Annotated in this window: 58 protein-coding genes and 1 tRNA gene (1 of these 59 running past the window's edge); 29 read left to right on the top strand and 30 right to left on the bottom strand. The window is 63.9% G+C overall.

The features are described 5' to 3' along the window. The 5 genes from OPC11_RS01045 to OPC11_RS01025 form a co-directional block, all read left to right on the top strand. Nucleotides 1–496, top strand: partial view of an NADPH:quinone reductase gene (locus OPC11_RS01045; RefSeq protein ID WP_007980336.1) — the 3' portion only. The gene continues 461 nt to the left of window position 1, outside the view; only the last 496 of its 957 coding nucleotides appear in the window; its start codon lies off the left edge, out of view; the stop codon is at nt 494–496. 64 nt (nt 497–560) lie between these two features. Continuing rightward, nucleotides 561–3398 carry a DEAD/DEAH box helicase gene (locus OPC11_RS01040; RefSeq protein ID WP_264780751.1) on the top strand — a complete coding sequence of 946 codons (2838 nt, stop codon included), beginning with the start codon at nt 561–563 and terminating at the stop codon, nt 3396–3398. A 175-nt stretch (nt 3399–3573) separates the two neighbouring features. Further along, complete coding sequence (locus OPC11_RS01035; RefSeq protein ID WP_264780750.1) at nt 3574–4629, top strand: sodium:phosphate symporter; 1056 nt, start codon at nt 3574–3576, stop codon at nt 4627–4629. A gap of 201 nt (nt 4630–4830) precedes the next feature. Then, nucleotides 4831–5472 (top strand): peptidase, encoded by a 642-nt coding sequence (locus OPC11_RS01030; RefSeq protein ID WP_264780749.1) that lies wholly within the window; start codon nt 4831–4833, stop codon nt 5470–5472. A gap of 125 nt (nt 5473–5597) precedes the next feature. Next, nucleotides 5598–7103, top strand: coding sequence for an HTTM domain-containing protein (locus tag OPC11_RS01025; protein WP_306420999.1), 1506 nt, complete (start codon nt 5598–5600; stop codon nt 7101–7103). A gap of 7 nt (nt 7104–7110) precedes the next feature. On the opposite strand, the gene OPC11_RS01020 is transcribed toward OPC11_RS01025, so the two are convergent. Next, the gene (locus tag OPC11_RS01020) at nt 7111–9252 is read right to left on the bottom strand and encodes a CDC48 family AAA ATPase (RefSeq protein WP_264780748.1); all 2142 of its coding nucleotides are present in this window, start codon (nt 9250–9252) and stop codon (nt 7111–7113) included. 77 nt (nt 9253–9329) lie between these two features. Here OPC11_RS01020 and OPC11_RS01015 point away from each other — a divergent pair, with 77 nt between their 5' ends. The 3 genes from OPC11_RS01015 (at nt 9330) to OPC11_RS01005 (ending at nt 10784) form a co-directional block, all read left to right on the top strand. Further along, entirely contained in the window at nt 9330–9464 is a 135-nt protein-coding gene (locus OPC11_RS01015; RefSeq protein WP_007980324.1) for a hypothetical protein, read from the top strand. A 141-nt stretch (nt 9465–9605) separates the two neighbouring features. Further along, a complete protein-coding gene (locus OPC11_RS01010) occupies nt 9606–9752 on the top strand; it encodes a hypothetical protein (protein ID WP_007980322.1) in 147 nt (48 codons plus the stop codon). 117 nt (nt 9753–9869) lie between these two features. Further along, the gene (locus tag OPC11_RS01005; RefSeq protein ID WP_264780747.1) at nt 9870–10784 is read left to right on the top strand and encodes a cation diffusion facilitator family transporter; all 915 of its coding nucleotides are present in this window, start codon (nt 9870–9872) and stop codon (nt 10782–10784) included. Between the two features lie 28 nt (nt 10785–10812). On the opposite strand, the gene OPC11_RS01000 is transcribed toward OPC11_RS01005, so the two are convergent. Beyond that, a complete protein-coding gene (locus OPC11_RS01000; protein ID WP_007980318.1) occupies nt 10813–11061 on the bottom strand; it encodes a hypothetical protein in 249 nt (82 codons plus the stop codon). Continuing rightward, the gene (locus OPC11_RS00995) at nt 11061–11495 is read right to left on the bottom strand and encodes a DUF5796 family protein (protein ID WP_007980316.1); all 435 of its coding nucleotides are present in this window, start codon (nt 11493–11495) and stop codon (nt 11061–11063) included. The genes OPC11_RS01000 and OPC11_RS00995 overlap by 1 nt, the downstream gene beginning before the upstream one ends. Nucleotides 11496–11768: 273 nt before the next feature. Here OPC11_RS00995 and OPC11_RS00990 point away from each other — a divergent pair, with 273 nt between their 5' ends. The 4 genes from OPC11_RS00990 to OPC11_RS00975 all read left to right on the top strand — a co-directional run bounded on the left by OPC11_RS00990 (nt 11769) and on the right by OPC11_RS00975 (nt 14447). Further along, nucleotides 11769–12839, top strand: coding sequence for a hemolysin family protein (locus OPC11_RS00990; RefSeq protein WP_264780746.1), 1071 nt, complete (start codon nt 11769–11771; stop codon nt 12837–12839). Nucleotides 12840–12897: 58 nt separating this feature from the next. After that, nucleotides 12898–13743, top strand: coding sequence for a shikimate kinase (locus OPC11_RS00985; RefSeq protein WP_264780745.1), 846 nt, complete (start codon nt 12898–12900; stop codon nt 13741–13743). Continuing rightward, nucleotides 13740–14006 carry a chorismate mutase gene (locus OPC11_RS00980; RefSeq protein ID WP_007980310.1) on the top strand — a complete coding sequence of 89 codons (267 nt, stop codon included), beginning with the start codon at nt 13740–13742 and terminating at the stop codon, nt 14004–14006. The genes OPC11_RS00985 and OPC11_RS00980 overlap by 4 nt, the downstream gene beginning before the upstream one ends. An 81-nt stretch (nt 14007–14087) precedes the next feature. Next, complete coding sequence (locus OPC11_RS00975; RefSeq protein WP_264780744.1) at nt 14088–14447, top strand: hypothetical protein; 360 nt, start codon at nt 14088–14090, stop codon at nt 14445–14447. Between the two features lie 325 nt (nt 14448–14772). Here OPC11_RS00975 and OPC11_RS00970 read toward each other — a convergent pair whose 3' ends face one another. From OPC11_RS00970 to OPC11_RS00955, 4 genes are all read right to left on the bottom strand, one after another. Further along, nucleotides 14773–15396, bottom strand: a complete 624-nt coding sequence (locus OPC11_RS00970) for a GNAT family N-acetyltransferase (RefSeq protein ID WP_264780743.1) — start codon at nt 15394–15396, stop codon at nt 14773–14775. A 71-nt stretch (nt 15397–15467) separates the two neighbouring features. Beyond that, entirely contained in the window at nt 15468–15923 is a 456-nt protein-coding gene (locus OPC11_RS00965) for a low molecular weight phosphatase family protein (RefSeq protein WP_264780742.1), read from the bottom strand. Beyond that, nucleotides 15920–16753 carry an arsenite methyltransferase gene (locus tag OPC11_RS00960; RefSeq protein ID WP_264780741.1) on the bottom strand — a complete coding sequence of 278 codons (834 nt, stop codon included), beginning with the start codon at nt 16751–16753 and terminating at the stop codon, nt 15920–15922. The genes OPC11_RS00965 and OPC11_RS00960 overlap by 4 nt, the downstream gene beginning before the upstream one ends. Beyond that, nucleotides 16750–17148, bottom strand: coding sequence for a metalloregulator ArsR/SmtB family transcription factor (locus OPC11_RS00955; RefSeq protein ID WP_007980301.1), 399 nt, complete (start codon nt 17146–17148; stop codon nt 16750–16752). Before OPC11_RS00955 ends, OPC11_RS00960 begins: the two co-directional genes overlap by 4 nt. A gap of 142 nt (nt 17149–17290) precedes the next feature. On the opposite strand from OPC11_RS00955, the gene OPC11_RS00950 reads away from it, so the two are divergent. Next, nucleotides 17291–17923: a LysE family transporter gene (locus tag OPC11_RS00950; protein ID WP_306421004.1), complete on the top strand. Its 633-nt coding sequence runs from the start codon at nt 17291–17293 to the stop codon at nt 17921–17923. A gap of 159 nt (nt 17924–18082) precedes the next feature. On the opposite strand, the gene OPC11_RS00945 is transcribed toward OPC11_RS00950, so the two are convergent. After that, nucleotides 18083–18763 (bottom strand): carbonic anhydrase, encoded by a 681-nt coding sequence (locus OPC11_RS00945; RefSeq protein WP_007980296.1) that lies wholly within the window; start codon nt 18761–18763, stop codon nt 18083–18085. Between the two features lie 190 nt (nt 18764–18953). On the opposite strand from OPC11_RS00945, the gene OPC11_RS00940 reads away from it, so the two are divergent. After that, the gene (locus OPC11_RS00940) at nt 18954–19982 is read left to right on the top strand and encodes a bifunctional biotin--[acetyl-CoA-carboxylase] synthetase/biotin operon repressor (RefSeq protein WP_007980294.1); all 1029 of its coding nucleotides are present in this window, start codon (nt 18954–18956) and stop codon (nt 19980–19982) included. A 38-nt stretch (nt 19983–20020) separates the two neighbouring features. Here OPC11_RS00940 and OPC11_RS00935 read toward each other — a convergent pair whose 3' ends face one another. From OPC11_RS00935 to OPC11_RS00925, 3 genes are all read right to left on the bottom strand, one after another. After that, nucleotides 20021–20506, bottom strand: a complete 486-nt coding sequence (locus OPC11_RS00935) for a universal stress protein (protein ID WP_264780740.1) — start codon at nt 20504–20506, stop codon at nt 20021–20023. A gap of 261 nt (nt 20507–20767) precedes the next feature. Then, entirely contained in the window at nt 20768–21781 is a 1014-nt protein-coding gene (locus OPC11_RS00930) for an amidohydrolase family protein (protein WP_264780739.1), read from the bottom strand. Between the two features lie 69 nt (nt 21782–21850). Beyond that, nucleotides 21851–23095, bottom strand: coding sequence for an HD domain-containing protein (locus tag OPC11_RS00925; RefSeq protein WP_264780738.1), 1245 nt, complete (start codon nt 23093–23095; stop codon nt 21851–21853). 76 nt (nt 23096–23171) lie between these two features. On the opposite strand from OPC11_RS00925, the gene cofD reads away from it, so the two are divergent. The 6 genes from cofD to OPC11_RS00895 all read left to right on the top strand — a co-directional run bounded on the left by cofD (nt 23172) and on the right by OPC11_RS00895 (nt 28437). Then, entirely contained in the window at nt 23172–24164 is a 993-nt protein-coding gene (cofD, locus tag OPC11_RS00920; RefSeq protein WP_264780737.1) for a 2-phospho-L-lactate transferase, read from the top strand. Then, nucleotides 24164–24907, top strand: a complete 744-nt coding sequence (locus OPC11_RS00915) for a tRNA-dihydrouridine synthase (protein WP_264780736.1) — start codon at nt 24164–24166, stop codon at nt 24905–24907. Before cofD ends, OPC11_RS00915 begins: the two co-directional genes overlap by 1 nt. Next, a complete protein-coding gene (locus OPC11_RS00910; protein WP_264780735.1) occupies nt 24904–25740 on the top strand; it encodes a triphosphoribosyl-dephospho-CoA synthase in 837 nt (278 codons plus the stop codon). Before OPC11_RS00915 ends, OPC11_RS00910 begins: the two co-directional genes overlap by 4 nt. After that, entirely contained in the window at nt 25737–26312 is a 576-nt protein-coding gene (locus OPC11_RS00905; protein WP_007980277.1) for a DUF447 domain-containing protein, read from the top strand. Before OPC11_RS00910 ends, OPC11_RS00905 begins: the two co-directional genes overlap by 4 nt. A 94-nt stretch (nt 26313–26406) precedes the next feature. Beyond that, nucleotides 26407–27129 (top strand): protein sorting system archaetidylserine synthase, encoded by a 723-nt coding sequence (locus OPC11_RS00900; RefSeq protein ID WP_264780734.1) that lies wholly within the window; start codon nt 26407–26409, stop codon nt 27127–27129. Nucleotides 27130–27186: 57 nt separating this feature from the next. Beyond that, complete coding sequence (locus OPC11_RS00895; RefSeq protein ID WP_264780733.1) at nt 27187–28437, top strand: HEAT repeat domain-containing protein; 1251 nt, start codon at nt 27187–27189, stop codon at nt 28435–28437. Between the two features lie 228 nt (nt 28438–28665). On the opposite strand, the gene OPC11_RS00890 is transcribed toward OPC11_RS00895, so the two are convergent. Beyond that, on the bottom strand, nt 28666–28911 hold the full coding sequence (locus OPC11_RS00890; protein WP_073096504.1) for a hypothetical protein: 246 nt from the start codon (nt 28909–28911) through the stop codon (nt 28666–28668). 76 nt (nt 28912–28987) lie between these two features. Between OPC11_RS00890 and OPC11_RS00885 the strand changes: the two genes are divergently transcribed. Further along, the gene (locus tag OPC11_RS00885) at nt 28988–30649 is read left to right on the top strand and encodes a phospholipase D-like domain-containing protein (RefSeq protein WP_264780732.1); all 1662 of its coding nucleotides are present in this window, start codon (nt 28988–28990) and stop codon (nt 30647–30649) included. A 13-nt stretch (nt 30650–30662) separates the two neighbouring features. On the opposite strand, the gene OPC11_RS00880 is transcribed toward OPC11_RS00885, so the two are convergent. Then, nucleotides 30663–32573 carry an OB-fold nucleic acid binding domain-containing protein gene (locus OPC11_RS00880; protein WP_018128712.1) on the bottom strand — a complete coding sequence of 637 codons (1911 nt, stop codon included), beginning with the start codon at nt 32571–32573 and terminating at the stop codon, nt 30663–30665. Between the two features lie 153 nt (nt 32574–32726). Here OPC11_RS00880 and OPC11_RS00875 point away from each other — a divergent pair, with 153 nt between their 5' ends. From OPC11_RS00875 to OPC11_RS00865, 3 genes are all read left to right on the top strand, one after another. Beyond that, the gene (locus OPC11_RS00875; RefSeq protein WP_007980262.1) at nt 32727–33215 is read left to right on the top strand and encodes a Mov34/MPN/PAD-1 family protein; all 489 of its coding nucleotides are present in this window, start codon (nt 32727–32729) and stop codon (nt 33213–33215) included. Next, complete coding sequence (locus OPC11_RS00870; RefSeq protein WP_007980260.1) at nt 33212–33637, top strand: adenylyltransferase/cytidyltransferase family protein; 426 nt, start codon at nt 33212–33214, stop codon at nt 33635–33637. The genes OPC11_RS00875 and OPC11_RS00870 overlap by 4 nt, the downstream gene beginning before the upstream one ends. Nucleotides 33638–33843: 206 nt before the next feature. Further along, nucleotides 33844–34278 (top strand): plastocyanin/azurin family copper-binding protein, encoded by a 435-nt coding sequence (locus OPC11_RS00865; protein ID WP_007980258.1) that lies wholly within the window; start codon nt 33844–33846, stop codon nt 34276–34278. A gap of 58 nt (nt 34279–34336) precedes the next feature. On the opposite strand, the gene OPC11_RS00860 is transcribed toward OPC11_RS00865, so the two are convergent. From OPC11_RS00860 to OPC11_RS00845, 4 genes are read right to left on the bottom strand one after another with little or no spacing between them, the layout of a single operon-like run. After that, nucleotides 34337–34972, bottom strand: a complete 636-nt coding sequence (locus OPC11_RS00860; protein ID WP_007980256.1) for a 30S ribosomal protein S3ae — start codon at nt 34970–34972, stop codon at nt 34337–34339. Continuing rightward, nucleotides 34965–35204 carry a KEOPS complex subunit Pcc1 gene (locus tag OPC11_RS00855; RefSeq protein WP_007980254.1) on the bottom strand — a complete coding sequence of 80 codons (240 nt, stop codon included), beginning with the start codon at nt 35202–35204 and terminating at the stop codon, nt 34965–34967. Before OPC11_RS00855 ends, OPC11_RS00860 begins: the two co-directional genes overlap by 8 nt. Next, a complete protein-coding gene (locus OPC11_RS00850) occupies nt 35201–36364 on the bottom strand; it encodes an exonuclease RecJ (protein WP_264780731.1) in 1164 nt (387 codons plus the stop codon). Before OPC11_RS00850 ends, OPC11_RS00855 begins: the two co-directional genes overlap by 4 nt. Further along, complete coding sequence (locus OPC11_RS00845) at nt 36365–36829, bottom strand: 30S ribosomal protein S15 (RefSeq protein WP_069450223.1); 465 nt, start codon at nt 36827–36829, stop codon at nt 36365–36367. A 792-nt stretch (nt 36830–37621) separates the two neighbouring features. Here OPC11_RS00845 and OPC11_RS00840 point away from each other — a divergent pair. Further along, a tRNA-Ala gene (locus tag OPC11_RS00840) sits at nt 37622–37693 on the top strand. Nucleotides 37694–37918: 225 nt separating this feature from the next. Here OPC11_RS00840 and OPC11_RS00835 read toward each other — a convergent pair. The 3 genes from OPC11_RS00835 to OPC11_RS00825 form a co-directional block, all read right to left on the bottom strand. Then, the gene (locus OPC11_RS00835; RefSeq protein ID WP_264780730.1) at nt 37919–38134 is read right to left on the bottom strand and encodes a hypothetical protein; all 216 of its coding nucleotides are present in this window, start codon (nt 38132–38134) and stop codon (nt 37919–37921) included. A gap of 271 nt (nt 38135–38405) precedes the next feature. Then, nucleotides 38406–38570 carry a hypothetical protein gene (locus tag OPC11_RS00830; protein WP_264780729.1) on the bottom strand — a complete coding sequence of 55 codons (165 nt, stop codon included), beginning with the start codon at nt 38568–38570 and terminating at the stop codon, nt 38406–38408. Between the two features lie 107 nt (nt 38571–38677). Next, a complete protein-coding gene (locus tag OPC11_RS00825) occupies nt 38678–39574 on the bottom strand; it encodes a glycoside hydrolase family 16 protein (protein ID WP_264780728.1) in 897 nt (298 codons plus the stop codon). 280 nt (nt 39575–39854) lie between these two features. On the opposite strand from OPC11_RS00825, the gene OPC11_RS00820 reads away from it, so the two are divergent. Further along, nucleotides 39855–40280 carry a methylated-DNA--[protein]-cysteine S-methyltransferase gene (locus OPC11_RS00820; RefSeq protein WP_264780727.1) on the top strand — a complete coding sequence of 142 codons (426 nt, stop codon included), beginning with the start codon at nt 39855–39857 and terminating at the stop codon, nt 40278–40280. On the opposite strand, the gene OPC11_RS00815 is transcribed toward OPC11_RS00820, so the two are convergent. Continuing rightward, entirely contained in the window at nt 40266–41150 is an 885-nt protein-coding gene (locus OPC11_RS00815; protein ID WP_264780726.1) for an iron-sulfur cluster assembly protein, read from the bottom strand. The two genes, OPC11_RS00820 and OPC11_RS00815, sit on opposite strands and share 15 nt — an antisense overlap. Nucleotides 41151–41152: 2 nt before the next feature. Then, the gene (locus OPC11_RS00810) at nt 41153–42235 is read right to left on the bottom strand and encodes an amidohydrolase family protein (protein ID WP_264780725.1); all 1083 of its coding nucleotides are present in this window, start codon (nt 42233–42235) and stop codon (nt 41153–41155) included. A 130-nt stretch (nt 42236–42365) separates the two neighbouring features. Between OPC11_RS00810 and OPC11_RS00805 the strand changes: the two genes are divergently transcribed. After that, on the top strand, nt 42366–43409 hold the full coding sequence (locus OPC11_RS00805) for an NAD(P)-dependent alcohol dehydrogenase (RefSeq protein WP_007980237.1): 1044 nt from the start codon (nt 42366–42368) through the stop codon (nt 43407–43409). 73 nt (nt 43410–43482) lie between these two features. On the opposite strand, the gene OPC11_RS00800 is transcribed toward OPC11_RS00805, so the two are convergent. Beyond that, nucleotides 43483–44091 (bottom strand): EMC3/TMCO1 family protein, encoded by a 609-nt coding sequence (locus OPC11_RS00800; RefSeq protein ID WP_264780724.1) that lies wholly within the window; start codon nt 44089–44091, stop codon nt 43483–43485. Between the two features lie 157 nt (nt 44092–44248). Between OPC11_RS00800 and OPC11_RS00795 the strand changes: the two genes are divergently transcribed. Next, the gene (locus OPC11_RS00795) at nt 44249–44953 is read left to right on the top strand and encodes an HNH endonuclease (protein ID WP_264780723.1); all 705 of its coding nucleotides are present in this window, start codon (nt 44249–44251) and stop codon (nt 44951–44953) included. 165 nt (nt 44954–45118) lie between these two features. Next, complete coding sequence (locus OPC11_RS00790; RefSeq protein ID WP_264780722.1) at nt 45119–46627, top strand: DUF4448 domain-containing protein; 1509 nt, start codon at nt 45119–45121, stop codon at nt 46625–46627. A 67-nt stretch (nt 46628–46694) separates the two neighbouring features. Here the strand turns inward: OPC11_RS00790 and OPC11_RS00785 are convergent, their stop codons facing one another. The 7 genes from OPC11_RS00785 to OPC11_RS00755 are packed head-to-tail and all read right to left on the bottom strand — an operon-like array spanning nt 46695 to nt 54596. Then, complete coding sequence (locus tag OPC11_RS00785; protein ID WP_264780721.1) at nt 46695–47447, bottom strand: hypothetical protein; 753 nt, start codon at nt 47445–47447, stop codon at nt 46695–46697. Continuing rightward, complete coding sequence (locus tag OPC11_RS00780; RefSeq protein WP_007980231.1) at nt 47444–47917, bottom strand: hypothetical protein; 474 nt, start codon at nt 47915–47917, stop codon at nt 47444–47446. Before OPC11_RS00780 ends, OPC11_RS00785 begins: the two co-directional genes overlap by 4 nt. Beyond that, nucleotides 47914–48849, bottom strand: coding sequence for a hypothetical protein (locus OPC11_RS00775; RefSeq protein WP_264780720.1), 936 nt, complete (start codon nt 48847–48849; stop codon nt 47914–47916). The genes OPC11_RS00780 and OPC11_RS00775 overlap by 4 nt, the downstream gene beginning before the upstream one ends. Next, entirely contained in the window at nt 48843–49469 is a 627-nt protein-coding gene (locus OPC11_RS00770; protein ID WP_264780719.1) for a hypothetical protein, read from the bottom strand. The genes OPC11_RS00775 and OPC11_RS00770 overlap by 7 nt, the downstream gene beginning before the upstream one ends. Beyond that, complete coding sequence (locus OPC11_RS00765; RefSeq protein WP_007980226.1) at nt 49463–49891, bottom strand: hypothetical protein; 429 nt, start codon at nt 49889–49891, stop codon at nt 49463–49465. The genes OPC11_RS00770 and OPC11_RS00765 overlap by 7 nt, the downstream gene beginning before the upstream one ends. 2 nt (nt 49892–49893) lie before the next feature. After that, nucleotides 49894–51936 (bottom strand): type II secretion system F family protein, encoded by a 2043-nt coding sequence (locus OPC11_RS00760; protein ID WP_264780718.1) that lies wholly within the window; start codon nt 51934–51936, stop codon nt 49894–49896. Further along, nucleotides 51933–54596, bottom strand: a complete 2664-nt coding sequence (locus OPC11_RS00755; RefSeq protein WP_264781323.1) for an ATPase, T2SS/T4P/T4SS family — start codon at nt 54594–54596, stop codon at nt 51933–51935. Before OPC11_RS00755 ends, OPC11_RS00760 begins: the two co-directional genes overlap by 4 nt. Between the last annotated feature and the right edge of the window lie 773 nt (nt 54597–55369).

Genomic DNA, 55369 nt, shown 5'->3' with positions numbered 1-55369 from the left:
CGTCGGCCACGTCGCGGTGCAACTCGCGGCCGCGACCGGTGCCCGCGTGACGACGACGGCGAGCGAGGATTACCACGACCGCCTCGAAGCGGTCGGCGCGAACACGGTGCTCGACTATCGCAGGGAGGACCTCGCGGAGGCGGTGGAAGAGGCCGGGAAACCGGACGTCATCCTCGACCACCGGCTGGACGACTACCTCCAGTTCGACGCGGACGTGGCGGCGACGGGTGCCCGCATCGTCGGCATCGGCAACGAGGATGTGGCGGCCGGGTTCGAGAACGTCCCCGCCGCGCGCTCGAAGGAGCTGACGATAACGCTGATGAGCATGTACAACACCCCGGACATTTCGGCGGTGCTAGCGCGGTTGGCCCGACTCGTCGCGGACGGCGAAGTCGTCCCCGAAATCGCCCGGACGTACTCGCTGGACGAGGTGGACGAGGCACAGCGCGACGTGTTGGAAGAGAGCTTCCTCGGGAAACTGGTCGTGGAACCGTAGCGACGGACGGCGACACCTGAGTAGGCAACGCGCTTAATTCGCTTCGCTCCCAACGAAAACCACGATGCAGGACAGGCAGGCCGCTGGTTCTGCCGCCTTCGCGCGGCTCGGCTCGGAGGTTCGGTCGGCGCTCTCCGAGCGAGGCTTCTCGACGCCGACGGAGCCACAGAAGCGTGCGATTCCGCCGCTCGCGGAGGGAAAGAACGGGCTCGTCATCGCACCGACCGGGACGGGCAAGACCGAGACGGCGATGTTGCCCGTCTTCGATTCCGTAGCGGAGGCAAACCCCAGATTTGGGATTTCAGTGCTCTACATCACGCCGCTCCGGGCGCTGAACCGCGACATGCGCCAGCGACTCGAGTGGTGGGGCGAGACGCTTGACATCGAAATCGACGTGCGCCACGGCGACACCACGGACTACCAGCGCCAGAAGCAGGCCAACGACCCGCCGGACGTGCTGGTGACGACGCCGGAAACGCTGCAGGCGATGCTCACCGGGTCGAAACTACGGAAAGCGCTGGAGGACGTCCATCACGTCGTCGTGGACGAGGTACACGAACTCGCCAGCGCGAAGCGGGGCGCGCAGTTGACCATCGGGTTGGAACGCCTGCAGGAACTCTCCGGCGAGTTCCAGCGAATCGGCCTGTCGGCGACGGTCGGCGACCCCGAAGAGGTCGGCAAGTTCCTCACCGGCGACAGGGGATGCGAGATAATCGAAGTGGACGTGGGGAGCAAGGTGGACTTCCGGGTGCACGAACCCGAAATCACGAACGAGGACGAGCGATTGGCGGGGGAACTGATGACGAACCCGGACATCGCCAGCCACGTTCGGACGATTCGGGACATCGTGGAAACGCACGATTCGACGCTCATCTTCGTCAACACGCGCCAGACCGCCGAAGCGCTCGGGTCGCGGTTCAAGGAACTCGGCGCGAACATCGGCGTTCATCACGGAAGCCTCTCCAAGGAGGCCCGAATCGACGTGGAAGACCGGTTCAAGGACGGGGACCTCGACGCCCTGCTCTGTACCTCCTCGATGGAACTCGGCATCGACGTGGGGCGAATCGACCACGTGGTCCAGTATCAGAGTCCGCGGGAGGTCGCCCGTCTCCTCCAGCGCGTGGGACGGGCGGGCCATCGAATGGACGAGGTGTCGAACGGGACCATCGTCACGTCGAACCCTGACGACGCGCTGGAGGCGATGGCCATCGCTCGACAGGCAACGGACGGCGACGTGGAACCGGCCCACATCCACCACGCGAGTTTGGATACCGTCGCAAACCAAATCGTCGGTCTGGTCATGGACTTCGGGGAAATCGACGCCCGGCGCGCATACGAAATCGTCACGCGAGCCTATCCGTTCCGCGACGTGGACGAGGAGACGTTCAAGGGCGTCGTGCGGGAGTTGCAGGGCAATCGACTGGTCTGGCTGAACGAGGAGGCCGACAGGCTGGAGAAGTCCGGCAAGACGTGGCAGTACTTCTACGCCAACCTGTCGATGATTCCCGACGAGGAGACCTACACCGTCCACGACATCGCCAGCGGGTCGCAAATCGGGACGCTGGACGAGCGGTTCGTCGTCAACTTCGCGGAACCCGGCGAGGTGTTCATCCAGCGCGGCGAGATGTGGCGCATCGCCGAAATCGACGACGACGAGAGTCGGGTCAACGTCTCGCCCATCGAGGACCCCGGCGGCGAGGTTCCCTCGTGGGTCGGCGAGGAGATACCCGTCCCGTTCGAGGTGGCCCAGGAAGTGGGTGAAATGCGCGCCGTGGCGGGACCGCAGTTCGAGCGCGAGGCACCGCGCGAGGGGGTAGCCCGCGAGTTCACGAACCGCTACCCGACCGACCAGCACACCGCGGAATCCGCGCTCTCGCAACTCGACAGGCAGGCCGAGACCGACGCACCGGTTCCGACGGCAGATCGAATCGTCGTGGAGTTCGCCGCCGGGAAAATCGTCGTCAACGCCTGCTTCGGCCACAAGGTGAACGAGACGTTCGGGCGCGTCCTCTCGTCGCTGGTCGGCCAGCGAACCGGGTCCTCGGTCGGGATGGACATCGACCCCTACCGAATCGAGTTGGACGTTCCCGCCAAAATCGACGGACACGAAGTCGTCGAAGTTCTCCACGAGACCGACCCCGAGCACGTCGGCCCGCTCATCGAACTCTCGCTCAAGCGCTCGGACACCCTGAAGTTCACGCTCGCGCAGGTCGCCGCGAAGTTCGGCGCGTTGAACCGCTGGGAGGGTAGCGGCCCCGTCTCCATGGGCCGTCTCCTCGGCGCGCTGGAGGACACGCCGATGTACGACGAAGCGGTGCGAGAAGTGTTCCACGACGACCTCGCCGTCGATGCGACCGCGGACCTCCTCCGCGATATTCGGGCGGGCGACATCGAAATCGTCACGACCGGCGGGCGGACCCCGGTCGGAAGCGGCGGGCGCTCCTCGGGACGGGAACTGCTCGCCCCCGAGAACGCCGACGCGAGCGTGATTCAAACCGTTCGAGAACGGATTCAGAACGACCGCGTTATCCTGTTCTGTTTGCACTGTCAGGAATGGCAACGCAAGACGGAGGTCGGGAAGGTCAACGACCAACCCAAGTGCGTCCAGTGCGGTTCGACCAGAGTGGCCGCGCTCAATCCGTGGGCCGACGAGGTGGTCAAAGCGGTGCGGGCCGACGACAAGGACGAGGAACAAGAGAAGATGACGAGGCGGGCGTACAACGCCGCGAACCTCGTCCAAAGTCACGGGAAGCGGGCCGTCATCGCGCTCGCGGCCCGCGGCGTCGGCCCGCAGAACGCGGCGCGAATAATCGCCAAATTGAGGGAAGACGAGGACGATTTCTACCGCGATATTTTGGCCAGAGAGCGGCAATACGCCCGGACGCAAGCGTTCTGGGACTGATGAGGGGTTGGTGGTGAACGGTTTACCTCGCGCGAGCAAATTGTGATATCGTTCCGTCTTCTATTTATGTCGCCGTTTCTGAGATGTCCGTCCAATTCAGGACAACCGTTTAGACCGTCTACGGAGTACGTCCTTCCGGTGGGGACACATTAGTTGGGACTCCGTTCACGACAGATTGCCCGAACAGCCGACGGTAGTCCTCTCGGTGCGACTGCTCGTGACGATACTCCTGTTCCTGTTCGCCATTCGACTGTTGGGGGCGACGACCGACGCGCTCGCGCCGTTCCTCCAACGGAACCTCCGCCGGGTCGTCGTCGGCGACGCGCCCGCGCTCGGGGCCAGTTGGTTCGCCTCGTACGTGCTGGCGAACGGTTCCATCGTCGCCGCGCTCTCGCTCTCCCTGTTCAGTTCGCACCTCATCGTGCCGTCGCAACTGTTCCTGATGATAATCGGGTCTCGACTCGGCGCGGCGGCCATCGTCATCTTCATCGGCACGTTCGATTACCTCAACGAGGAACTCGACTCGCTCCGCGAATCGGTGAGTATGGGCCTGCTCGCGTTCCTCCTCACGCACTCCATCTACCTTCCGGTGTTGGTGGTGGGGTATCTCTCGATGCCGCTGGTCCAAACGACGGTCCCGGTTGAGCGAACCCCGCCCGCCACGGGAGCGTCACCGCCGGACGTGTTTTCGGCGCTTACCGGCAGCCTCATCGACGTGCTCGGTGCCGGAGTGGCATTTATCGTGGCCATCCTCTGTATCTTCCTGAGCATGCGCCTGTTCGACCGGATACTGAAGAGTCTCGACAAGCAACGGCTTCGACGCCGCTATCTCTCCCGACTGCAAAACAAGTGGGCGTCGTTCTTCCTCGGACTCGTCATCACCGGCCTGACGACGAGCGTCGCGTTCTCGCTCGGCGTCATCGTCCCGCTGTACAACCGCGGCCACGTCAAGCGCAACGAGATCATCCCGTACATCCTCGGCGCGAACATCGGAACCTTGGTCGATACGCTCATCATCGCGGTTGCCCTCGACACGCCCGTCGGCGTGCTGACCGTCGTCCTGTTGTTGAGCATCGGCCTACTGGTGACGCTCCTGACGCTCGTTCTCTATCCGCTGTACACGCCGTTCATCGACGTGATGCAGAACGAAATCGTCGGGACCAAAACCTACTTCATCGGATTTCTCCTCACGTTGCTCGTCGTTCCGCTGTTGCTCATCGTCCTCGGGTGACGGTCGGCGTCGGAGCCACACGACTTCACACGGGTCACGATTTTACGCGCCATCCCGGTCCCCTCGTGGTTTCGGCGCGATGTTCGTCGAGATGTCCGCCCCTCGAACCGCTTCCCGAACCGTTCCCCGAATCGCTCCCCGAACCGCTCCTTCCTTTCCGCGACACCATCAACTAAGCCGCCGCGCCGAAATCGTCCGTGCATGACGCTGCTCCTGACGGGCTACGAACCCTTCGGCGACGACGACGAAAACCCGAGCGAGATGGTGGCGCGCGAACTCGACGGCGAGGAACTCGGCGGCCACGAAATCGTCGGGGAAGTCCTCCCGGTCGAGTTCGACGCGGCGTTCGAAGCGATGCGGGACCACATCGAAACCCACGACCCGACCGCAATCGTCGCCACCGGTCTCGCGGCGGGACGGGCGGGAATCAGCGTCGAGCGCGTGGGTATCAACGTCAACGACTCGGGGAGCACGCCGGACAACGCGGGCGCGGAGCCGCGAAACGAGCGAATCCGCGGCGGCGAGGCGGCGGGCTACTTCGCCACGCTGCCCGTCGTGTCCGTCGTCGAATCCCTGCTCGACGCCGGGATTCCGGCTCACGTCTCGAACACCGCCGGGACGCACCTCTGCAACAACGCCCTCTACTCGACGCGGGCGTATCTGGAGCGCGAGGACCGCGACGTTCCGATGGGGTTCGTCCACCTTCCCTGTACGCCCGAACTGGCGGCGAAACACGCCGAAGACGGGAACGGAACCAGCGGCGCGTCGGTCCAGCCGAGCATGCCGCTGTCGATGCAGTGTGCGGCGATACGACGGACGTTCGACATGACGCTTGAGGAATGAGTTACGAGGTCGTTTGTGGAGATTGTAGGTCAAAGGGGATGAGTGACACCGATTTGGATAGGGTATACGACGTTAGTTTATATGAAATATAGAAGACTTATATAATATTAAAAATATTCGCGGACATGGATATGTTCGCGACCGCGACAAATATTGGTGAACGGGGTCGCACTGCTCTCGCCCGTCGGTTTGAAATCGACACACGAGCGTTGGCAACCTTCCGGATATTCCTGGGCTTCTTGTTGCTCTCCGATCTGGTTCTCCGGTCGCGCGACCTCGCTGTTTTCTACACAGACTCCGGTGTTTTACCCCGCTCGGTTCTCGAAACGCGGTTCCCCGGGCTTTCTCACCTTTCGATCCACACGATTTCGGGAGCGGCGTGGTTTCAAGCGGTCTTGTTTATCGTTGCCGCCATCTTCGTGCTGTTGCTTCTCGTCGGCTATCGAACGAGGGTTTCGACGGCGATTTCGTTCGTTCTCCTCGTGTCGTTACATGCTCGAAATCCAGTCCTCCTGAACGCTGGAGATTCCTTGCTTCGGCGATTGCTTCTGTGGGGTATCTTCTTACCGTTGGGTGAACGCTGCTCCGTCGATTCGCTGTACGACGAGGGCCACGACGAGCGAGTTGTGAGCCTCGCGTCCGCCGGGTTGTTGGTTCAGGTCGTCGTTATCTACACCGCGAATGCGCTGTTCAAACTCCGCGGCGAGTTGTGGACGCGCGGCGTTGCGGTGGAGTACGTGTTCAGTCTCCACAATCTCACCACGTTCGTCGGGGACGCTTTGGCCCGGTATCCGACGATTCTTCACGTCTTCGACAAGTTCTGGTTCACGATGATCGTGACGTCGGCGCTCCTGATACTCCTGACTGGCTGGTCGCGGGTGGCGTTCGCATCGCTATTCATCGGGATGCACTTTGGAATGTTTCTCACCATGCATCTCGGTCTCTTTCCGTTGATTTCTATCACGGCACTGCTTCCGTTTCTCCCGAGCGTCGTCTGGGATTCCGTGGACCGGTTCGTCGAACCGGTCGTGGGGGCACTCGACGAGGCACGTCGGATGAGTTGGTGTGAACGTGCCTTTCCTCACCCTCGGACGCCGAAAGTTCTGAATGACGTCCGTCAGGGAATAGAACGAATCACACCGCTTATTCTGACATTCCTTCTCGTATTCGTCCTCGTCTGGAACGCCGCGACACTCGGGTACGTCCGAACGCCAGAACAGGTAGAGGATACGGTGAATCCGGCCGAACATCGCTGGAGCATGTTCGCACCCGAACCGCGAGGAACCGACGGGTGGTACGTCGTTCCCGGGCGACTCGAATCAGGGCGGGAAGTGGACGCGTTTCATCGGGGTGCCGTTCGTTGGGACCGCCCGTCCGATGAGGGGCTCGGATTCCCCACTCATCGGTGGCTGGTATATCTCCTCGACCTCCAGCGGCGCGACTACGGGACGCTTCGACCGGCGTTCGCCAAGTACGTCTGTCAACGTTGGAACGAAACGCACGACGACGACCTGACGAACGTCTCCGTCTACTACGTTCGGCAACCGACGAGGCTCGACGGACCCGAGCCGACCGAACGGGTAGAAATCACGAATCGCTCGTGTAGTACTCGAAACCGAGATACGACGTAATATCTGACTATAGCGTCGGCTGAACGAACTCACGGGCGGCATCGAAGTGGCGCTGCTCGATGACGATTTCGTCAGCGCGCTCGTTGGCTTCCTCGGGCGTCAACTCGTCGGCCGCTTCGCGGATGGCGCGCATCGACGCGGCGCGGACGAGCGCCTCGATGTCGGCACCGGTGTACCCCTCCAGTTCCGTCGCCAACCAATCGAGGTCGATGTCGTCGGCGAGGGGTTTGTCGCCCGCGTGGACGGACAGGATTTTGCGACGACCCTCCTCGCCGGGGGCCGGAATCTCGATGTGGGATTCGAGTCGCCCGGGACGGAGGAGCGCGGGGTCGATGGCCTCGCGGCGGTTCGTCGCCGCGAGGACGACGAGGTTCGGATTCTCAGTCAGGCCGTCGAGTTCGGTCAGCAGTTGCGAGACGACCCGTTCGGTGACCTCGTGGGACTCGCCCCGCTGGGACGCGAGCGCGTCGATTTCGTCGAAGAAGATGATGGCGGGGGAGGCCTGTCGCGCCCGGTCGAACACCTCCCGAACTGACTTCTCGCTCTCGCCGACGTACCGGTCCAGCAGTTCCGGTCCGGCGACGGAGACGAAGTTCACGTCGCTCTCGCCAGCGAGCGCGCGGGCGAGGAGCGTCTTCCCGGTTCCGGGCGGGCCGTAGAGGAGGACGCCGCTCGGCGGTTCGGTCCGCGTCGCTTCGAACAGATTCGAGTACGAGAGCGGCCACTCGACGGCCTCGATGAGCGTCTGCTTCGCGTCGTTCAGTCCGCCCACGTCCTCGAAGGAGATGTCGGGCGCTTCGGCGACGAACTCGCGCATCGCGGACGGTTCGACGCTCGCCAGCGCGGTGTTGAAGTCCCCGCGCGTCACCTCGACGGAGAGCAACGCGTCGTCGTCCGCGCCGTCGTCGCGCGCGCGCCGGAGCGCCGCCATCGCCGCCTCCGTGACGAGCGTGTGGAGGTCGGCACCGACGAACCCGTGAGTCGTCGCGGCGAGTCGTTCGACCGCCACGTCGTCGGCGAGCGGCATCCCGCGGGTGTGGACTTCGAGGATTTCGCGGCGGCCGCCCTCGTCGGGCGCGCCGATTTCGATTTCGCGGTCGAAGCGCCCGCCGCGCCGGAGCGCCGGGTCGATGGCGTCCACGCGGTTCGTCGCGCCGATGACGACGACTTCCCCGCGGGATTCCAACCCGTCCATCAGTGACAGCATCTGGGCGACGAGTCGGTTCTCCATGTCGCTTTCCTCGTCGCGCTTCCCGCCGAGGCTGTCCACCTCGTCGAAGAAGATGATGGCGGGGGCGTTCTCGTTCGCTTCGGTGAAGATTTCGCGGAGGCGTTCCTCGCTTTCTCCCTTGTACTTGCTCATCACTTCCGGGCCGGAGACGGAGACGAAGTGGGCGTTCACCTCGTTGGCGACCGCCTTGGCGATGAGGGTTTTTCCGGTTCCGGGCGGCCCGTAGAGCAACACGCCCTTCGGCGGGTCGATACCCAACCGGCGGAAGAGTTCGGGGTTCGAGAGCGGCAGTTCGACCATCTCGCGGACCCGCCGGAGTTCATCGTCCAGTCCGCCGATGTCCTCGTACGCCGCGCCGGTGACGTCGGTCGAATCGTCGGCGTCGGTGGAGGATGTGGAGACGGATTCGACCATATCCGAGAGGGAGACTTTCACGTTCGTGTCGTTCGTCACGCGGACGGTTCCACCGGGGTTCGTCCGCGTGACGACGAATAGTCCCGCGTCGCCGAGTCGCTCGATTCGCGCGCGCTCACCGGACTGAACCGGACGGTCCAGCAGTTCCCGCTTCACCGCCCGCTCCAGCGTGTCAACGTCGTCGAGCGCGAAGTTCGCCTTCGGGACGACCGTGATGGAGTCCGCGTCGGAGACGGAGATGGGACGAACGGAAACCTCGTCGCCGATTCTGACGCCCGCGTTCGTCCGCGTTTCGGCGTCGATTTGGATGGTGTTTTCCGGCACCGTGCTCGCGGCGGGCCACACCTTGACGACCGTCGTTCCGTTCCCCTCGACGGCGACCGTATCGCCGCTCAGCACGCCGAGTTGCTGTCGGGCCTCGTCGGCGATTCGGGCGATACCCCGCCCGCCGTCGCGCTTTTCCGCACCCCGGACGGTAAGCGTAACCGTCGGTGTATTCGTCATATTCCCTACTCGTCACCCCACCGTCTTCAGGGTTTCCCGGAGAAACCCCTTTGTCCGATGCTGCCGATTGTTCAATTATGGTTGCTCGAACCGAGCGCGACGATGCGACATGGTACCAGTGCGAGCAGTGCGGACTGATGTTCGACGACCGGAGCGACGCGGAACAGCACGAGGAACACTGCGACGCGGAGGACCCGAGCTACATCCAGTAGCGGACACGACGAACGGGAGCAGGTGACGGCGGCATCGGTGGACGGATAATGGCGGGCAAACGGCGACGAACGCGCGTCGATTGCCACGCGGACGTTCACCACTGCCGACAGCTTAAACCGAGTGGCAGTCGGGAACGTACTATGGGGTACGATACCACAATCGGCTGGTCGCTGTTCACGTCCGGCGTCGTCACGCTCCTCCTGAAGGTGCTACCGTACGATTCGCTCTATTGGGGAATCGGACTCATCGTCCTCGGCGTGGTGGTGATGTCGCGCCGAATTACGTGATGTTGCGTCCGAGTCACCGTGTGACCGATTACCGTGTGTTTTAGACTCACTCTAAAACCGATATTTGTCAACCCTAATCCATATATTCTTAACCACGGGCGTTCCACGAAGGAACGAATGGCCGACCACCGGAGCGAATTCCTCAAGGCGTCGTGGGCCAACGTGGTGACGAACGTCCTCAAAATCGTGGTGGAGGGGGGACTCGGACTCGCGTTCGGAAGCCTCGCGCTCGTCGCCGACGCCGCCCACTCGGTGGCCGACCTGTTGGCGAGTGCGGTCGTCCTCGTCTGGGGACGTCTCTCCTTTCACGGACCCGACTCGAACCACCCGCACGGACACGAGCGGGTCGAACCGCTGACCGCCCTGTTCGTCGGCGGGACGCTCGTCCTGCTCGGCCTGAAACTGCTGTACGACGCGGGACAAACGATTCGCTCCGCGCCGGAGGCGACCTACAGCATCGCCCTCGTCGGGGGACTCGCCTTCGCCTTTTTCGACCGCGCCTTCTGTTACTGGTACACCAAACGCGTCAACCGAACCGTCGGGTCGTCCGGCCTCGCCGCGCTCGCCGCCGACAGCAAAAACGACCTCTACACCACGCTCGCGGCGATGGTCGGCGTCGCCGGAATGGCCGTCGGGTTCCCGGTTCTCGACCCGCTCGCGGGCGGAGTGGTCAGCCTGCTCGTCATCCACCAGGGCGTGGAGATTTCGCGGGAGAACGTCAACTACCTCGTGGACACCGCCGCCCCGGAACCCGTCCGAGAGGAGATTCGGGACGAAGTGCTCTCCCACGACGACGTTCACGGCGTACACGATTTCACCGCCTACCACGCCGGAACCGTCCTCGAAATCGAGTTCCACGCCGAGGTCGCGGCCGACCACACGTTCATCGAAGCTCACGACATCGAAACCGAACTCCGAGACTCACTCATCGCCCGCGACGACGTGGGCGACGTCCACATCCATCTCGACCCCGAAGGACTGGGCGAGTGGAAGGACGCGGACGAGGAACCGACGTCACCGCTCGTCAACTGAGTTCCGGCGGCTACCAGTCAACCACTACTCAGTCTAGCCCTGCCCGTTCCCGATGTTCCGCGGCCAACTCCTCCGCTCCTTCCCGCGATTGGCACGTTTCCCAACGGACCTGCTCGGCGTCGCCGTACGTGAGCGCGGTTTTCAACTCGTCGCGGAGGACGCCGACGCCGATTTCCAGTACCTCGCCGTCGGTCCCCAGTTCGTACATCGCCCAGCGTTCCGGAGCCCGCGCGACCGTCCCCCTGTCGAGTTCCAGCCAGCGCTTTGCGAGCGGCATTATTCGTCGTCGTCCTCGACGAACTCGAACGAGCGCTCGCCCAGTTCGTCCTCCTCGAAGACGAACACTCGCCCGCGTGCAATTTTCGGACTGGCCTCGACTTCGACGGCGTAGCCGTCGGCCCGGACCGTCACGCCGGGGAACAGTTCCTCCTCTTCGCCGGGTTCGAGGATGACTCGGCCGACGCCCGTCTCTTGCAGGATTTCGTCGTGGGTGTCCCGGTCGTTGACGTAGGTCATGACGCCCTCCGTCTCGGTCGGGTCGGTGACGAGCACCTGAATCAGCTTTCCCGGTTGCGTTCGAAGCGTCCCCTGTACCTTCTTCGGAATCCCGTTGTAGAAGACCTCCCGGCCGTCCGTGTATTCGACGACGATGCCGTCCTCGGTGAGTTCGACGCCGAGCGTATCGGGGGAAACGTCGTTGCGGACACTCATACCCGGCGGTTTGTCGGGGACGGGGAAAAGACCCCCGTTCCGGCGCAACGATTCGTTCGCACCCCGTCGGACGACCCACGCGGGAGAGCATACCGACCCGAGATTCGACGTAATGCCCGAGACTCGACGGACGGTTGATGCCACCAAGGAACTTGACGGACACAAACATCGACGAAATATTATTTGAAAATCTCATTTTCCAATCGCCATCATAGGAAGATGGTTTGAAACGAGCCAGTAGTATCAAATGAGTGGAACCGCTACGCACGGACGATGAACACCGTGGTGATAGCTGCGCGGTTGGCCGCCGGACTACTGTTGATACTGGCGAACGGGTACTTCGTCGCCATCGAGTTCGCGCTGACCCGCGTCCGCCAGTACTCCGAATCGGAGTTCGACTCGCCCGACTTGCGGAGGGCGTGGGAGATGACGGAGAACCTCGAAATCTACCTCACGAGCTGTCAGGTCGGTATCACCGCGTCCAGCATCGCGGTCGGTATCGTCGCCGAACCGGCGCTGGCCGCCATCTTCGAGCCGATATTCGCGGGGACCTGGTTGGCGTCGGTCGGCGCGGGGGCGCTCCTCGGATTCCTCATCATCAACCTCGTCCACCTGACCCACGGGGAACAGACGCCGACGTACCTCGGCGTCGAGCGCACGAAGTTCGTCTGTCGGTACGGCGCGACCCCGCTGTACTGGTTCCATCGGGGCATCGCTCCGATAATCACGCTCGGCGACGGGGTGGCGAAGTGGACGCTGCGTCTGTTCGGCGTCGAAATCACCGGCGCGTGGAAGGACGCGGAAGCGGACGCCATCGAAACCCGCGCCGACCTCCACCAGGAACTCGGCTCCGTCCTCGAACGAGGCGACCTCGCGGACGAGCGCCATCGGGAGGTCCTGAACGCGCTCGCAATCGGCGAGATACCGGTTCGAGACGTCATGATTCCGCGCGAGGACATCGTCTCCCTCTCGACGTCCGCGTCCCTCGACGAGAACGTCGAACGCGCCAAGAACAATCCGCACACGCGGTTTCCGCTGGTCGGCGAGTCGCTCTCCGAGTACCACGGGAACGTCTACATGCCCGCGCTGTACGGCGCGGACGACGCGCTCCGGTCGGGAGAGACGACCATCGAGGAGGTGGCACACCCGCCGACGACCGTCGCGGCGGACGCATCCATCAGCGACGTGGTGGACCAGTTCCAGGCCGAAAATCAGGAACTCGCGCTGGTGATGGAGGACGGAGAAGTCGTCGGCCTCATCACTGCAACCGACGCGTTGGAGGAGATCGTCGGCGAACTCGGCGACCCGACGGACGAACCGACCGAACCGTCCGCGGCCGCGTGACGGCATCACGTATTGCGTCTACCGCCATCCTCAAGACGGATACCTGCGAAGGCCGACCATGCACGGTCGCGCGAAAGCACCCGCCGCCGGGACGATACTCAACGCACTGGCGACCGGTGTCGGGTCGGCGTTCGCCATCGACATCTCGACGACCGCGGAGGTCGAACTGGACGATTCCGGCGAGATACGGGGCGAAATCGCCGACGCTCCCGACGCGGACGCTCGACTCATCGAACGCTGTGCGGAACTCGCTCTCGACATCGAAGACGAGGAGTTCGGCGCGACGGTCCGCACCGAGAGCGACGTGCCGATGGCCTCCGGCCTGAAGAGTTCGAGCGCCGCCGCGAACGCGACGGTGCTGGCGACGCTTTCGGCGCTCGATATCGAGATGCGGCGGGAAGACGCCTGCCGAATCGGCGTGCAGGCGGCCCGCGACGTGGGCGTGACGGTCACCGGCGCGTTCGACGACGCCAGCGCGAGCATGCTCGGCGGCGTCACCGTCACCGACAACTCGACGGACGAACTGCTCACCCGCGACGAGGTGGACTGGGACGTGCTGGTGTGGACGCCGCCGGAGCGGTCGTTCTCCGCCGACGCGGACGTCTCCCGGTGTCGGCAGGTCGCACCGATGGCCGAACTGGTGGCCGAACTCGCGCTCGACGGCGACTACGGCCGGGCGATGACCGTCAACGGCTTCGCCTTCTGCGGTGCGCTCGGGTTTTCGGCCGACCCCATGGTGGAAGCTCTGCCGGACGTGGCGGGCGTTTCGCTGTCGGGAACCGGCCCGAGTTTCGTCGCCGTCGGCGGGCGAGAGGTTTTAGAGGACGTACGGAAAAGCTGGCAGTCATTGGAGGGCACGACATGGCTAACGACGACGCAAACAGACGGAACCCGAACGATATGACGCTCGACGAACTGCGCGACGAAATCGAATCCATCGACCGCGAACTGGTGGAACTCATCGCCCGACGGACCTACGTCGCGGACACGGTGGCGGAGGTGAAGTCGGCCCAAGACATCCCGACGACGGACGAGTCACAGGAACAACGCGTGATGGACCGGGCGGGCGAGAACGCCGAGAAGTTCGAGGTGGACTCGAATTTGGTGAAGGCGATTTTCCGGTTGCTCATCGAACTGAACAAGGTGGAGCAACGCGAGAATCGGTAGCGACTGACACAACGCACAGTTTGAAAATCGTCACGAAGAGCTATTACTGATTGCGTGCATCTGTGTCATGGACGAAAGTGAATGGCCACAAAACAAAGCCGCAAAGTGCTGTTTCCCGGCAGTTGGTGGGTTCCGATTTTGTCGATACCCATTTCGTTCCTCCTTTGGCTGTCGGTTACTTTCCTGAACACCGCCTTCGCACAGCATGTCGGACTACAGGTTTCAGGATATCTGAGTGAGACGGCATCAGTGCTAACCGTCGTGAATTACGCACTCTCCCTGTTCGCCCCGTTCGCACTCTACTACGACCGAACGTATGTGAGCGAGAAGTCGAAATGGACGCCAACCCTCCTCTACTTGTTCATCTTTGTTCCGCTGTTGAACGTACTGATTGCGACCTTCTATCTGGCCCGCCGACACCGGTTCGTTGGAACTCCGTAGTTCGTTCCACCCTGAAAATAGAGGCAATCCACACAGAATCTATCACATCTGTTGAGAATCTGACCAAGGTGGAGCAAAGAGAAAATCGATAATCGCGGTGGGAATTCTAGCGAAACATCGGCGGCGGGGGCGTACTCTTCGACGGGTTCTTTCTCCTGAAAGTCGGCATCGAATGGGCTCGCTTCCGCGCCGAACACGCCGCCGACCCCGGCGGACTCGCGGCGTGGTTGGCACCGCAAAAGTCAGGCTCGACGTCGGAGAACTGAGGGGAACGACCGCTCTCGCGTGAAGACGCCGTATCGAACGGCGAGCGACCTCGTGAGACTTACCGAACGACCCGAATCGTCGCCAGTTCTTCGTCCGCAACGTTCTCGCGCCACTGCGCTTGCGAGATGGTGTACGCGCGTAAGTCCCGCGGGCCGCCGGAATCGCCCGGCGGAAGCCAATTTCGGAGGATGCCGTCGTACTGCCCGCCGTAGGCATCGACGTACTTCTCGATGGCGCGTTTCGACCGCTCGTTTTCGGGTTCGTGTCCGACGCTCACGAGTTCGAGGTCGAGCAGTTCGAAGGCGACGTACAGCATCGCTCCCGCCCGCTCTGCGGAGTAGCCGCGTCCCCAGAAGGGTTCTCGAATCCAGATTCCGAACGACGTCTTGCGTTTGTCCCATTCGAGCCACAGCTCGGCGACGCCGACGAATTCGTCGTCCGCGTTCGACCGCATGGCGTAGGTCGCCCGTTCGCCGGACTCCCACGCGTCCCTGACTTCGGTCAGTTCGTCCATCGTTTCCTTCGGCGTCGCGTGCGGCGTCTCCCCGAGCGGGCGCATTACGGCATCCATCTCGCCGGAGCGGTGATACTCGTAGAGGTCGAGGACGTCGACCGACTCGTGTAGCGGCACGTACCGAAGCCGTTCACTTTCGATGGTCGCCGGGAACAAAGTAGGAGACATAGGCGTGGATACTGCGGATTCTCCGACGGGGGCTAAAAGTGACGCGGTGCTCTTCGGCGAAATCGAACCCGTTAGACACCTCGTTCAGTGGCGTTCTCGGCGAGTGCGTCGAACAGTTCCGAGACCCTCCGCTCGATGTCATCCCGTATTCCCCGCACCGCCTCGATTTCCCGTCCGTGCGGGTCGTCGAGCGCCCAGTCGCGGGCGTCTCCCCGCCACGTCATCGGACAGACGTTCTCCGCGGAACAGCCCATCGTGATAACGATGTCCGCGTCCATCGTCTCGTCGTGCGTGATTTTTCGCGGAGTCCGGTCTCCGAGGTCGAACCCGTTCTCGGCCATCGTTTCGACGACGACACCGTGGACGTGATTCGCGGGGTCGGTTCCACCGGTGACGATGCGTACCCGGTCTTCGAGTCCCCGCCGGTCACGCTCTCGCTCGGCGAAAGCGGTCGCCATCTGACTCCGCCCCGCGTTCTGTACGCAGACGAACGCGACCGTGACGGTGCCGTCATTTTGCTCCGTCATTCGCTCTCACCCTGTCGAGGCTTCCGGCCCGTTATCGCCGCGGAGACGATGTATTCGCCGAGGTCGAGGCTGTCGTCCCATTCGCGGATGAACTCCTCGCTGTCCTCTTTCGGCGTTATCTCGACATCGACGAAACCGGCCTCGGTTAGCATCGCTCGCAGTTCGTCGATTGTCGAGGAGCCACCGACGCAGGCGGCCACGGATTCGGGATCCGTTCGAACCGCATCCGGGATGGGAGCGGTCATCACGACGTCCGAGACGGCCACCCGTCCGTCCGGGCGGAGCGCCCGAAACGCCTCGCGGAAGACCTGCGGCTTGTTCGGCGAGAGGTTGATGACGCAGTTCGAGATGATGACGTCGACCGTCTCGTCGGAGACGGGGAGGTGTTCGATTTCGCCGAGGCGGAACTCGACGTTCGTCGCGTCGTTCTTCACGACGTTCTCCCGAGCCTTCTCGACCATCTCGGGAGTCATGTCGACGCCGATAACCCGCCCGGACTCGCCGACCTCCCGTGCGGCGAGGAAGCAGTCGAATCCCGCACCGGACCCGAGATCGAGCACCGTGTCGCCCGTTTCGAGCGACGCGATGGCGTTCGGATTTCCGCACCCGAGTCCCAAGTCCGCGCCGTCCGCTACCGAGTTCACTTCGTCATCGTCGTAACCGAGTTGCTCCGAACTCTGCGTGGCCGATTCGTCACAGCAACCGTCTCCGTCGGCGCAACCGTCCGCCTCCGTGGCGATTCGGGCGTACCGGTTGCGAACGGCGCGTCGCTGTTCCGCGGCATCGAGATTCCTGTGCTCCTCGTCGGTCGTGTCCGTATTTTCGCTCATTCGTTTTCACCTCGTGTCGCGTCGAGCGCCGCAACGACCCGTTCCGCCCGCGCCGTCGTCCGATAATACCGCCACGTCCCTTCTTTTCGGCGGGACAGCAACCCGGCGTCGGTGAGGTCGGACAGCGCGTGGCTGACGGCGCTCTCGCTCACGTCGAACGACGGGGTTATCTCACAGACGCAGAGTTCGTCCTCCGCGGCGGCAAGCAATCGTGTGATTCGGTACCGAGTCTCGTTCCCGAGGGTTTTCAACGCGTCCAAATCGGTCGCGTAGTCGTCCGGAATCCCCCCCGTGAAGGATTCGAGTTCGTCGAGTCGCGCTTCGACGTCGGCGTCACAGCATCCGTCGGTCTCGTCCGCGATGAATCGCCGGAGTCTGGTCGTGTCCTGGGTCACGTTTGAGTAATTGAACAACCATTCATATTAGCATTCCGAACACCACCTTGGTTGTTCATCGTTAACAAGAACCACGAATGCGGAAGGCATTTAGATGCGAACGACCTCTCGGTGGTAGAGGTGATGCGTATTAACGACGACAATCGCCATTCTGATTCAGGGTATCGTTCTCGGCGTCTCGATTGCGGCACCGGTCGGGCCAATCGGCGTCCTGTGCATCCAGCGAACGCTTTCTAAGGGACGGCTCTCGGGCTTCGTCAGCGGACTCGGAGCGGCGTCCGCGGACGCCGTGTACGGCACCATCGCCGGATTCGGAATCACGATACTGTCCTCGACGCTGCTCGCCCACCGGACGAGCATCCGTCTCGGCGGCGGGGTCCTCCTCCTGTACCTCGGCGTACAGTCGCTCCGCGCCGAACCAGCGGAAACCGCACCCACCGCAATTACCGGACCCACCGCGTCCACACCGGACGTACCCGGGCTCGTGCGAGACTACGGTTCGACGTTTCTCTTGACGATAACCAACCCCGTGACCATTCTCGCCTTCGTCGGCATCTTCACCGGGTTGGGCGTCGGAGTGTCGGGGAACGATACGGACGCCGCCGCGCTGGTCGGCGGCGTCTTCCTCGGGTCGGCGCTCTGGTGGTTCGCGTTGAGTTCCGCCGTGGGGCACTTCCGGACGCGATTCGGACGGTCAACCATGCGCCGGGTGAACCGACTCGCGGGCGTGATTATCGTCGGGTTCGGACTGCTCGCGCTGTGGGGCGGGTTGTAGTCCCGCCGTCGTGGTCACGCTCCCTCCGAATCGTTGCTCCACTGTTCCGAGAGGAGTTCGAAGAATACCTGCAGATCGGCGACGAATCGAACGGAGTAAGGCTGTTGTCTCGGAAGGCATCGGTGGGGAGGGCGGTTCGAAAGTGTCGCGGTCGCGTCCTCAGTACTGCCAGAGCCGCTCGATTCGTCCGCCTATCTCCTCGTGGTCGTCTCGCAACGTTTCGACGGCGGTTTCGCCGTTCGCGTTGATGACGTGGACTTCTCCTCTCTCCCCGGAGTAGACATCCTGGAAGTCGTAGACGACGCCGATGACGTCCACGTCGTCCGGGATGTCGTCGCTGTCCAGGAGGAATTCGACCTGTCTATCGACGTTGTACTCGACGAGGCGGTTGATGGCACCCGCCCGGTCCACGTCGTCCGGGAGCGCTTCGACGCCCGCTTCGAGGCGGGGTTTCAACAGGTCGAGGCAGTGTTCGATACCCGCGGGTTCGGACACGCCGTCCGTCAAAGCGTCGTACGTCGCCGTGACGGCTCCACAGCCCGTGTGTCCCACGACGACGACGGTTTTCGTCCCCGTGTGCTCGACCGGGTAGAGCACGTCGCCGGAGACGACTTCACCGTCGTCCGTGCGCTGGACGACGCGGTTTCCGATGTTGCCGCACGTGAAGACGTCGCCGGGTTCCTCGTTCCCCCAGATGTGGTCCTGCAGGACGCGCGAGTCCGAGCAACAGACGGTGACGACGCCCGGTCGTTGGGAGTCCTGTACGTCGTCAAATCGGGTCCGGAACGCCGCGGCGTGGTCCGCGTTTCGCTGCAACATCTCGACGAACCTGGAGTGCATGGTTGTATGCACTCTCTACTTCGAATTTATCCCTTGGGTTTCCAGCCGATTTGCGTCGGAACGCGGTCGAAATCGGCCGGAGCGTGGTTGCTGTCGGAACCGGACAGAATTCGGGACGGATGGAACCGGCGGTGACGGACGCCGCGACCAAACGGGACGATTCTTGTCGAACGGGTTCCTATCGGACGACATGAACGAGACACGGCGGGCCGTCTTGGACGCGCTCGCGGACGGTCCGGTTTCCGGACCGGAACTCGCGGACAGCCTCGACATTTCGCGGAACGCGATTTGGAAACACGTCGAGGCGCTTCGCACCGCCGGGTTCGAAATCGAGAGCACGAGCGATGGCTACCTCCTCGATGACGTCCCCGAGTTCGGTCCATCGGTCGAGTACGGACTCGACGCACCCTTTTCCGTCGAATATCACGACTCCATCGGGAGCACGAACGACAGAGCGCGGGAACTGGCCGAGGAGGGTGCCGAGGATGTCGTCGTACTGGCGGACGAGCAGGTCGGCGGACGGGGGCGTCTCGAACGAACGTGGGTCGGTCCGTCCGGCGGCGTCTGGTTGAGCCTCGTGCTTCGCCCGAACATCCCGCCAGCGCACGCGCCGCTCCTGACGCTCGCCGCCGCCGTCGCGGTGGCGCGAGCGGCGCGGGAGGCCGGCGTCCCGGCGGAAATAAAGTGGCCGAACGACGTCCTCGTGAGCGAGGAACGAGCGAACGAGGGCCAGTCGGACCGGAGTTCTGATGACGTCCTCGTGAGTGAAACGAGCGAGGGCCAGTCGGAGCAAGGCACCGCTGCCGGAGCGAGAGGTGGAGAAAAACTCTGTGGCATCCTCACCGAGATGGAAGGAGAGGCGAATCGCGTCTCGTGGGTCATCGTCGGCACCGGAATCAACGTCAACATCCCGGCCGACGACCTCCCGGAGGGCGCGACGAGCGTGCAGGAAGTCGTCGGGAGCGTGAACCGACGGGTGTTCGTCCAACGGGTGCTAGAGGAGTTCGACGCGCTCCGAACGGACGTGGATGCCGTCCTTCCGGCGTGGCGAGAACTGTCGGCGACGCTGGGCCAGCGGGTACGGGTCGAAACGACGAACGGAGACGTGGTTGGAACAGCGGTCGATATCGTCACGCCGGGCGCGCTGGTCGTCGAGACCGACGATGGAGACGTCCGCGTTCACGCGGGCGATTGCGACCACCTTCGCCCGGCGAACTGACGTCCGACGAAGGTACCGGAGGTTGGAACCGACGGCGTTCAGCTACTACCGTGTGCTTTGCCGGTCGTCGGGACGTCCGGTTCGTCGTCCTCGCCGCCGACGCGGACCGTGAGGACGGGGACCGTCGAAGCGCGGACGACGCGCTCGGCCACGCTGCCGAGCAGGAGGCGGTCGATGCCGCCGCGTCCGTGCGTTCCCATTACGATGAGGTCGAAACCGTCCAGTTCGGCGTAGCGGACGATTTCCTTGTTCGGCGGCCCTTCGAGCAAGTGGGTCGTCAGCGAAACGTCGTACTCCTCCGCGACGCGGCGGGCGTCTTCGAGCGCCGATTTTCCCTCCTCTTCGAGCATGTCGGAGACGCCCTCCCACGACGACTCCATGGGGAGGCTGGCGAACGTCGAGGAGTTGATGACGTATATCGCGTGCAGTTCCGCGCCGTGCGCCTCGGCCAGTTCGGCGGCGTGTGCGATGACGCACGTCGTCTCCTCCGAACCATCGGTCGGGACGAGAATTCGGTCGTACATGGGAGTGTTACCGAATGGCACGGTGTGGGTTGTCTTAACTCATTTGGTGAGGACTTCCTTCGAAACGAAACGGCATCGGTCGCGGGAGGTACATTCCCGAAGTCCGGTGCGACAACGGCGGTGGGAGGACGACGGCGAGGCGGTAAGGCGATGAGATGGCGAGGCGGTAAGGCGGTAAGGCGATGAGATGGCAAGACGGCAAAGCGGTAAGACGGCGAGGTGGCGACAGCGGTAATGTGACAGAACCGATGGAATGCCGACCTACAGCACCACGTCGGTTACGTCGCTTGCACCCGCCCGACGGACCACCGAACGAACCACGTCGCGGTTTCCGGCGAGGTTGTCCGAGTCGCCGTCGAGGACGAGCAGTTTCGCGTCGCGTCCGGGTTCGATGACACCGCGGTTCAGCCCCGCGATGCGCGCCCCGTTTCGCGTCGCCATCCGAAGTACTTCGCGGGGCGAGACGTCAGTCAACTTCGCCGTGAACTCCATCTCGCGGAACATCGACGGACTGTTCAACATCACGTTGTCCGTCCCGAGCGCGACCGTCGTCCGTTCGAGAAGGTCCCGAATCGGGGGCATACCGACCCCAGTCACGAGGTTCGAGCGCGGACAGACCGCGATGGGAATCTCGCTGTCTTCGATTCGGTCGAGGTGAATCGGCTCGGGGTGGACGACGTGAACGAGGAAATCCGGCGAGAGGTCGAGCGCCGGGTTGATGTCGCTCGGGTCGGCCTCGCCCGCGTGGATTCCGAACGTCTTTCCCGCCCGTTTCGTCGCCGTCCGTTCACGGCCGAAGTCGGCGTCGTTGGCACCGCTCGCGCCGAAGCCGTCCGCCGCTTCCATCGCATCGACCGTCTCCCGGCCGAGGATGAACGGGTCGATGTCCAAGCTCTCGGCGGCCTCGCGCAGGGCGAAGACGCCCTCGACGCCGCCCTCGCGGAATTCGAGAAACGAGGCGGTCCCCGTCGATTGCATGAACTCCAACGACCGTCGCATCGCTTCGACCTTCTTCGCACGCGACGTCTTCCGAAGAAGTCGGTGTTTGAGTCCGTCCGGCGGCGCGACGAGTTCTTCCAACGACAGCCCCGCACCGGCCTCCTTGGCGATGGAGTCTCCGATGTGAGTGTGTGCGTTGACGAACGCCGGACAGACGATGTTCGACGACGAAACGGACTCCTCTTCGATTGCGGTTATCGTACCATCCTCGACGACGACGCGACCTTCCACGGGGTCGAAGTTCGGCCCGGACAGGATGGTGCCCTCCACGAACATAGATGGCGGTTATCAGTTGTCGGACTTAAACGCCTCGTCCCGTCCAAATCCGTCGGTTTCGGCGTTCGGTCACTCCTTGTCCCCTTCGTCCGCCTCGAAATCGGTCAACGTCGTCCGGACGCCGGTCCGGATGTCGCTGACGAGCGCGCCGTCGGTCTCCAACCCGAGGACGCGTTCGGCCGCGTGTCCGACCGCCTCCGTCGTCTCCGCCGGAGTGTACACGCCGAGTCGCCACTGGTCGCGTTGGACCTGCTGGAGCGCCCGCACCAGCGTCGATTGCTTGGCGAGCGGCCGAATCTCGCCGTTGACGACGACCCGCGACGACGATTCGGTCATCTTCGGTCGGCTCGGAACGTCGAGCGTGACGTGTTCCGAATCGACGCCCGCGTCCGCCGCGATGTCGTCTTCGTACTCCCGAATGGTCTCGTGGTCCGCGTCGATGATGTCGTCCGAGACGTCCACCATCTCCGCCCAGACGGCGCGTTTGTAGAGGTCGCGGTCCGACAACCGTCGGGCGAGTTCGGCGGTTTCCGGGTTCGTTCGGAGCGCGACCAGCAGGTCGTGGTCGTCCATTCGTCGCAACTGCTCGGCGTCGATATCGGGCGCGTCGAGGAGTCGCTCGCTCGCCTGCTGGAGCATCGACTTGCTGATTCGCGTGACGTGGTGGTTGTACACCGTCGGATTCATCAGGGCACGGGCGACGAGCAGGCTCTCTGCCGTCTGGACGTTCCCCTCCGCGAGGACGAGTTTCCCATCGAAGAACGTCAGTTCGTGTGTCAGTCGCTCGTGGTCGATGGTGCCGTAGGGAACGCCGGTGTGGTGGGCGTCGCGGACGAGATAGTCCATCCGATCCACGTCGAGTTCGCCGGAGACGACCTGTCCGAGTTCCCCCTCGCCCGCGATGAGTCCGGCGATGGTGTTCGGGTCCAAGTCGTGGTCGCGGAGGATGTCGCCGACTTCAGTGTCCGCGAGGAGGTCGTGAACGTCGTCGTGGTATTTGCCCGTCCGGCGGTGGATGAGTTCCTCGATGGTGTGGCTGTACGGCGAATGGCCGATATCGTGGAGGAGGGCGGCCGCCCGGACGCGTTCTGCCTGCACGCCTTCGATACCGAGATTGGTGAGGGCTTCGCGGGCTAGATGGTACACGCCGAGGCTGTGCTCGAATCGGGTGTGATTTGCGGAGGGGTAGACGAGACGGGCCGTTCCGAGTTGCGTGATGTGTCGCAATCGCTGGACTGCGTGCGTATCGAGGAGGTCGTTCGCGACGCCGACGACCTCGATGTGGTCGTGAACGCTGTCCTTGATAGTCTTCATTACGTGAACGTTGGCCCGTCATGGTATAAAAACCGAAGGACGAGGCTTTATGCCCTCTCTCGAAGGACTCCGAAACATGGTCACGTTTCTCTCAGGGGGGACGGGCACCCCCAAACTGTTGGAGGGGTCCGAGTCGGTCGTTTCGCGCGCCGAGACGACCGTCGTCGGCAACACGGGGGATGACGTCGAACTCGGCGGCCTCCTCGTCTGTCCCGACATCGACACGGTGTTGTTCCAGCAAGGGGACGTCCTCGACCGCGAACTGTGGTGGGGAATCGCCGACGACACGACGGCGACGCACGACGAACTCCATCGCCTCGCTGAGTCGGCAGGACTCGACGGAGGACCGCGGTACCTCTCGGACGACCGGCAGACGAGCGGACGGGACATCTCTCGTTGGCGGCGGTTCTCGGGCGTCGCGGAGTTCATGCTCCTCGGCGACCGCGACCGGGCGGTGCACGTTACACGGACGGGGTTGCTGGACGAAGGGAAGACGCTCACCGAGACGACGCGGATTCTGGCCGACGCCTTCGATTCGCCGACGGACGTCGTTCCGATGAGCGACGACCCCGTTGCGAGCATCATCCACACGCCCGACGGGGAGATGCACTTTCAGGAGTTCTGGGTCGCACGCGGCGGCGAACCGGCGGTCACGGACGTCGAGTTCCGCGGCGCGAGCGAGGCCCGACCGTCGCCCGCCGCCCTCGACGCGCTGACGGACGAACCGGTCGTCATCGGCCCGTCGAATCCGGTGACGAGCATCGGACCGATGCTCGCCATCGACGCCATCCGCGACGCGCTCGAATCGACCACCGTGGTCGCGGTGTCGCCGTTCGTCGAGGACCGCGCCTTCTCCGGACCCGCGGCGAAACTGATGGAGGCGGTCGGCTACCAACCGAGCACGGCGGGCGTGGCGGAGGCGTACCCGTTCGTCGATGCCTTCGTCCTGGACGACGAGGACGGAACGACGCTCGACCGCCCGACGGTTCGAACGGACACGAAGATGGACGACGCGGCGGACGCGGCGCGCGTCGCCCGCACTGTGAGCGACGCGCTGGAGGTGGCCTGATGTTCGAGCCACGGGTCGCGCTCGCCAGCCTCAGTGGAGAGTCAGATGCGGACTGGGCGCGCACCGCGTCGGAACACGTCGGCGCGGCGTTCCTGGGCGGCATCGCGCTGGACGACGAAACGCGGAAAGCGGCGAGGCAGTTGGTGTCGCGCAACCGAAACGAGTTCCTGCCGGACGACCCCGTTTCGTTCGTGGACGAGCAACTCGCCGCGCTCGCGGACGTGCCGATTCGCCCCGGCGTCAACGTCCGCTCCGCCACCCTTCCGCCGATTCGCGCCGTCGGGGACGTGTGCGAACGTCACGGCGCGATACTGGAACTCAACGCCCACTGCCGACAGGAAGAGATGTGCGCGGTGGGTGCCGGACAATCACTTCTCCGAGACGCGAACCGCCTCTACCAACAGGTTCGCGCGGCGGCCGAAACGGGGGCCACGGTGAGCGTCAAGGTTCGAACCGAAGTTCCCGGCGTGAACCTTCCACGGGTCACACGGCGGGCCGCGGACGCGGGTGCGGATATCGTCCACATCGACGCGATGGATTCGAAGCGCGTCGTGGCGGACGTCGCGGACGCCACCGATTGTTTCCTCGTGGCGAACAACGGCGTCCGCGACGGGAAAACGGTCGCCGAGTACCTCGATTACGGTGCGGACGCGGTGAGTGTCGGGCGACCGAGCGACAATCCCGAGGTGCTGTCGCGGGTCCGTCGCGCGACCGACGAGTGGTTCGCGGAGGTGGCGGTATGACGCCCGCGGAACACGCCCAACTGGCACTGTTGCTGGAGGTCGCCGGGACGCCGAAACCCGGAAACGTGGACCGGGACCGTGACTTTCCCGACTTGCGCTTCGAGCACTTCCTCGCCGGGGCCATCGGGTCCGGCGAGGGACTCAGGGCCGCCGAGGAAGGAAAACCGGTCGGCGAGGCGTTCGAGCAGGCCGTCGAGGGCATGAGCCACCAAGAGGGTGGCAACACCCAGTTCGGCGCGTTGCTGTTGTTGGTTCCGCTGGTGCAAGCCGACGAGTTGTCGCCCGAGGGGGTAACGGACGTCGTGGAGACGACGACGGTCGAGGACGCCGAGGGGTTCTATCGCGCGTTCGAACACGTCGATGTGGCCGTCTCGGACCCGCCGGAGGGAATGGACGAGTTCGACGTTCGCCGCGGAAGCGACGCGATTCCGGCCCTCAGAGAGGCCGACACGACGCTTTACGACGTGATGGAACTGAGCGCCGACAAGGACGGCATCGCCCGCGAATGGACGAACGGGTTCCCGCGCACGTTCCAAGCGAGCGAACGAATCGCCGAACTGGACGGCGGCATCTCCGCCCGCGCGGCGCAGGTGTACCTCGAATTCCTCGCCCACGAACCGGACACCTTCGTGGCGAAACGCCACGGGAAGAAGGTCGCCGAGAGCGTCCTCGTCCGGGCCCAGGAAGCGCTTCAGGAGGCGCGCGAGGGGAACTCGGAACTCGTCACGGCGTTCGCCGACTCGTTGGTCGAGGAGGGAATCAACCCCGGCACGACCGCCGACATCGTGGCCGGAGGCCTGTTCGTCGCGTTGGAACGGGGCGTCTCGCCGTGAGCGACGCAGACTGGCCGGTCGAACTGCGCGGCGTGACCGAATCCGTCGTCACGACGCTCGGACCGAACGGGTTGTGGAACGCGGCCGCGCTCGGCCTCCACGCGGGTGCCTCCGCTCCCGTAACCGCCCGGACGTGGGGCAACACCCGGACGCGGCGGAACTTTCACCGGCAGGGCGGCGGCGTCGTCCAGTTCACCCGCGACCCCGTGGATTTCGCGGAGGCCGCGCTCTCGATTCGGGAGGACGAAGAGCCGGTCCTCGATTCCGCGGACGCGTGGGTCGAAGTCGAGGCCGAACAGATTGGAGCGGGGGAAACCGACGGCACGCGCTGGGAGGAGTGGGAACTGACGCCGGTCGAGTCGAGGGTTCGAGAGCGGCGGGTGCCGCTGACGGACCGCGGTTTCGCGGCGGTCGTGGAGGCGACGGTAGCGGCGTCCCGGCTGGGGGTGGACGGGTTCGACGACGCGGACCTCCGCTCTCGGTTGGACTACTTCGAGGAGGTTGCGCGGACGTGCGGTGGCGAGCGCGAGCGAGCCGCGTTCGACCGGATTCGGGAATTCGTCGAGTGGTGAGCCGCGTTCGTCGGTGATTTCGACCCCTCCGTCCGCCGATGGGTCGGGGGGATTTCAAAAGAGGTATCACCCACGCTCGCACTACCCGCCGAGTATGAAACCCCGGTTCGTGGGTCGGCTTTCGCTCGCCGACGCGGTGACAGTATCGAACGCCGCGCTCGGCTTTCTGGCGGTTTCGGTCGCCACCGCGAACCCGAGGCTGGCCGCGCGCCTCGTCCTGCTCGCCGCCGTCGCGGACGGACTCGACGGGGTGCTCGCCCGCCACGTCGGCAGTTCCGCGGCCGGGCCGTATCTCGATTCGCTGGCCGACGTGGCCTCGTTCTCGGTCGCACCGGCGATGCTGGTCGTCGCCGTCGTGCGCCAGACGTGGGGCCACGACCCGCTTCGCGTGGCGATTGCGACGCTCGGCGGGGCGCTGTTCGTCGCCATGGCCATCGTCAGGCTCGGGTTGTACACCGCCTACGACACCGACGACGACGTGACCGAGGGGATTCCGACGACGCTCGCGTCCGTCATCCTCGCCGCGGGCGTCCTCGCGGGCTTCACCGACCCCATCGTGGTCGTCGCGCTCACGTTCGTCCTCGCGGGACTGATGGTCTCGACGATAACCTATCCCGACCTGTTGGCCCGCGACGCGCTCATCATGGGCGTCGTCCACTCGCTCGCCATCCTCGTGCCGGGTTTTAAGGGACGGGCGTTTCCGTACGCCCTGTTGACGCTCGCGCTGGCCTACCTCGTCCTCGGGCCGGGATTCTACTGGCGCGAGACGGAGGGGAAGACCCCCTCGGCGAAGACGACAGAAGGGAAACGCTCTTGACGGCTACGGTCCGAATTTTTCGCATATGAGAGCAACGGCACAGCCGGGGGTGGACGCATGAGCGACGAAGACGCCGAGGAGACGCAGGACTCCGAGGCCGAAGAGACGGAACTCGTCAGTGCGGAGACCGTAGAGGAGCAACTCGAAAGCGCGGAAGCCGAACTCGAAGACGCCGAAACGGAGGCCGAACTCGACGTCGTAGAAGCGCAACTCGACAAAATCGAGGGACTGCTCGAAAGCGCTGACCTCCCCGAACCGGACGAGGACGACGAGGACGCGGAGGACCCGCGCGAGGAACTGGAAACGCGCCTCTCGGACCTCCGCGACGAACTCGAAGACCAGCGCGGGCCGTACGCGGAAGACGTCATCAGCGACGTGGAAGACGCGGCGGCGACCATCACGGACACCCGCTGGACCGACGACGGGAGTGAAGAACTCGTCACCGTCGTCGAATCCTTCGCCGAGACGGTACAGGACGCGCTCGGGACGAATTTCAGCGTGACGCTCTCGCGCAACGCGGACGACCTCGCCGAAATCCTCGGAACCGCGGCGACCGCCATCGGCGACGCGGACCTCGACCCGGACGAGGACGCGGACACTCTCGAAACGCTCGTCGAAGCGACCGAGGAACTGCAGTCGGGCGTCGACGACGCCGAAGAGTGGAGCGACCTGTCCACCCGCGAGCAACTCGAAGCCGAAGGGTACTACGACGTGCTCGACCACCGCAAGGATTACCCGCCTGAGTGGGGCGCACTCAAGGTCTGGGAGAAGCGCAACCGAGCCGACATGGTGCTCCTCGCGCTCGATTCCCTTCAGTCGAACTTCATGGAACGTCACTGCCTCGAAGCGCTCGAACGGATGGGCAATGAGGACGCCGTGGAACCCATGCTCCAGCGCGCCCAGCGGCGCGACAAGGACGCCATCCGTATCCTCGGCAAGACCGGCAGCGAGGACGCCATCGACACCATCATCGATTACGTCGACGCCGACCCCGGCATGGCAAAGACGGTCATCAAGGCGCTCGGCGAAATCGGAAGCGACGAAGTGACCCAAGAGGTCGCGGACCAACTCGTCGCCGACGATGCGGACGTTCGAAGCTACGCCGCACGCGCACTCGGTCGCATCGGCGACACGCGCGCCATCGAGCCACTCGCGGACACGCTCGAAAACGACGACTCCGACTCCGTTCGAGCGAGCGCCGCGTGGGCGTTGAACCAAATCGGCACCGAAAGCGCGCTCGACGCGGTGCGCGACTACTCCGACGACCGCGCGTACATCGTCCAGAGCGAAGCGGAAAAGGCGCTGTAATCGGCCAGTAAGCACTCCTTACCGCTGTATAATCGGTCAATAACGAAGTCCCCCGAATCCGTTTTTTCTCGCCGAGAGGTTCATGGCGACCGAATCTTCCCGTCTCGGTATGTGTCCGAACTGCGGAAACAGTATCACCAGTGGCTATCTTCTCATCGAGTACGACACCGAGGATGGGTCAGAACGGTTCGCCGAATGTCCGTCCTGCGAGGATATCGTTCACCCTGCTCACTGAGCGAGGAACGTCGCAAAGAATTCGAGCGCGAACGCGAGGGCGAGACAGAACGCACCGACGCGACCGATCCACGTGTACTGTCTGACTTCCATCGGCGAGATGTCGAGGGTGTAGTCGTTGTAATCAGGGTCATACTCGATGTAGTTCGGTACCTGAAAGAACTCGAAGAAGACGAGAACTGCACCGAGAGCACCCAACGCATATCCCGCCAGTTCGAGTATAATCGGAACGTCGACCATACAGAGTGGGCGAAGGTAGCGGACAAAAATCCACCGCTCCGAGCGTTTATATTGGAAGACGAAACCACTTCGCTCCGTGTCCGCCAAAGTCGCGTTCGCGCTCCTCTTGGTGCTCGCCGTCTCCCCGGCATCGGCGTCCGGGATAGGGTCGGGACCGGGGACAACTCCCCCCACGGTATCGACCCCTGTCTCGGCCTCCGCATCATCCTCGACGAACCGCACGCCGAGAATCGTCGCCGTGTACCCGAATCCGGTGGCGATGGACGATGCGGGGGAGTTCGTCCTCGTAGCCTTCCAGAACCGAACGAACCTCTCGGAGTGGGCGATTTCGGACGGCGAAGCGACCGCCGACCTCCCGGACCGAACCGTCTCGGGGCGTATCGCGTTCTCCACGGCACCGAACCGTACCCAATCGCTCACCTCGTTTCGAACCCTCCCGCTCTCAAACCTCTCGCTCGCGAATTCGGGTGAAACGATCACGTTGTGGCGAAACGAGACTGTTCCCCAGCGCGTGGACGTGGTCAGCTACGCCGATGCCCCGGACGGGGAGTGCTGGCGACCGAAGACGAAGAAGTGGCGTCCCTTGGGCGCGACGAACCTATCAATCGCTCGCGCCGACGCCACGAGCGTCCGCGCGTTCGTGCTCCCGGACGACCCGGAGGTCCCCGCGCACGTCCTCCGGAATGCGAGTCATCGAATCCTATTGGCCGGATACTCGTTCACCTCCCGTCGCATCGCGGACGTCCTCATCGCGGCGGCCGACCGGGGCGTGGACGTTCACGTCGTCGTCGATGACGCGCCGGTCGGCGGTCTATCGACGCGGGAGGCGACCGTCCTCGACGACCTCGCCGCTCACGGCGTCACCGTCGAAGTCATCGGCGGAAAACTGGGGCGGTACGACTTCCATCACGCGAAGTACGCCGTCGCGGACGACGAGGCCGTCGTATTGACCGAGAACTGGAAACCGGCGGGGGTCGGCGGCCACGCCAGTCGCGGCTGGGGCGTCGTCGTCGGCCGCGACGCCGCGACCGACCTCCGGGAGGTGTTCGTCGCCGACACGTCGTGGAACGACACGGTTTCGTGGTCGAAGTTCAGGGCCGGGCGGTCCTTCACCCCCGCCTCGCCCGCGAACGGAAGCTACCCGACGCGGTTTCGTCCGAAGCGCGTCCCCGTCGATTCCGTGAGCGTTCTCGTCGCGCCCGACAACGCCGAATCGGGCGTCCTCTCGCTCCTTCGGTCGGCGAACGAGTCAATTTGCGTCCAGCAGATGACGGCAGGCGGCATCGGCCAACCGTTCGTCCGCGCGACGCTCGCCGCCGCCCGCCGCGGCGTCGAAGTCAAAATCCTCCTCAGCAGCGCGTGGTACGTCCGCGACGACAATCGGCGGGTCGCCGACTGGTTGAACGAACGGGCGGACGACGAGGGACTTCCCCTCCACGTGAAACTCGCCGACCCGGACGGCTACGAGAAAATTCATGCCAAGGGCGTCGTCGTGGACGGACGACACGTCGTCGTCGGCAGCCTGAACTGGAACAACCATTCTGCCCGCGAGAACCGGGAAGTCGCCGTCGTCCTCCACGGGGACGCGGCCGGTGCGTACTACGGACGCGTGTTCACGGCCGACTGGGGAGATGGCGAAAAGACGTTCCCGGTCGGTCTCGCCGCGTTCGTCGTAGTCGGCGTCGCTGGCGCGGTATGGATCGCAAAACGGGAGGTTCGATTCGAGTCAGAACGCTAAGCCAGCGGGGAGTTCAGTCGTCTTGCTGGTGTCCGACCGTCGTGCTCTGCAGGTCCTCGTCGAGTTCCGCGTCGGCCATCTTTTCGACGAGCGCGTCGAGCACCTGCTCGCGCATGCCCTTGACGAACTTGATACTCCCGACGACGAGGTGGCCGCCGCCGCTGACGCCGCCGCCGACGACCTCCTCGTTGAGTTCCGTGACCATCTCGGGGATGTCGAGGCGCACGCCGTCGCTTCGGAGGACGGCGAAGTCCGGGCCGTAGCCGATGGTGATGACGGGTTCGCCCGTCTCCTTGACCTTGCGGTCGTGGATTTCACCGGTCGTCTTTCCTGGCGGCGGGTAGGTGAACCGGTAAGCGTGATTTTCGACGTCAACGCGGTAGAGATGCGCCTCGCTCGCCAATCGTTCGTGTTTGACGTGGGGCATCGCGGCGTCGAGTTGCTGTTCGGTGTCCTCCTCGGCGCGGTTGGAGAGGAACGAAACGAGTTCGCGGTGGCGTTCCTCGTCGTCACAACCGACGTTGAGCACGTCGTTGATGAGGTTCCGTCCGGGGTCGTACTTCAGCCAGAACGCGCCGTAATCGAGCGCTTCACCCATGTCCGAGAGGAACTCCTCGTCGTAGCCTTCCGACTCGGCGAGTTCGACGTACTCCGTCATCGCGTCGGCCTTGGAGCGGTCGGAGATTCCCGCGACCGCGGGAACGTGGCGGAGCTCGTCCGTGATGTCGGGCCATATCATCCGCGCGAGTTCGACGCACATCATCCCCGTCGTGATGCGGTAATCCTCGTCGTAGAGATACGGGTTGACGTGGCCGTCGATATAGGGGTCCACCGCCTCGGGGTCGGGGTGGTGGTGGTCGACCACGAGAATCGGGATGTCGTAGTGTGCGAGGTTGGCGTACGCGGGGACGTCCTCCTCCGTGCTTCCGTTGTCGAGCATGAGCAGAAGGGGGAGCTTCTGGCCGTGTCGGGCCTGATCTTCGAGCGCGAAGTTTAGGTCGCGGGTCACGTCCTCCATCTCGTAGAACGGTGCCTTGCTCGGCAGGCGCTTGAACAGGTGGCGCTTGGCCTCGGGCGCTTGATGGGTCTCCTCGATGAAGCGGCGCAGAGCGAGTTCGACCGGGAGGCTCGCGCACATACCGTCACCGTCGGCGTGGTGCCGAACGCGAATCGGTCGGCTTTCGAGCACCGTGCGACGGAGCTGTTTTGCGATTTCTTCGAGGTCGGGGAACAGCTGTTCGAGCGCGGGCCACTCGATGAGCGGCTCCACGTCGTGGGGTTCCGCTCGCTCGTCGAGCGCCGTCTCGATTCGGTCGCGAACGACGTCCTCTTCCTCGCCTTCCAGCGCGGTGAGGGACGCGACTTCGACCTGCAGCGCACCGTCGCGTTCTTCGACGACGCCGACGAGGTGTACGAGGTCCTCGATATCGATTTCGGGATGTGCACGGACGCCCGCCTCCTCGAACGCGGCACAGGGGACGACACCCGTGTGGTCGCTGACGTGGAAGATGGTCGGGCCGCCCGTCTGTTTTATCTGGACGACTTCGCCTTCGAGGTGGACGGTGTCACCGACCTGCTCGCCGAGGCTGCCGGTTTCGGCGACCTCGTACTCGTGGGCGACGGCGACGGTTTCGGGGTCGTCGATATCGACCGGCGTGAAACTCAGGTCGCCGTTATCGCGTACTTCGACGAGTTCGACGACGAGTTCGTCGCCGACGTCGTACGAGGTAGAGAGATTCGATTCGTGAACGAGACCGGAAACCGAGTCGGAGAGGTCGACGAACACGCCGTAGTCGACGACACCGTTGACGACAGCGTGATACAGCTCGCCCTCAGACGCATCGGAGAGAGTACAGTCCGCCGCGAGTTCGTACACGACGGGAGTATCCGGTCCACCATCGGGACCGTCTTCAGCGGGATTCATCTTGTGCGTTCTTTCGGCCGCACTATTTTTAACGCTTTGCAACTGCTCCGCCCGCGAACCGATTCCACCACAGTCGTTCACGACGATTCGCCCCGCCAGAGACGACCCGCTCCCTTCGCAACGTTTAGAACGCGGGCGGACGGAGTGTAGCACATGCGGCTGTTCCGGTCGAACGAAATTCTCGGTATCGCGGAGGGCGCACTGACGTTCGCGCTCGAAGCCTCCCGCGATGCCCATCCGAACGAGTACATGGGCTATCTCCGTGGCGAGGAGGCGAGGAAACTCGGCCTCGACCGCGACGGCCTCGTCATCACCGACGTACTCGTCATGCCCGGCACCGAGTCGAACAGCGTCAGCGCGACGGTGAAGACGAGCACCATCCCCAACGACATCCGGGCGGTCGGGTCGGTGCACTCGCACCCGAACGGCGTCCTCAGGCCGAGCGATACGGATTTGGGGACGTTCCAGAAGGGAGCGGTCCACATCATCATCGGCGCGCCCTACGAGCGAAACAGCTGGCAGGCGTTCGACCGACACGGAGAGCCACAGCGACTCGACGTGCTCGACGTGGAACTGCCCGAGGCGGAATCGTTCTTCGACTTCACGCAGGCGGACATCGACGAGGAGCTGAGAGATAAGTGACACACGTACTCGCACAGGGAACCTTCGACATCCTTCACCCCGGCCACGTCCACTACCTCCGCGACGCCGCGGGGATGGGCGACCGACTGTCGGTCATCATCGCGCGTCGGGAGAACGTAACGCACAAGGAACCACCGATTCTGTCGAATCGCCAACGCCGGGACATGATAGAAGCGCTCGGCGTCGTGGACGACGCGCTCGTCGGCCACCCCGAGGACATCTTTTCCCCCATCGAAGACCTCGACCCGGACATCATCGTGTTGGGCTACGACCAGCACCACGACGACGCGGCCATCGAGGCCGAACTCGACCGACGCGGAATCGAGTGCGTCGTTCGGCGCGCTTCGCCGCTGGACCCCGACGACGACGAACTGCTCTCGACCGGTCGAATCATCGACCGAATCTGCGAGGAGCGCTGCTGAATTCGGACCCGACCGTCTGGTACTGATTGGTACTAATCGGCACTGATTAGCACTGATTAACACTGATTGGTACCGTTCGATGGAGATCAGCTTCGTTCCGTGCGATGTTGGTCGATACTGGTCGATGCTGGTCGGTATCGTTCGTGGTGTGCCCCGCTGAATCACGTTTCGAGAGACATATACGACGGGAAATCAGAGCGTAAAGCATGAACCGCCGAGCGTTTTTGGCCGGAGTCGTCGGCGCGACATCCGCCACCTTGGCAGGGTGTTCGAGCGTGATGAACATGGGGTCCGGGTCCGGTTCGGATGGCGACTTCGACATCGGGATGAGCGCGATGGCGTTCCACCCGGAGACGTTCGAGGTGGAAGCCGGAACGACCGTCGTCTGGAAAAACACGGGAATGCGACGCCACACCGTCACCGCCTACGAGGACGGCATCCCGGAGGACGCCGAGTACTTCGCCTCCGGCGGCTACGACGACGAGCAGACCGCCCGCGATGCGTGGATGGACGGCAAAGGTGCGGTAGACCAAGGGACGACGTTCGAGCACACGTTCACGGTACCCGGAAACTACGCCTACTTCTGCATTCCGCACGAGAAAGCGGGCATGTCCGGGACCATCGTCGTCAAAGAGAAGTGACCGCGAAGTAACTGCCGTCGGTTTTTGCTCGATTAAAAAACGAAACGCGAAGCGTCGCTTAGACTTCGGCTTCTTCTTCGTCCACGTCCACGGAGGTCTCCTCTTCCTCGGCGACCTCTTCGGGGTGGGCTTCCAGCGTCGCTTTCTGGATTTCGACGCGGCGAAGCGGGTAAATCGTCTTCGCGTCGCCGTAAATCGCGCTGGAGAGGCGACCCTCGACGACGCTGTCGATGAGGTCCTGGAAGGTGTGGTCCTTCGCGGCGTCCTGCACGATGTCGATCATCGTGCGACGGATGGCCATCTCCTGACTGTGGTCCGCCTTCTTCGTCGTGAAGGCGACGGGCTGAATCTGGACGCGGTAGTCGTCCGAGGTCAGCACCGTGACGTACGCCTCTACCTTCGAGGCGCCGCGTCGAACGAGACTGCGGAGGTAGTCGCGGGTGAGTTCGTGGCGGACGAACTCCGTGTACGCCGCATCGCTACCAACGTCGTTGATCTTGAAGACCAACTTCGTGTTGTTTTCGCTGGCGTTGTTCGTCAGTTCGCCGAGCGTTGTTTCGATGGTGCGACCGAGCACCTTCTCCGGTTCGTCTGCGGGGGTCGTTCCAAGCTCCTCTCGGTCGAACTGCTCGGGAGCGAGAACGGTGTACCACCGCTTTTCCTGTGATTTCTTCGAGACTGATCGTTCACTCATAGTTCGTGTTTGTGTGTTGGTTTGCCGTCTGTACTACCTGTGTTGCCACCGAGAGGTTCACGACGTAATCGTCGATGGTCGTCTGGAGTCCGCCGGTCGTCTCGCGTTCGATGTGCGTCACAATCGTGCCGTCCTCGACGCTCGTATCGATTTCGGGCGTGTTGTCGGGCACGACTGCCGCCGCGATGCGTTCTGCGTCCTCCAGCTCCGTTCGAATCGTCGCTCGTCTCATAGCGCCTCCCGGAACGCCGAAAGGAACTCCTTCGCGTCCGCGTCGAACCGCGCGTATCCCCGCTGTCTGTTTCCGGTTCCGTGGCCGTCGAGCCGCGACCCGGCCCGCCGCATGGCGTCCCCGAGGTCGGTGCCGTCCGAATCAGCGTCCTCCCTCCGGTCGCCGACGGCGACCGCGGCGGCCTCGTCGTCGGTGACGACCAGCGCGACCGGTTCCGGCGACCTGAAATCGCCGAGGAGTCGCGCCGCCGTCGCAACGGGTGCGTCGTCCATCCGGGCGACGAACAGGCCGTCGTATCGACCCGTCGTCGCCTCGCGGAGCACCGCGTGGGCCGCCGTCGCGTGCGTCCGCCACGCGTCGAGCGCGGGCGCACGTGCGTCGTGACCCAGTGCGAGCGCGATGCCGGTGCCGGGTTGTTCCCGAGACACCGCGTCGAGCACGTCGGCGTAGCCGCCGAGCGTCGCAAACGGGTGGTCGTCACCGAGTTCGTACGGACGAAGCGCCCGTTCGACGGTTTCGCCCGCTCGCGGCGTCGCGTCCGCCGGTCCGGCGACCGAGAACGCGACGAGCGAGGCGACGTGTCGATGGGCGTCGTCGTCCAGTTCGACCGGCAGGCCGAGTTCCGCGAGTTCGGCCTGCACCGCCTCCGCGTCGCCGGAGAATCCGGCGTGAAAGAGGGTCGAATGGGCCAGTCCGTCCGCGAGGTCGTCCGTCGGCGTCGAAACGCCGGGGCGTCGCGTCAGTCGGCCGTCCGCCGCATCGAGCAGTCGCGCGGTATCGCCCGCACCCGGCGAGAATCCCGCCGCCACGGTACCGGCAAGGGCCAGCACCGGGTCGGGGGTTCCGCCGAGTTCGGCCGCGATATCGAACGCGAGGGCGCTCGTCGGGCGTGTGGCGAGTACCACGTCGCCGCCCGTCGCGCCGACCGCCACGACGCACTCGTCGTCACGGGACTCGACTCGTCGGGTGGGCAAGGTGGTAGCACTCACTTGAAACGGAATCCCGACTGTCGTGCAGGCGCGGGCGAGGAGGCCGCTCGATGCGAGCGCGTCGCCGTCCGCGTGCGCGACGATCCGAACGAAGTCGGCGTCGCGGAGCGTCGCGGCGATGTCGCTCGCGGTTCGGGCGTCCTCGGCTGCGGTTCGACCGGACGTGGACATCTATTCGAGGAGTTCTTTCGCGTTGTCGTAGGAGTACGTGAAGTCCTCGTCGATCTTGTCGCCGCGGTAGTAGTTGACCAGGCGGCGAACCTTCGACTCGGTGTTCTGCAGCGCGCGTTTGTTCTGCTTGTCCTGACCGTTCTCGTCGACGTGCTCACGGAGGCGCACGGCGCGAACCATCAGGTTCTCGAGGTCTTCCGGCAGCTCGTTCGCCGCGTCGTTTTCTTCGAGAATTTCGGTCACTTTCTTGCCCGTTGCAAGCTTCACGTTCGGGACCGGCGTGCCGGTCACCCCCTCGTCGCGGAGCTTCTGCCCGATTTCGCTCGGGCTGTAGCCGTCCTCCGCGAGTTCGACGACGCGGTCTTCCACGTCGTCAGCATCTACATCGCTCCACTCCGGTGGTTCGTCGGTCACGGGGCGGTCCGAACCGGACGACCCGCGACGTCGTGTGTGCATTCGTGCCATTGTTTGAGGATAGGAACTGCACGAGCCGCTGTGCTGGCGGTGGGTTCCGCCAGTCGTGACATGAGTCACGTTGCACGTCCGCAATCCCAGAGCCGTGAAATCTCACGACGAGTCGGATTTGCGGCTGTGCCGTTCCCTACAGACGCGTTCCGTTCTCGCGGGTTAAAGGGTTTCCATTCGAACCCGGTTTCGGCGGAGCGTGCCGGGACGACGACAGGGCCGAAGTCCTCGAACGCCCTCGCTACGCTCGCTACAACACGATGCCGGTTTTAATACCGTTGAAGGTACGCGAGTACTGACCAGCCGCGCGGCGCGTGCGCCAGCAGGCCCGAGGCCATCACGGCCGAGGGCCTGCTGATTATCACGCGAGGGATGAGCATCGGAGGCCGGAGGCCGAGAAGCGCAATCGGTTGGGGAGGGCGTGGCCGTTGCGGTGCTGTGCGGTTGCGGTATTTGGGTGGACTGAAAGGGGCCGCCCGGTCGCGTTCATCGTGGTCTGCTCGGCGGCCACTATCGCGGACCGAGCGGTGCGGAGAGGTCCGCGATATGTCGGCGAGCGACCGCGAGCGTGGCGGGGGCTTTCGGAAACTGCTTCTCACGGACGCCAATCACCGTTCCAGTAAAAACAACACGTGACGAGCGGACGGAAGCTTTCGCGGTCAGTATCGTGGTCATGTCCGACGTAAAACCGGAATCAGGGACACGAGGAGAGTGGTGTGGTACTCCGCGCCGGGGGTGGGGCGATTTCGAGAGGTTTATCAATGGTCGCACGGAAGAAGTGAATGCAGACGCGGGCTCGTAGATCAGTGGTAGATCACTCCCTTGGCATGGGAGAGGCCCCGGGTTCAAATCCCGGCGAGTCCACTACAACCTTTTACGACGGTCGCATTCAGGAGTGGCAACTGTCGTTGCCACTCCTGTTGGCTCCCTGTAAAAGGTTGATCAAAAGCACTCCTCGCTCCCGTTGGTCGCTCGTCGGCCCGCTCACTTCGTTCGCGGTGCGGAAGAACGATGCCAGCGGACTGTGGCAACTCCAAAATCCGCTCGTCCATCGGGGTTATCCACTCTGCCCGCTAGCGTATGCCTTAACTACTCCTCGTCCAGTTCCAATTCGCTCGCATCAAACTCGCCAGCCAAATACGCCCGCCCTCGCTCGGTAATCCGAAAATGAGACGAATAGTTTGCGTCGCGCTCGATAAACTCACGGGCTTCTAACTCTTCCAAGGCTCGTTTTATGGTTCGATAGCCCGGGTGAAGTTCGTTGTCGAGGACGCCAATCGGGACGGCGATATCGTGGTCGTCCAAGAATTCCAAAACGGGGTCCGTCGCTGTATTCATCCAGCGTCCCCGCTTTCGCCGTGTCATTGACAGAAGCACCACGAGGGAATACTTACTCGGTTTGGTTCGTCATCGTGTTGACATTTTAGATTGTCAAAATGGCAGTTTAGACTGCCAAATTATAAGTCAATACCGTACACTGTTCTCATCACGGAAGCCATCCGCGGGCCACACACTCCTCGTTAGCCCCCGTGGAGAGCCGAAGCGTCGGGAATCGCGCCCGTGGTGGCGTCCGTGTTTACGCGCTCGAACTCATGTGCTCCGAGAACTCACCGGACGATTCGCCCCGAGAACCGTTCCCCGACTGTCCGCGCTGTGGCGCGCCCGTCCTGCTGGTCGTGACGCGCGGGCCGGACACCCACGCGTGCCAGCCCTGTGGCTGTCCGGTCGCTTTGGGAATCACGCCGGGTGCTTCGAAGGGAGATGAATGAGCGCCTGCTGTTCGCACGATGCCGCAAAAGATAGCATTCGACCGTCCCTTCGACGCTCTCCGAAACGCCTCGCGCCTGCTCACACCCAGTCGTAGACTCGGATGTAGTCCACTTCCATGCGCTGGGGGAACTGCGTGCTGGCGTCCGGCGCGCCGGGCCAGTCCCCGCCGACGGCGACGTTGAGCAGGAAGAAGAACGGTCCGTCGTCGAACACCCACTCTCGGCCCGCGTTCTGCGCGTCGTACAGCGTGGTCACGAAGAACTGCTGACCGTCCACGAAGAACTTGATGGCGTCGGGGTACCACGTCAGCGTGAACGTGTGGTAGGCGTCCGAGAACCAGTTGCTTTGGCTGTAGGACCCGCCGACGCCCGCTCCGCCGGAATCGGGACCGTGGATGGTCCCGTGAACGGTGTCCGGGTCGGAGCCGATGAGTTCCATGATGTCGATTTCGCCACAGTCGGGCCACCCGACGGAGCCGATGTCGGACCCGAGCATCCAGATGGCGGGCCAGATGCCCTGTCCGTACGGAAGTTTGGCGCGCACGTCCACACGCCCGTACTGCTTGTTGTACTTGCCTTGTGTCGTCATCCGCGCGGAGGTGTAATCACACCCGCCGTACTGCTCCTCGCGGGCCTCGATGACGAGGTGGCCGTTCTCGGTCCACGCGTTATCGCTCCGATAGTACTGGAGTTCGTTGTTCCCCCACCCGTTGTTGTTCCCGGTCTCGAAGTTCCAGATGCCGGTGTCGATGTACCCGGCATCGAACTCGTCGCGCCAGCTAAGCGTCCAGTCGTTCCCGTCGAACGCCTCGGTGTGGACGTCGTTCGAGGCCGCACTCGCAGTGCCGGTGGCGAACGCGCCACCGAGTGCGACCGCCGCGGTACTCAGGAACTGCCGACGATGAAATCCGCCCGTCGTTCGTTCGCCGTTCGTTACGCTGTCGCCCGTCGATTCGCTTGACTCGTCAGTATTCATGGTATCTCCACTGCGCCGGTAGCCACCGCTCACCCGACTGACTGCCACATGCAGGTGGGTCTCGGTCGCCCACCGACGACAATTCTAATCATCACTTCCAGTACTTAATTATTATTTCTAGAAAGAGTAATTAATATTTGAGGGTGTCGTGTCGCTCGATGTCGAGTGCGTCGCGGAGACGGTCGGGTCGGCTTCGGACGGATTATCAGTTTCAGTCCGAGGTGAGGGGTTATCCGTTCCGACGACCTTCGAGGATCACGGACGAATCGAACACACAGTCATGAACGTCAATATTTTCGAGACTACAATCGACATCGACGAGTCGCTCGTCGCGGAATCGAGCGACGAAATCCGGGACCAGATACGAGAGTACGAATCGGGCGACCGCGTGGAATTCGACCTCCGCGTTACCCTTCCCGACGGGATGACCGGGACCGTGATGAGCGCGATGGCCGACATATCGTACGGAGAAACGCGGACGTACGGCGAACTCGCCACGGCCCTCGATACGACACCCATCGCCATCGGGCAAGCGTGCGGTCGAAACCCCGTCCCGTTGGTGGTTCCCTGTCACCGCGTCGTGGGGAGCGACGGGTCGCTGAAGGGCTATTCGGCGGCTGACGGGACCGCGACGAAACGACGCTTGTTGGACCTCGAAGCGGCGGTCTGTGAACGCTCCCGACAGACGCGGCTACCGACGCGCTGATTCGGAACGACGTGCCTCGTGGAGGGCATCACAGACGCCTCCTTGACCGTCCATGTTCACCCGTGCGAGCCGCGCCCGGCGGTGGACGAGTTCTCCCCGGTCCGGGTCGATGGGGTCGCCCTCCGGCGTCCGAAAGAGGCGGTCGTCGCCGTCGGCGAAACAGCCCACTCGCTCGGCCTTTGCCAGATACCGGTCCAGCGGGTCGGCGTCCACGACGACCGCGAGCGCACCGCCCCGCACGTCGATGGCGACGGACTCCCCGCCGGGGAGACGGTGACAGTCTCCGCGGGACATCGCCGCGATTTGCTCGTGGGTCACCCCCGCCGCCAACAGCGCCTCGACGGCGACGTACTGGCGCGCGAGCCGAGCCTTCGAGTCGAGGGTCGCGCGGGTCGCCTCGATCCCCCCGTCGGCGTCGGGGAACGTCTCCTCGAAACCTCGACCGCCGTTGACCCCCTCCGTGACCTCGCTGGCGTGCATGTGGTCGTTCAGGTGCATCTCACAGCGGGCGACGCCCGGCAGCGACTCGACGGCCTCGCGCCCGTCGATGGCCATCATCCACGCGAAGGCCGGTGAACACCACGCCGTCGGCAGCGTGAAGCTCACCTCGACGTGCGCGCCGGACTCGTCGTTTCTTTCGAGGTCCCCGATTCCGTCGTATTTCCCGATTCTACCGTATTCCCCGGCGCTATCGAGGTCCGTCGGTTCGCCGGGTTCGATGGCGATGTCGTCGATGTATTCGAGTTCGACGATGGACCGGTCGAGTTCGGGGTCGGTCACCTCGTCGAGCGCCGACCGGACGGCCGCGCGGGTCGGATTCCGTCCGCCGTCTCGCTCCGAACCGTCGGAGTTCGAATCGTCCGCGGACATCGTTAGTCGGCCGCCGTGGAGTCCGTCGTCTCGTAGTGGGTTTCCAAGCCGAACTGTTCGGTGATGGCGTCCTCGCGGAACTGACGCTTTTTCTCCTCGATGTCGATGTCGTACAACTGGGCGGCGTTCTCGCCCATGATTTTGCGCATGACTTCGGGCGTCAACTCCACCCCGTACTCGTCCTTCTGGTCGTCCGTCAGTTCCGCGTTCATCACCGTCTCGACCAACCAGTCGGGGTTCCACAGCGCGTAGTCGCTCCCGAACAGCAGGCGGTCCTCGCCGAGCCAGTAGAGCAGTTCGCCCATGATTTCGCCGAACTTCCGCGGGCGGTTCTGTGCCATCGGCGCGGCCACCGCCAACCCGCCGTACACGTTGGGTTCTTGGGCGGCCAGCCAACAGAAGTCGTCCAGCCGCGGCAGCCCGACGTGTTCGACGACGAAGTTGAGGTCCGGGAACGACGTGGCGGCGTCGTCCACGTCCTTCACGTCGAAGGCGTCCTTGTTCAGCGGCCGAATCGTCGGTCCCTTGTGCGGGTGGATGTTCTCGATACCCAACTCGGCGCACTTCTCCAAGAACTCGAAGGACTCCTCGCTGTCGAGTCGCCAACCCTTCGAATCGCCGAGCCACTCGGCGGTGTAGAGTTTCACGCCTTGGATGTCGAACTCCTCCTTCTGGCGTTCGAGTTCCCGCAGTCCCTCCTCACCCTCGCGGGGGTCGAAGCGACCGTTGACGATGAAGCGGTCCTCGTGGTCGTCGGCGAAGTCGGCGTTCCTATCGACCGTGTTGAACCCCTCGTCGTAGAACTCCTCCAAGTGCGTGGGTTGGAAGATTCCCATATCGACCGCACCGTTGCCGAACAGGTCCTCGATCATGCGCTCTTGCGAGTATTTCCGGTACTCCTCCAGCGTCCACTCGCGTTCCGCGGGCGTGAATCCGGTGTGATAATCGTAAAAACACCGGATGAACTGCTCGCCGCCCTCGTGGATGATGTTTTCTTCGCTCGCGTCCCAAAAGTGAATGTGGGAGTCGATGACGAACACGTCCTCCTCGTTCTCCCATCGGCCGTCTCCGGTTCCGCGGTACATATCGACCCCATGGACGGCTTGCTAGCACATAACAGTCATTTACAATCATGTTATATATGCTACCAAACACATATCCTGATTGAGTAGTGCACGAATATTTATGCGTAATTCGACGGTTATTCTACGCGCCATGGAAGCCGCACGCCTGCACGAGTACACCGAGGATATGGAACACGCGCTCAGCATCGACGAGGTAGACCGCCCGGAGCCGAGTCGGTCGAATCACGTCGTGGTCGAAGTCAAAGGCGCGGGGTGGTGTCAGACCGACAACCACGTCATCGAGGGGATGTGGACGGAGTACGTGGACCAGGACCTCCCGATGACGCTCGGGCACGAGAACGCCGGGGAGGTGGTCGAAGTCGGCGGCGAGGTCCACACCGTCGAGGAGGGTGACACGGTTATCTGCCATCCGGTGATGACGTGCGGCCAGTGCCGTCAGTGCCGCCTCGGCGAGGACATGTACTGCGAGAACGTCCAGTTCCCCGGCCTGACGACCGACGGCGGATTCGCCGAATACCTGCTGACCAACGAGCGGGCGGTCATCCCGCTCCCCGACGGGGTGGACCCCGTGGACATCGCGCCCCACGCGGACGCGGGAATCACGGCCTACCACGCGGTCAAGAAAGCCACCCGAGAACTCAACCCCGGCGACCACGCCGTCGTCATCGGCGTCGGCGGACTGGGCCACATCGGCCTCCAGTGTCTGGACGCGATGAGCGCCGTCGAAATCACGGCCCTCGACGTGAAGGAGGACGCCCGCGACTTGGCCGACGGACTCGGCGCACACCACACGGTGGACCCGAGTTCGGAGGACGTCCCCGACACCATCGCGGACATCACCGACGGAGCGGGTGCCGAGCAAGTCATCGACTTCGTTGGCGCGGACGAGACGACTGGCTACGCCCCGGACATCGTTGCCCCCGGCGGCGACCACCACGTCGTCGGCTACGGCGGCCACATCCACGAACCGTCCCAGTCGCTCGTTGACGGCGAGTTCGCCTACCGCGGAACGCTGGTGGGCAAGTACACGGAGCTACAGGAACTAGTCAAACTCGTCGAACGCGGCGACGTCACGCTGCACACGACGAGATACGGCCTCGACGACATCAACACCGTCGCCGAAAAACTCGAACACGGCGAAATCGAGGGCCGTGCGGTCATCATGCCGTCGTAGGCGGTTCGCCGGGTTGGGGTGTGGAGGAATTCCGGTCCCGGTTTCCGTTCGCTCGTCGTCCGTCCTCCTCCGGTCACGCGAGGACGCGCGACAGCACGCGCCGCGAGACGAAACTGAACGACATCGATCCGCCGAGATACCAGACGAGCCAGACCTTCACCGGCCCGACGAGGGTGGCGGTCAGCGCGACGTGCCCGACGACGGGGAGCGAGAGCGCGACCGGAACCGTCGCCGCCGCGGGATTCGCCATCGCCCAGCGAATCCACAGGAACACCGGTATCGTGAGCAACATGCTCCACACCAAGGGACGGAACTGTAGTTTCAGCATCGCCACCCACGACCGCATCAGTTCGCGTTGGTCGTCTTCGAGAGCCCCCGCATCGTCGCCGTCCGGCGGGGACTGCAGTTTCTCCTGCAGGATTTTCATCCGCTCCTGTAATCGCTCCATCGCGTCGGAATCTCGGAGGAGGAGCTGAAGAGTCGTCGAGTACAGTCCGGTCGCACCGGCCAACCCGAACAGGAACACCGAGGTGGGAACGAGCGCCGCGAACGGAGCGAGAACGACGTCGAACGCCGCCACGACCGCGCTTTGAACCGGTACGAGGTAGTAACCCGTCATGAGGACGAGCGCGAACACGCCAGCCAGTTTGTCGTACACCGTCCAGCCGTTTTCGAGGACCATATCACGACACATTTGTTGTTTAAACATCAATTTTGTCCTCGATTATCTTCGTTCGACTGAATCGCGGTTCGTCGCGTTTCGAATTCGTCCTTCGTCGCGTTTCGCAATCGTTCGGGGAGCGACAGGATCTATATACTACCGATCCGTCCACCGCGGCATGGTCACGTGGCGGAACGCCGTTCGCGTCGAGCTCGCACGGTATCGCACGCACACCGGAAGTTCCGTCTTCACCCTCGACGAGGTGTACGCGAACAGCATCGACCACCTCCGAACGCGATTTCCGGGGAACGACCATCCCGAGGCGAAGGTTCGGCAAATCCTCCAGCAACTCCGTGACCGCGACGAAATCGAGTTCGTGGACGACACGGGGCGCTACCGAATCGCGTCGCTCGACCTCTCGGACATCGACGCCGCCGAGTTCGACCGCATCGCCGATGCGAGACCGGACGCCCCCGCCGAACTCCCCGAGGGAACCGACGACCCGGAGCGGGTCCGACGGACCGTCGAGACGGTTACGAGAAACCGGAAGGTAGTCGAACGGCTCAAGGAGCGCTACGACTACGAGTGTCAGCTCTGTGGGACTCGCCGCCGACGAAGCCGAACCGAGGGCTACGCGGAAGCGCACCACATCGAACCGCTCGGTGGCCCCCATTTCGGCCCGGACATGCCGGAGAACCTCCTCGTCGTCTGCCCCAACCATCACCGCGATTTGGACTACGGGTTGCTCCGAATCGACCCGAAAACCCACGAACTGGACCACGCGTACGACGGGTCCGTGGGGGACACCCTGACCGTTCGAAAGGGCCACGCCGTCGGTAGCGAGTTTCTCCGCTACCACAACGAACGAATCGCCGACTTCTGAGGGAATCTCGCACGTCCCGTCCGATTCCCAACCATTCGTTTCTATTGACTTTTTGGTATAGATTTATGCAGTTTCGAAGTGGAAAACGAAACGATGACACATCGGAAATCGGACATACAATCGAAAAATCGCCGTGGGCAGTCCCCTCTCATCGGTGTCGTTTTGATGATCGGATTGGTGACGGTTTCCGTCGTCGGGGTCCTCCTCATCGGGTCGTCGGCCGTTCATCAGATTCGGGGGACGGTCGGCGTGCAGAACGCGGAGCACGCGATGCGGGAGGCGGACGCCAGATTGAGCCAAGTCGCCTTCGGAACGAACGACGAGCACATCCTCGATTTCGGCGGACAGGACGGGAACGTCGAAGTCACGAACGACGGGGCGATGACCATCTCGCTCGTGAACGGGTCGAACCCGGCGTGTAGCAGGCGAATCGAATTCGGTGCCATCGAGTATCACGGCGCGGACGGCGAAGTCGTTGCGTATCAGGCGGGCGGCGTCTGGAAACGAACCGAAAACGGGAGCGTCATGATTTCGCCGCCGGACATGCAGTACCGGAACGGCACCTTCAGTTTTCAGTTGGTGAACGTCACCGGGTCCGCCAGCGGTCCCGTCGAGCGACTCCGCGCGACGAAGAACGTCACGGCGTCCCGCGCCGACAGCGAGGCGTTCCGCGAGACGTTCGACGCCCCGCGGTGTACCCCGCCGGACAACGCGACGCTCACCGTCGAGAGCGACTACTACCGGGCGTGGGCCGACTTTTTCCGAACCCACGTCGATGGTGGGACCGTGGCAGTGGACGACGCGAACGAAACCGCGTCCCTGACGGTTATTCTGAGCGGTTCGACGGCCGAAAGCGACGACAACAGCGTCAGCACCCAACGAAACGCCTCGGTGAGCGTGGACGTTCTCGGGACCGAAATCTCCTCCGGGGGCAACCTGAACTGGGTCCAAAACGACACGACCGGCGAGTGGGAGGTCCACGGCACGAAGCGCAACGCTCCCATCAACATGCGCATCAACGTCGGCGACGACACGTACGAGCCGTGGGGCGATGGCGTCGGGCCGACGGACGTCATCAGACACGATATCAACGACCCGACCAACGGCGAGCACTATCACTTCTCCGAGAACGTGACCGCGGGCGACGTCATCAGCGTGGAGGGGACCGCGTACGGTATCGGCTCCGTCGATTGGGGTTCGTCGGCGACGAAGCGGCTCAACCAGTACGAGTCCGGCGGGGAGCGGTACGATTACGTCTGGGAATCCTACCGGACCGACTACGAAGGGTCGCTGATGACCAACATCGTCGTCGAAGCCGATGGAACGGGGACGAACGAGGGGAACGTCGTGCTCCTCTCGGACGGGATGGCGGTACCGGGCTACGGCTCCGCGAACCCCGAACAGCGGAACATGTCCCAGATGCTCGGCGGCCGCATCAACGACACCGGCTACCTCGACCTCGACCCGAACGAGTTCGTGTTGGTGTACGAACTCTCCTGTCCCGACGCCACCACCGACGACATCGGGACGGGGAAATGCGGCAGCGGCGATCCCGATTACAACGACGCGGTGGTCCTCATCTCGATTCACGAGGACGGCAGCGTCGGCGAACCCGAGGACTTCCGCATCCACGTGACGATGAATCAGGTCACCATCGAGCGAGCCGACGGGTGAAAACCGCTTGTAAACGGGAAACGCGATGACGGCGGCCAGTTCGAAACGAGAAACGCGATGGGAATTGTCAGTCCCGGACGGAGAACGCGACGGTCGTCTCGCGGACGACCGCCCGTCGGGTGTGACATTCGTACCACGACCCGTTTTTCGACCAGCCGGTACCCTCGAAGTACCGACGCCACGCCGCGTCGTTCGGCGACGACGCGACGGTTATCCTGACCGTCGTGGCTTGCGCCGCGTCCTGTGGCGTCGAGTCGGTCGGGAAGACCAGTTCCTTCGATGCGGTTCGTCCGACGAGGAGCACGGACCCGTCCGTGCGAAGCGCGGACGGTCCCCCCGCACCGACGACCGACACCGACGAGACGAACGCCCGGTCGGGACCGCACGCGAACGCCGGAGGGCGGAGGGTGACGCTTCCACCGTCGCTCCGACCGAAGACGGCTCCCGCTTCGTACCGAACGACGCTCCCGTCGAACGAGTAGACGAGCGATCCGTGCGACAGCGTTCGGTTGAGCGTCACCGCGGACGGACTCGTCTGGTCGACCACGACGCGAAGCTCCGTCTCGTTCTCGACCGAAAGCGACCCGCCCGACAGACGAATCTCACCGGCGCGAGCGGGCGCACGACCGCGTTGCAGGTCGTCGAACGTCGTCGCCAGCGCTGAAAACGCTCGCTGGGCGTTCCGCGACTGTTCCGCGTTTCGAGCGCTCGTCAGCGACCCGACCCCGCTGACGTAGAGGATACCGACCGACGCGACGATTATCGAGAAGATGAAGATGAACCCCAGCACCTCGCTCACGCCCCGTTCGTCGAACGTCATGGTTTCGTCACCCCGAGCGTTCCGTTCACCGCGTCGTATTCGATGACGACGGTGCCGCCGGACACCCGCCCCGGTTGCACGGGCGTCGCAGTGGCGAACGGCACCGTCACGGTCACGTCGTCGGTCGAGAGGACGAGACACTGCTGGGTGGAACACGGCGGCGTCCCGCCGGTCACGAGTTCGACCGCGTAGTACCTCCCCGCGACCTGTTCGGGGTGGCGCGCCCGCAGTCGAACCGCGGGGTCGTCGCCCGCCTGCACGAGGACGTCAACGCTCGTCAACTCGCCCGCCATCCGCTCGCCGACGACGCCGAGTTCGTTCCGCACCGCTTGCGTTCGCTGGTTCTCCACGAGACCCCCGGCGGCGGTGATGAGTCCGCCGAGGAGCACCGCGGTGATGGCCATCGTCAGGACGTACGTGACCGTTGTCGAGACCGCCCGGTCGTCCGCCGTGAGTCGCGTCGGAATCATGGTTCGTAGAGGGTGGTGTGTATCCGCGTTCCGTAGGTCAGTTCCGGCGTCGCGTAGGTCAACCGCACCGCGAAGTCGTAGACGACGTACGTTCGATACGGCGACGCCGAGGAACCGGTGTGCACCGCCCCGGAGGGAATCGTCGCGTCGGTCCCGTTGAGGACTATGGAGTAGTTCCCGCTCGCGTTCACGCCGTTCCGGTACTCGACGTCGTAGCCGTCGCCCACGCCGTCGGCGAACGTGAACGAACATCCACCCGCCGAGCCGTTTCGGAGGTCGATTCGAACGCGCTCCGCGGCGACCGGACAACTCGCCGTCGGCGTCGCGGAGCCGTTCGTTCGGACGACGACGTTCGTCCCGTTTCGGTAGACGGAAAGCGTCCAGTCGGCGGCTCCGTCGGTCGTCGTCACCGCGAAGGCCGTGTCGGGGTCGGTCGAGAGCGACGACCGGTTCACCGTGGCGACGTACCGCCGAACGTCCGCGTTGCGCGCGACCGTCCAGTTGCTCCCGTCGCCCGCGTCCGAGAAGTTGCCGCCGGAATCCTGTTCGATGCCGGTCCCGACCGTTTCGTCGGTGACGGAGAGGTTCAGCGACGCCGGAGCGCGCCGGGCGATTCGAAGCCCGATGAGCGTCCCGTACTCCGCGACGCTCCCGTTGACGGCGGTTCGGACCGCGCTCGGCGAGTCGTATCGCGCGTCGTCGTTCACCCGCCGGACCAGCGAGCCGACGTCCTCCCGAACGAGCGTCTGTGCGTCCCGCACGTCTTGCGTGGCCGAAATCGGCTCCCGATTGGCGACGTTCTCCGCGTAGAGGACGCTGTTGAGGACGACGACCACGCCGACCAGCGCGATGGCGATGACGACTGCTCCGACGAGGATGAGTTGTCCCCGGTCGTCGCCGCGGAGGCCTCGTCGTTCGGCGTCGGCTACCATACGACCAACCGCACCTCCACGACGTTGTAGACGACGCCATCGCTGGCGTCGGGCGCGTAGAACCCGCCGGAGCCGAGCGCTTCGAGCGTCGCGTTTCCGGCGTCCTCCGGCGCGGTCAACCACTGGTCGTCGTACAGAACCACGTCGCGGGTGGCCGTCACCGCGTTCGCCGACGGAACCCCGCGGTAGACGACGCGCTCCGTGGCGGTTTCCGTCGGGTCGCTCGCCAGCTGGTAGGTCACGTAGAGGTTGTACGTGTAGCCGCGGGCGGTGAACACGTCGCGGAGCGTCTCGCCGAACGAATCGCACGTCCCGTCCGGCGAGACGGTCGGGGCACACGGCGGGTGGGTTCCGTATCCCACGTCGGTTCCGTTCGTGTAAGCGAACCCGCCGCTCGCGTTCCAGTAGCGGGTGAGGTTTCGAAGCGCTCCGTCGGTGTCGGCGGTTCGAAGCGCGTCGTTCGCCTGCACCCGGAGTTGTGCTTTCACGTCTTGGTCCACCGTCCCCGCCGTCGTCGGCGTCAGCACGATGGACTGAAAGACGAAGAGCAGCGCGGTCAACACGACGAGCGCGCCGACGAACCCTTCCAGCGTGTACGCCTGCCCCCTGTCGTCTACCATACTCTCACCGTCAGTCGGTAGGTTTTCGCGCCGATTCGCACGACCCGGCCCGTCGCGGCAGTCGGGTGCTCGCCCGGCGCGTCGCCCGCGGTCCACGCGACGGTTCGCGTCGCCTCCTCGACGACGGTGACGTTGACGTCCGTGGTCCGCGGGAAGCCGAGCGTCTCGCGGAGTTCGGTTTCGTTCCGCTGGAAGAACGTCGCGGTCCGAGCCTGGTCGAGCACGTTCGGGTGACCATCGACGGAGAGGTTCCCGACGATGAACGTCGCGCCGCGGCTCGCCCGAGCGGTGGTCGAATCGCCAATCGGTGCGTTGAACGGGGTGAAGATACCCGGCAGGAACGCGACGACGAACGCCACCGTCAGCAGGAAGACGCTGATGCCGAGCACGTAGTCGTTCAGCGTCTGGCCTCTGTCGTCCATCGTCAGCCGACCACCACCCAAACTCCGAGCGCGGTCGTCGCCAGCGCGACCGAGAATTTGACGCCCGACAGGAGGTCGGCGTCGCGGATGTAGCCGCTGATGAATCCCGAGAGGATGGCTTGTATCGTCACCGCGTGGAAAAAGAGCATCGAGAGCGTCTCGGTATCGATGCCGTCGCCGAAACTCATGCCGGACGAACTCATGCTCGCTCCGGACGCGCCGTTTCCGCCCGCACTCGCCGAGAGGTTCGCCATCACGTCGAGGAACTGGGTCTTCAAAATCGCCATCACCGCGAGCAGGGTGAGGTACGTCATGATGATGATGACGACCTGCATGCGGGCGCGGGAGCGGCGCTCCCGCGCGATGTCGTCCTGATTCTCGCTCGTCTGCGCCGCCGTCGTCAGAACCGCCGTAATCTGGCTCGACGCCTCCTGTGCCTTGCTGATGAGTTTCACCGTTCGGGCGAGTCGCGGAATGTGGTATCGGTTGTTGAACTCGATGAGCGCCGCTTTCATGCCCATGCCGTATTCGACTTTGGCGTGAATCCGGTCGAACTCGTCGGCGAGTTTCCCCGAGGACGTTTCGGCCACGTTCTTGACGGATTCGAGCAGCGTCAGACCGGTGTCGTTCGCGCTCGACAGCTTACGCAGGTCGTCCGAGAGCTTTCGTATCACCTTGTGGCGCGACCGGACGTTCCACTCGCGGAAGACGGCGAGCGGGACCCCGTTCACGTACAGCGGGATGTAGACGTAGACGAACGTCGTCCACGTCGGGTTCGCCCGCAACCCCTCGACGGACGAGGCCACCGTCCCCGTCCACACCGCGCTGGCGACCAGCACCATCGAGGTCGGGAGCGTGATGCCGAGGACGTACAGCGGGTTGTCGCGGAAGAAGACGTGCGGCCGTTTCAGCAGTTCGAGGGTGGTGTGCGTTCCCTCTCGGCTTTTGATTCGGTCGAAGACGGAGAACTCGCCGACGAACTCCTCGACGAGGCCGAGGTGGAGGAGTCCCGCCCCGGAGACCGTTTCGAGGCGGTCGCCGCCGTCGCCGGAGTCGAGGAAGCCGTCACCCACCTCGTCCTGTTTCACGGTCGAGACGAGCACGAGAAAGCCGACGCCGGTGAGCGGAATCAGGGCGTACACCGTTCCGTAGAGCAGCATCTCCTGTGCCTTTCCGAGCATGCTCATGATGACGAGGATGATGATGAGCAACAGGGGAAACAGCGAGAGCGTCATGTACATCTCGCCGAACAGTTCCAGCGTTTCGAGCGTCAACTCCTGTTCCTGTTTCGCCGTCCGCATGTGCTTGTCCTTCTTGTCGTCCAGAAACCGGGTCATGTTCCCGCCGCTGTTGATTATCGAGAGCATGTCGGTGAAAAACTGGGACAGTTCGTCGCTCGGCGTTTCGAGCGCCCGCTTTCTGATGGCGTTGCGGTAGTCGATGTCGAAGTACTCCGTTTCCTGCACGACGCTCTGGAACTCGCGGGACACCTCGCCGTAGGTGTCGTCCGCCTTCGCCATCGCCTCCAGAATCTCCAGTTGGTTCAGCCCGCCGATGGAGAGGGCGTACATGAACGAGATGGCGTCCGGCAGAAGCATGTTGATTTCCCGCTTTCGCGCCCCGGCGCGGCTGTACGGGATGACGAGCACCGTTCCGAATCCGGCCAGAAACCCGACCGCACCGAGGACGACGCCGGTGCCGAACACCAACGCGGGAACCTTGAGCGCGTTCAGCGCCTCGGCGACAGTTCCGGAGACCGGCATGCCGATCCAAACCCCGGTGCCGACGACGCCGAACCGCAAGAGGAGATAGCCGACGAACAGCCCGACCAGCCACAGGGCGAGTCCGGCGAGCGTTCCGATGGCGAGGCCGCGCGAGAGGTACAGCTCCGCCGTCTCTGACATCCGCGCCTCGGCTAACTTCCCTTCGAGGTCGGCGACGAAATCGCTGTTCTCTGGGAAGATACGGTCGTACAGCGGGTAGAAGGCGTCGGCGAGGACGTCCGCGCTCGAACCGTCCCCCGCCGACGCGGAGCCGAGGCTCATCGCTCGTCCTCCGGTTCCCCGCTCGGGGCGACCGTCTCGTCAGTTTCGTCGCTTCGGTTCGTCCGTTCCTCCACGTCCGAACCATCCTCGTCATCCCGTTCCTCCACGTCCACACCGTTCGTATTCGCTCGTTCTTCCACATCCGTACCGTCCGCGTTCGCTCGTTCCACCTCGTCGGAAACCGTCGCCTCTTCGAACCCGCCGAACGGGTCGTCGTCGAGCGTCGGTTCCGGGTCGAGTTCGGAATCGAGGTCGGTGTTCCCGCCGAGGGCGTTCGGTGGAACGTCGGTCGCCGGGGCTTCGGTCGGTTTCGCCGTGTCCGCTAGCGCGACCGCGAGGCCCTCGTTCGGGACGTACACGTCTCGATACCGGTCGAAGAGCCGGTCATCCGCCTCGGCGAGGATGTCCGCGGAGAGGTCGGCGATTTCTTCGGTCGGGTCGGGCCGCGGGACCATCTCCTCCTTCTCGGGGTCGATGTCGATGAGCACGCTCTCCATCTCGCGGAGGTCCGCGAGGCTGTCTTCCAGCGCGTCGTTCGCCACCAGCGCGAGGATGGTGTCCGGGTCGTTGATGAACGCCTGAACCGTCGCCGCGACCTGCGTGTACTCGTTCAGACCGTTGTCGATGAGGTAGGCGAGAATCGTCCGGCGTTTCAGGAGTTCCTCGTCCAACCGCGATTGGTCCCACCCGCGGTCGAACTTGATCTCTTCCAGCGTGTTCGACCCGGTGAGCGGTTCGTGTTCGTCCGTCTCGGCGCGCCACTGGAACACGTCTTTGACGTTGATTTCGTCGTTCTCCGTGTCGTAGTGGTTGATTTCTGTCAGCGATTTCGTCCGGCGCACCTTGCTCCCCTTCACCCGCGTCTGCGTCTGGACGGACACCAAATCGAGCGCGGTGAACAGCGTCTTCGAGACGTTGATGGGTTCCGTGGTGAACCGTTTCAGCACCTCGCCCACGGTGTCGGCGTGGAACGTCGTGTAGGTCGTGTGTCCCGTGGACATGACCTGAAAGAGCGTCCGCCCTTCCTCGCCCCGAATCTCGCCCATCACGATGTAGTCGGGGCGTTGGCGGAGCGCGGCCTCCAGCAGGTCGAACTCGTCCACGTCGCCCTTGTCGTCGTCCGAAAACGAGGGGCGCGTGACGCTCGCAATCCAGTTGCGCTGGGGGAGTTCGACCTCGCGCGTGTCCTCGATGGAGACGATTTTGGTGTTGCTGGGGATGAACAGCGAGACGGCGTTGAGGCTCGTTGTCTTCCCGGACGCGGTACCACCGGCGAAGATGAGCGACCGGTGGTTCTCGATGGCCAACCAGAGGAACGCCATCTCCTCCAGCGAGAAGGTGTTCCAGTTGATGAGGTCGATGGGCGTGAACGGCACGTCCTTGAACTGCCGGATGGTGTAGTTCGTCCCGTGGTCGGACACCTCGCGCCCGAGCGTCAACTGGGCACGGGACCCGTCGGGCAGCGTGGCATCGACCTGCGGTTGACGCTTGCTGATACCCTTTCCGGAGCGCTGGGCGAGTTTGACGACGAAATCGTCCAACTCGGTCTCCTCGTGGAAGACGTTCGTGATGACCTGCTCGTAGTCCGAGTGGTAGACGAACACCGGCGAGTTGTAGCCGTCACAGGAGATGTCCTCCACGTTGATGTCGTGTTTGATGCCGTCGATGCGCTCGTAGCCGATGAAGTTCCGCTTCAGGACGTACAGCAGTTTCTCGACCTGGTACTCCGTCAGCGTGTCCGCGTCCTCCTCCAACAGGGCGGGTTCCGGCCGGGCCATGATGCCGTCGAGTTCGCCACCCTCGTCGTCCACTTCGTGCTCCTCGATGGTCTCCTCGATTCGGGTTCGAACCGCCCGGCGAAGGCTCTCGTCCCCGGCACGTTCGCGGAGAAGTTCGTCCCACCGCGTCCGAAATTCGCCGAGACGCCCCCCTCCGGCGGCCGTCGCCGGGTCGTCAGGGGAAGTCGGTTCGACCGATTCCGCTGTCGATTCCGTCGCCGGTCCCGTTTCCGGTTTCGTCGCTGCTATCGTTTCGGCCGCCTCAGATTCGGCGGTCTGGGCGACGGTTTCGACCGCCTCGCCGTCTGCGTTTCCTCCGTCGGTTTCCTGACCGTCCTCGGGAGTGTCGCCCTTCGCTTCGGTTTCCAGTTCTCCCGCCTCCTCTCCTTCTTCGGATTCGTCACCGTCGGTCTCCTCGGCTTCGTCGGTCCTTTCTCGTTCCTTCTCCGTTTCTTCCGCTTTCTCGGCCTCTTCGTGCTCGCGTTCTCCCTCCGAATCGCCGTCTCCGTCCGCTTCGCCTTCGGGTGTGTCGTCCTCGTCGGACTCGTCAATTGCCGACCTCTCGGTCACATCTCCATCTTCGTCCGTTTCGTCGGAGGTCGGTGCGTTCGGCACCGATTCCGCGCTCGACTCCGATTCCGAATTCGGTTCCGATGTCGAATCCGAATCCAAATCCGACGCCGAATCGGTCGATTCGACGCCGCTCGTCCGCGTCCCTCGGAGGCTTTCCACGTACGGTTCCGCCCGTTCGCGGAGGGTTCGAAGCGTCTCGTCGGTGCGGGTTTCGATCTCCGCGGAGTATCGCGTCCACGTCTCGCGGGCGTGGTCGTACCCCGAAAGCGTTCCCTTGAGAAGGTCGGCGATTTGGTCGTCGTCGAGCATGTACAGGTCGTAGCGCGACAGAAGGCGAAGCGCCTCGCGCTCGATGACGTCCTCGCGGGCCTCTTCGTCGGCTTCGACGACCACCTCGTCGCTCGCGTACTTGATGGAAGTCCTGAGTTTGCCGGTCAGAAACTCCCGCAGGTCCTCCTCGATTCGCGTCCGGTGCGGCTCCACGAGGTAGTACTTCGTCTCGTTTTCCTTCTCGGAGTGGAAGATGATGACGAACGAGTAGGGTTTGTTCACCCAGTAGCGGTCCACCTCGCGGAAGTGGCTCTTCTTCGGGAGCGCGACCGCTTTCTCCAAATCGTAGCGGTTGACGACCGTGGTGTACCCTTCGACGGTCGAAAAGAAGGCGTCCTCGTCCAGTTCCTCGGGAACGTCGAGCGTCCGCTCGTCCTCGATTTCGAGGAGCTTCCGCGCCTTCGCGGCCCCCTCGGAGAGCAAGCCCGGCAGGTCTTCCTCCTCGAAGCCGAGCCAGTCCGCTTTCTCGAATTCGATGACGGTGCCGTCCTCGTCGCGGGGCTTTTCGTGCGGCTTCTCGCGGTCCGGGTCGTAGTAGTACTCGTACCGGAAGTGCTCCCAGAGGTATTCGCCGACCGTGACCGGCGTGGTTGCGGGGTCGAGAAACGCCTCGAATCGGTCGCTCCCGCGGTTTCCGGCGAACGCTCCGCGAAAGAGCCGTTCGGGGAGTTCGTCGGGGTCGAAACCGAGCCACTCGGCTTTCTCGAATTCGATGACGGTGCCGTCCTCGTCGCGGGGCTTTTCGTGCGGTT

Origin of the sequence: Haladaptatus sp. T7 (assembly GCF_026008575.1) — an archaeon.
Classification (GTDB): domain Archaea; phylum Halobacteriota; class Halobacteria; order Halobacteriales; family Haladaptataceae; genus Haladaptatus; species Haladaptatus paucihalophilus.
Note: the sequence above shows the minus strand (reverse complement) of the source record. Positions and strands in the feature narration are given on the sequence as shown.

Coding starts and splice junctions, on each gene's coding strand:
- OPC11_RS01040 (WP_264780751.1), top strand. CDS start 561: ATGCAGGACAGGCAGGCCGCTGGTTCTGCCGCCTTCGCGCGGCTCGGC.
- OPC11_RS01030 (WP_264780749.1), top strand. CDS start 4,831: ATGACGCTGCTCCTGACGGGCTACGAACCCTTCGGCGACGACGACGAA.
- OPC11_RS01025 (WP_306420999.1), top strand. CDS start 5,598: ATGGATATGTTCGCGACCGCGACAAATATTGGTGAACGGGGTCGCACT.
- OPC11_RS01020 (WP_264780748.1), bottom strand. CDS start 9,252: ATGACGAATACACCGACGGTTACGCTTACCGTCCGGGGTGCGGAAAAG.
- OPC11_RS01015 (WP_007980324.1), top strand. CDS start 9,330: ATGGTTGCTCGAACCGAGCGCGACGATGCGACATGGTACCAGTGCGAG.
- OPC11_RS01010 (WP_007980322.1), top strand. CDS start 9,606: ATGGGGTACGATACCACAATCGGCTGGTCGCTGTTCACGTCCGGCGTC.
- OPC11_RS01005 (WP_264780747.1), top strand. CDS start 9,870: ATGGCCGACCACCGGAGCGAATTCCTCAAGGCGTCGTGGGCCAACGTG.
- OPC11_RS01000 (WP_007980318.1), bottom strand. CDS start 11,061: ATGCCGCTCGCAAAGCGCTGGCTGGAACTCGACAGGGGGACGGTCGCG.
- OPC11_RS00995 (WP_007980316.1), bottom strand. CDS start 11,495: ATGAGTGTCCGCAACGACGTTTCCCCCGATACGCTCGGCGTCGAACTC.
- OPC11_RS00990 (WP_264780746.1), top strand. CDS start 11,769: ATGAACACCGTGGTGATAGCTGCGCGGTTGGCCGCCGGACTACTGTTG.
- OPC11_RS00985 (WP_264780745.1), top strand. CDS start 12,898: ATGCACGGTCGCGCGAAAGCACCCGCCGCCGGGACGATACTCAACGCA.
- OPC11_RS00980 (WP_007980310.1), top strand. CDS start 13,740: ATGACGCTCGACGAACTGCGCGACGAAATCGAATCCATCGACCGCGAA.
- OPC11_RS00975 (WP_264780744.1), top strand. CDS start 14,088: ATGGCCACAAAACAAAGCCGCAAAGTGCTGTTTCCCGGCAGTTGGTGG.
- OPC11_RS00970 (WP_264780743.1), bottom strand. CDS start 15,396: ATGTCTCCTACTTTGTTCCCGGCGACCATCGAAAGTGAACGGCTTCGG.
- OPC11_RS00965 (WP_264780742.1), bottom strand. CDS start 15,923: ATGACGGAGCAAAATGACGGCACCGTCACGGTCGCGTTCGTCTGCGTA.
- OPC11_RS00960 (WP_264780741.1), bottom strand. CDS start 16,753: ATGAGCGAAAATACGGACACGACCGACGAGGAGCACAGGAATCTCGAT.
- OPC11_RS00945 (WP_007980296.1), bottom strand. CDS start 18,763: ATGCACTCCAGGTTCGTCGAGATGTTGCAGCGAAACGCGGACCACGCC.
- OPC11_RS00940 (WP_007980294.1), top strand. CDS start 18,954: ATGAACGAGACACGGCGGGCCGTCTTGGACGCGCTCGCGGACGGTCCG.
- OPC11_RS00935 (WP_264780740.1), bottom strand. CDS start 20,506: ATGTACGACCGAATTCTCGTCCCGACCGATGGTTCGGAGGAGACGACG.
- OPC11_RS00930 (WP_264780739.1), bottom strand. CDS start 21,781: ATGTTCGTGGAGGGCACCATCCTGTCCGGGCCGAACTTCGACCCCGTG.
- OPC11_RS00925 (WP_264780738.1), bottom strand. CDS start 23,095: ATGAAGACTATCAAGGACAGCGTTCACGACCACATCGAGGTCGTCGGC.
- cofD (WP_264780737.1), top strand. CDS start 23,172: ATGGTCACGTTTCTCTCAGGGGGGACGGGCACCCCCAAACTGTTGGAG.
- OPC11_RS00915 (WP_264780736.1), top strand. CDS start 24,164: ATGTTCGAGCCACGGGTCGCGCTCGCCAGCCTCAGTGGAGAGTCAGAT.
- OPC11_RS00910 (WP_264780735.1), top strand. CDS start 24,904: ATGACGCCCGCGGAACACGCCCAACTGGCACTGTTGCTGGAGGTCGCC.
- OPC11_RS00900 (WP_264780734.1), top strand. CDS start 26,407: ATGAAACCCCGGTTCGTGGGTCGGCTTTCGCTCGCCGACGCGGTGACA.
- OPC11_RS00895 (WP_264780733.1), top strand. CDS start 27,187: ATGAGCGACGAAGACGCCGAGGAGACGCAGGACTCCGAGGCCGAAGAG.
- OPC11_RS00890 (WP_073096504.1), bottom strand. CDS start 28,911: ATGGTCGACGTTCCGATTATACTCGAACTGGCGGGATATGCGTTGGGT.
- OPC11_RS00880 (WP_018128712.1), bottom strand. CDS start 32,573: ATGAATCCCGCTGAAGACGGTCCCGATGGTGGACCGGATACTCCCGTC.
- OPC11_RS00875 (WP_007980262.1), top strand. CDS start 32,727: ATGCGGCTGTTCCGGTCGAACGAAATTCTCGGTATCGCGGAGGGCGCA.
- OPC11_RS00865 (WP_007980258.1), top strand. CDS start 33,844: ATGAACCGCCGAGCGTTTTTGGCCGGAGTCGTCGGCGCGACATCCGCC.
- OPC11_RS00860 (WP_007980256.1), bottom strand. CDS start 34,972: ATGAGTGAACGATCAGTCTCGAAGAAATCACAGGAAAAGCGGTGGTAC.
- OPC11_RS00855 (WP_007980254.1), bottom strand. CDS start 35,204: ATGAGACGAGCGACGATTCGAACGGAGCTGGAGGACGCAGAACGCATC.
- OPC11_RS00850 (WP_264780731.1), bottom strand. CDS start 36,364: ATGTCCACGTCCGGTCGAACCGCAGCCGAGGACGCCCGAACCGCGAGC.
- OPC11_RS00845 (WP_069450223.1), bottom strand. CDS start 36,829: ATGGCACGAATGCACACACGACGTCGCGGGTCGTCCGGTTCGGACCGC.
- OPC11_RS00825 (WP_264780728.1), bottom strand. CDS start 39,574: ATGAATACTGACGAGTCAAGCGAATCGACGGGCGACAGCGTAACGAAC.
- OPC11_RS00820 (WP_264780727.1), top strand. CDS start 39,855: ATGAACGTCAATATTTTCGAGACTACAATCGACATCGACGAGTCGCTC.
- OPC11_RS00815 (WP_264780726.1), bottom strand. CDS start 41,150: ATGTCCGCGGACGATTCGAACTCCGACGGTTCGGAGCGAGACGGCGGA.
- OPC11_RS00810 (WP_264780725.1), bottom strand. CDS start 42,235: ATGTACCGCGGAACCGGAGACGGCCGATGGGAGAACGAGGAGGACGTG.
- OPC11_RS00805 (WP_007980237.1), top strand. CDS start 42,366: ATGGAAGCCGCACGCCTGCACGAGTACACCGAGGATATGGAACACGCG.
- OPC11_RS00800 (WP_264780724.1), bottom strand. CDS start 44,091: ATGGTCCTCGAAAACGGCTGGACGGTGTACGACAAACTGGCTGGCGTG.
- OPC11_RS00795 (WP_264780723.1), top strand. CDS start 44,249: ATGGTCACGTGGCGGAACGCCGTTCGCGTCGAGCTCGCACGGTATCGC.
- OPC11_RS00790 (WP_264780722.1), top strand. CDS start 45,119: ATGATCGGATTGGTGACGGTTTCCGTCGTCGGGGTCCTCCTCATCGGG.
- OPC11_RS00785 (WP_264780721.1), bottom strand. CDS start 47,447: ATGACGTTCGACGAACGGGGCGTGAGCGAGGTGCTGGGGTTCATCTTC.
- OPC11_RS00780 (WP_007980231.1), bottom strand. CDS start 47,917: ATGATTCCGACGCGACTCACGGCGGACGACCGGGCGGTCTCGACAACG.
- OPC11_RS00775 (WP_264780720.1), bottom strand. CDS start 48,849: ATGGTAGCCGACGCCGAACGACGAGGCCTCCGCGGCGACGACCGGGGA.
- OPC11_RS00770 (WP_264780719.1), bottom strand. CDS start 49,469: ATGGTAGACGACAGGGGGCAGGCGTACACGCTGGAAGGGTTCGTCGGC.
- OPC11_RS00765 (WP_007980226.1), bottom strand. CDS start 49,891: ATGGACGACAGAGGCCAGACGCTGAACGACTACGTGCTCGGCATCAGC.
- OPC11_RS00760 (WP_264780718.1), bottom strand. CDS start 51,936: ATGAGCCTCGGCTCCGCGTCGGCGGGGGACGGTTCGAGCGCGGACGTC.
- OPC11_RS00755 (WP_264781323.1), bottom strand. CDS start 54,596: ATGCTCGACGACGACCAAATCGCCGACCTTCTCAAGGGAACGCTTTCG.